General features: G+C 63.6%; 57 protein-coding genes, 5 tRNA genes and 2 pseudogenes (1 of these 64 only partly in view). 40 read left to right on the top strand and 24 right to left on the bottom strand.

Features of this window, described 5'->3' with window-relative positions:
- Positions 1-331: the 3' portion of an enoyl ACP reductase FabMG family protein gene (locus EG244_RS06230; protein ID WP_124964153.1), read on the top strand. 986 nt of this gene lie to the left of the window's left edge; only the last 331 of its 1,317 coding nucleotides appear in the window; the start codon falls outside the window, past its left edge; its stop codon occupies positions 329-331.
- Between the two features lie 196 nt (positions 332-527).
- Here the strand turns inward: EG244_RS06230 and EG244_RS06225 are convergent, their stop codons facing one another.
- Positions 528-923, bottom strand: a complete 396-nt coding sequence (locus EG244_RS06225; RefSeq protein ID WP_158617249.1) for a GIY-YIG nuclease family protein — start codon at positions 921-923, stop codon at positions 528-530.
- A gap of 304 nt (positions 924-1,227) precedes the next feature.
- Between EG244_RS06225 and EG244_RS06220 the strand changes: the two genes are divergently transcribed.
- The 6 genes from EG244_RS06220 (at position 1,228) to EG244_RS06200 (ending at position 6,592) form a co-directional block, all read left to right on the top strand.
- Entirely contained in the window at positions 1,228-2,760 is a 1,533-nt protein-coding gene (locus EG244_RS06220; RefSeq protein WP_124964151.1) for an acyl-CoA carboxylase subunit beta, read from the top strand.
- 21 nt (positions 2,761-2,781) lie between these two features.
- Positions 2,782-3,180 (top strand): DUF6497 family protein, encoded by a 399-nt coding sequence (locus tag EG244_RS06215; protein WP_124964150.1) that lies wholly within the window; start codon positions 2,782-2,784, stop codon positions 3,178-3,180.
- A 193-nt stretch (positions 3,181-3,373) separates the two neighbouring features.
- Complete coding sequence (locus EG244_RS21290) at positions 3,374-3,508, top strand: hypothetical protein (protein ID WP_267900258.1); 135 nt, start codon at positions 3,374-3,376, stop codon at positions 3,506-3,508.
- 99 nt (positions 3,509-3,607) lie between these two features.
- On the top strand, positions 3,608-4,015 hold the full coding sequence (locus tag EG244_RS06210) for a hypothetical protein (protein ID WP_124964149.1): 408 nt from the start codon (positions 3,608-3,610) through the stop codon (positions 4,013-4,015).
- 205 nt (positions 4,016-4,220) lie between these two features.
- Positions 4,221-4,472 carry a hypothetical protein gene (locus EG244_RS06205; RefSeq protein WP_124964148.1) on the top strand — a complete coding sequence of 84 codons (252 nt, stop codon included), beginning with the start codon at positions 4,221-4,223 and terminating at the stop codon, positions 4,470-4,472.
- A gap of 116 nt (positions 4,473-4,588) precedes the next feature.
- Positions 4,589-6,592, top strand: a complete 2,004-nt coding sequence (locus tag EG244_RS06200; protein ID WP_124964147.1) for an acetyl-CoA carboxylase biotin carboxylase subunit — start codon at positions 4,589-4,591, stop codon at positions 6,590-6,592.
- 75 nt (positions 6,593-6,667) lie between these two features.
- Here the strand turns inward: EG244_RS06200 and EG244_RS06195 are convergent, their stop codons facing one another.
- Positions 6,668-7,195 (bottom strand): DUF4174 domain-containing protein, encoded by a 528-nt coding sequence (locus EG244_RS06195; RefSeq protein ID WP_124964146.1) that lies wholly within the window; start codon positions 7,193-7,195, stop codon positions 6,668-6,670.
- 80 nt (positions 7,196-7,275) lie between these two features.
- On the opposite strand from EG244_RS06195, the gene scpA reads away from it, so the two are divergent.
- The 5 genes from scpA (at position 7,276) to EG244_RS06170 (ending at position 12,269) form a co-directional block, all read left to right on the top strand.
- Complete coding sequence (gene scpA, locus EG244_RS06190) at positions 7,276-9,408, top strand: methylmalonyl-CoA mutase (protein ID WP_124964145.1); 2,133 nt, start codon at positions 7,276-7,278, stop codon at positions 9,406-9,408.
- A 132-nt stretch (positions 9,409-9,540) separates the two neighbouring features.
- Positions 9,541-10,152 carry a VOC family protein gene (locus EG244_RS06185; protein ID WP_124964144.1) on the top strand — a complete coding sequence of 204 codons (612 nt, stop codon included), beginning with the start codon at positions 9,541-9,543 and terminating at the stop codon, positions 10,150-10,152.
- The gene (locus EG244_RS06180; protein WP_124964143.1) at positions 10,149-10,637 is read left to right on the top strand and encodes a GNAT family N-acetyltransferase; all 489 of its coding nucleotides are present in this window, start codon (positions 10,149-10,151) and stop codon (positions 10,635-10,637) included. Before EG244_RS06185 ends, EG244_RS06180 begins: the two co-directional genes overlap by 4 nt.
- A gap of 31 nt (positions 10,638-10,668) precedes the next feature.
- Complete coding sequence (locus tag EG244_RS06175) at positions 10,669-11,352, top strand: molecular chaperone DjiA (protein WP_124964142.1); 684 nt, start codon at positions 10,669-10,671, stop codon at positions 11,350-11,352.
- Positions 11,353-11,891: 539 nt separating this feature from the next.
- Positions 11,892-12,269, top strand: coding sequence for an AAA+ family ATPase (locus EG244_RS06170; protein ID WP_233588919.1), 378 nt, complete (start codon positions 11,892-11,894; stop codon positions 12,267-12,269).
- Here the strand turns inward: EG244_RS06170 and EG244_RS06165 are convergent.
- Complete coding sequence (locus tag EG244_RS06165; protein ID WP_124964141.1) at positions 12,266-13,129, bottom strand: lytic transglycosylase domain-containing protein; 864 nt, start codon at positions 13,127-13,129, stop codon at positions 12,266-12,268. The two genes, EG244_RS06170 and EG244_RS06165, sit on opposite strands and share 4 nt — an antisense overlap.
- Before the next feature lie 398 nt (positions 13,130-13,527).
- On the opposite strand from EG244_RS06165, the gene EG244_RS06160 reads away from it, so the two are divergent.
- From EG244_RS06160 to cpaB, 3 genes are all read left to right on the top strand, one after another.
- Entirely contained in the window at positions 13,528-13,758 is a 231-nt protein-coding gene (locus tag EG244_RS06160; RefSeq protein WP_124964140.1) for a Flp family type IVb pilin, read from the top strand.
- A 171-nt stretch (positions 13,759-13,929) separates the two neighbouring features.
- Entirely contained in the window at positions 13,930-14,130 is a 201-nt protein-coding gene (locus EG244_RS06155) for a hypothetical protein (protein WP_124964139.1), read from the top strand.
- A gap of 45 nt (positions 14,131-14,175) precedes the next feature.
- Positions 14,176-15,027 carry a Flp pilus assembly protein CpaB gene (cpaB, locus tag EG244_RS06150; protein WP_124964138.1) on the top strand — a complete coding sequence of 284 codons (852 nt, stop codon included), beginning with the start codon at positions 14,176-14,178 and terminating at the stop codon, positions 15,025-15,027.
- Positions 15,028-15,066: 39 nt separating this feature from the next.
- Here the strand turns inward: cpaB and EG244_RS06145 are convergent, their stop codons facing one another.
- The 8 genes from EG244_RS06145 to EG244_RS06110 all read right to left on the bottom strand — a co-directional run bounded on the left by EG244_RS06145 (position 15,067) and on the right by EG244_RS06110 (position 20,615).
- A complete protein-coding gene (locus EG244_RS06145; protein WP_124964137.1) occupies positions 15,067-16,140 on the bottom strand; it encodes a 2'-deoxycytidine 5'-triphosphate deaminase in 1,074 nt (357 codons plus the stop codon).
- 78 nt (positions 16,141-16,218) lie between these two features.
- Positions 16,219-16,296: transfer RNA gene (locus tag EG244_RS06140), tRNA-Pro, on the bottom strand.
- 60 nt (positions 16,297-16,356) lie between these two features.
- Positions 16,357-17,205 carry a MerR family transcriptional regulator gene (locus EG244_RS20855; RefSeq protein ID WP_233588918.1) on the bottom strand — a complete coding sequence of 283 codons (849 nt, stop codon included), beginning with the start codon at positions 17,203-17,205 and terminating at the stop codon, positions 16,357-16,359.
- A gap of 14 nt (positions 17,206-17,219) precedes the next feature.
- Positions 17,220-17,522: an integration host factor subunit alpha gene (gene ihfA, locus EG244_RS06130; protein ID WP_124964136.1), complete on the bottom strand. Its 303-nt coding sequence runs from the start codon at positions 17,520-17,522 to the stop codon at positions 17,220-17,222.
- 78 nt (positions 17,523-17,600) lie between these two features.
- Positions 17,601-18,572 (bottom strand): beta-ketoacyl-ACP synthase III, encoded by a 972-nt coding sequence (locus EG244_RS06125; protein WP_124964135.1) that lies wholly within the window; start codon positions 18,570-18,572, stop codon positions 17,601-17,603.
- 1 nt (position 18,573) lies between these two features.
- Positions 18,574-19,692, bottom strand: coding sequence for a phosphate acyltransferase PlsX (plsX, locus tag EG244_RS06120; protein ID WP_124964134.1), 1,119 nt, complete (start codon positions 19,690-19,692; stop codon positions 18,574-18,576).
- A 27-nt stretch (positions 19,693-19,719) separates the two neighbouring features.
- The gene (gene rpmF / locus EG244_RS06115; protein WP_124964133.1) at positions 19,720-19,923 is read right to left on the bottom strand and encodes a 50S ribosomal protein L32; all 204 of its coding nucleotides are present in this window, start codon (positions 19,921-19,923) and stop codon (positions 19,720-19,722) included.
- A 149-nt stretch (positions 19,924-20,072) separates the two neighbouring features.
- Positions 20,073-20,615 carry a YceD family protein gene (locus tag EG244_RS06110; RefSeq protein WP_124964132.1) on the bottom strand — a complete coding sequence of 181 codons (543 nt, stop codon included), beginning with the start codon at positions 20,613-20,615 and terminating at the stop codon, positions 20,073-20,075.
- Positions 20,616-20,714: 99 nt separating this feature from the next.
- On the opposite strand from EG244_RS06110, the gene EG244_RS06105 reads away from it, so the two are divergent.
- Positions 20,715-21,194 (top strand): outer membrane protein assembly factor BamE, encoded by a 480-nt coding sequence (locus tag EG244_RS06105; protein WP_124964131.1) that lies wholly within the window; start codon positions 20,715-20,717, stop codon positions 21,192-21,194.
- 140 nt (positions 21,195-21,334) lie between these two features.
- Here EG244_RS06105 and EG244_RS06100 read toward each other — a convergent pair whose 3' ends face one another.
- A complete protein-coding gene (locus EG244_RS06100) occupies positions 21,335-22,477 on the bottom strand; it encodes a pyridoxal phosphate-dependent aminotransferase (protein WP_124964130.1) in 1,143 nt (380 codons plus the stop codon).
- A gap of 113 nt (positions 22,478-22,590) precedes the next feature.
- Between EG244_RS06100 and EG244_RS06095 the strand changes: the two genes are divergently transcribed.
- From EG244_RS06095 to EG244_RS20630, 3 genes are all read left to right on the top strand, one after another.
- On the top strand, positions 22,591-23,349 hold the full coding sequence (locus tag EG244_RS06095; RefSeq protein ID WP_124964129.1) for a DsbA family protein: 759 nt from the start codon (positions 22,591-22,593) through the stop codon (positions 23,347-23,349).
- A 190-nt stretch (positions 23,350-23,539) separates the two neighbouring features.
- Positions 23,540-24,541, top strand: a complete 1,002-nt coding sequence (gene gap / locus EG244_RS06090; protein ID WP_124964128.1) for a type I glyceraldehyde-3-phosphate dehydrogenase — start codon at positions 23,540-23,542, stop codon at positions 24,539-24,541.
- A 103-nt stretch (positions 24,542-24,644) separates the two neighbouring features.
- Positions 24,645-24,785 carry a hypothetical protein gene (locus tag EG244_RS20630; protein ID WP_199737820.1) on the top strand — a complete coding sequence of 47 codons (141 nt, stop codon included), beginning with the start codon at positions 24,645-24,647 and terminating at the stop codon, positions 24,783-24,785.
- A 419-nt stretch (positions 24,786-25,204) separates the two neighbouring features.
- Here the strand turns inward: EG244_RS20630 and EG244_RS06085 are convergent, their stop codons facing one another.
- Positions 25,205-26,986, bottom strand: a complete 1,782-nt coding sequence (locus EG244_RS06085; protein WP_124964127.1) for a divergent polysaccharide deacetylase family protein — start codon at positions 26,984-26,986, stop codon at positions 25,205-25,207.
- 311 nt (positions 26,987-27,297) lie between these two features.
- Here EG244_RS06085 and EG244_RS06080 point away from each other — a divergent pair, with 311 nt between their 5' ends.
- From EG244_RS06080 to lexA, 7 genes are all read left to right on the top strand, one after another.
- The gene (locus tag EG244_RS06080) at positions 27,298-27,879 is read left to right on the top strand and encodes an anthranilate synthase component II (protein WP_124964126.1); all 582 of its coding nucleotides are present in this window, start codon (positions 27,298-27,300) and stop codon (positions 27,877-27,879) included.
- Positions 27,876-28,901: an anthranilate phosphoribosyltransferase gene (trpD, locus tag EG244_RS06075; RefSeq protein WP_124964125.1), complete on the top strand. Its 1,026-nt coding sequence runs from the start codon at positions 27,876-27,878 to the stop codon at positions 28,899-28,901. Before EG244_RS06080 ends, trpD begins: the two co-directional genes overlap by 4 nt.
- A 2-nt stretch (positions 28,902-28,903) precedes the next feature.
- A complete protein-coding gene (locus EG244_RS06070; protein WP_124964124.1) occupies positions 28,904-29,554 on the top strand; it encodes a uracil-DNA glycosylase in 651 nt (216 codons plus the stop codon).
- Between the two features lie 56 nt (positions 29,555-29,610).
- Positions 29,611-30,417, top strand: coding sequence for an indole-3-glycerol phosphate synthase TrpC (trpC, locus tag EG244_RS06065; protein ID WP_124964123.1), 807 nt, complete (start codon positions 29,611-29,613; stop codon positions 30,415-30,417).
- Positions 30,417-30,887, top strand: a complete 471-nt coding sequence (gene moaC / locus EG244_RS06060; RefSeq protein WP_124964122.1) for a cyclic pyranopterin monophosphate synthase MoaC — start codon at positions 30,417-30,419, stop codon at positions 30,885-30,887. Before trpC ends, moaC begins: the two co-directional genes overlap by 1 nt.
- Positions 30,884-32,062 (top strand): molybdopterin molybdotransferase MoeA, encoded by a 1,179-nt coding sequence (locus tag EG244_RS06055; RefSeq protein ID WP_124964121.1) that lies wholly within the window; start codon positions 30,884-30,886, stop codon positions 32,060-32,062. Before moaC ends, EG244_RS06055 begins: the two co-directional genes overlap by 4 nt.
- Positions 32,063-32,140: 78 nt before the next feature.
- On the top strand, positions 32,141-32,839 hold the full coding sequence (gene lexA, locus EG244_RS06050; RefSeq protein WP_124964120.1) for a transcriptional repressor LexA: 699 nt from the start codon (positions 32,141-32,143) through the stop codon (positions 32,837-32,839).
- 451 nt (positions 32,840-33,290) lie between these two features.
- On the opposite strand, the gene EG244_RS06045 is transcribed toward lexA, so the two are convergent.
- Complete coding sequence (locus EG244_RS06045; RefSeq protein WP_124964119.1) at positions 33,291-35,258, bottom strand: ComEC/Rec2 family competence protein; 1,968 nt, start codon at positions 35,256-35,258, stop codon at positions 33,291-33,293.
- A 164-nt stretch (positions 35,259-35,422) separates the two neighbouring features.
- On the opposite strand from EG244_RS06045, the gene gltX reads away from it, so the two are divergent.
- The 3 genes and pseudogenes from gltX to EG244_RS06030 all read left to right on the top strand — a co-directional run.
- Positions 35,423-36,862, top strand: a complete 1,440-nt coding sequence (gltX, locus tag EG244_RS06040) for a glutamate--tRNA ligase (protein WP_124964118.1) — start codon at positions 35,423-35,425, stop codon at positions 36,860-36,862.
- A 73-nt stretch (positions 36,863-36,935) separates the two neighbouring features.
- The gene (locus EG244_RS06035) at positions 36,936-38,231 is read left to right on the top strand and encodes a citrate synthase (RefSeq protein WP_124964117.1); all 1,296 of its coding nucleotides are present in this window, start codon (positions 36,936-36,938) and stop codon (positions 38,229-38,231) included.
- A 164-nt stretch (positions 38,232-38,395) separates the two neighbouring features.
- Positions 38,396-38,725: pseudogene (locus EG244_RS06030) on the top strand (DMT family transporter); the annotation flags it as partial.
- A 7-nt stretch (positions 38,726-38,732) separates the two neighbouring features.
- On the opposite strand, the gene EG244_RS20330 reads toward EG244_RS06030, so the two are convergent.
- Genes EG244_RS20330 through EG244_RS06010 form a run of 4 tightly spaced genes read right to left on the bottom strand, consistent with a single transcriptional unit; the run spans position 38,733 to position 42,664 of the window.
- Entirely contained in the window at positions 38,733-38,975 is a 243-nt protein-coding gene (locus EG244_RS20330; RefSeq protein ID WP_158617248.1) for a DUF2484 family protein, read from the bottom strand.
- A gap of 19 nt (positions 38,976-38,994) precedes the next feature.
- Positions 38,995-40,401 carry a UDP-N-acetylmuramate--L-alanine ligase gene (gene murC / locus EG244_RS06020; protein ID WP_124964114.1) on the bottom strand — a complete coding sequence of 469 codons (1,407 nt, stop codon included), beginning with the start codon at positions 40,399-40,401 and terminating at the stop codon, positions 38,995-38,997.
- A gap of 3 nt (positions 40,402-40,404) precedes the next feature.
- Positions 40,405-41,499 carry a UDP-N-acetylglucosamine--N-acetylmuramyl-(pentapeptide) pyrophosphoryl-undecaprenol N-acetylglucosamine transferase gene (locus tag EG244_RS06015; RefSeq protein WP_124964113.1) on the bottom strand — a complete coding sequence of 365 codons (1,095 nt, stop codon included), beginning with the start codon at positions 41,497-41,499 and terminating at the stop codon, positions 40,405-40,407.
- 1 nt (position 41,500) lies between these two features.
- Positions 41,501-42,664, bottom strand: a complete 1,164-nt coding sequence (locus EG244_RS06010) for an FtsW/RodA/SpoVE family cell cycle protein (protein WP_124964112.1) — start codon at positions 42,662-42,664, stop codon at positions 41,501-41,503.
- A 403-nt stretch (positions 42,665-43,067) separates the two neighbouring features.
- On the opposite strand from EG244_RS06010, the gene EG244_RS06005 reads away from it, so the two are divergent.
- Complete coding sequence (locus tag EG244_RS06005) at positions 43,068-43,394, top strand: DUF6280 family protein (RefSeq protein WP_124964111.1); 327 nt, start codon at positions 43,068-43,070, stop codon at positions 43,392-43,394.
- A 108-nt stretch (positions 43,395-43,502) separates the two neighbouring features.
- Here the strand turns inward: EG244_RS06005 and EG244_RS06000 are convergent, their stop codons facing one another.
- The 5 genes from EG244_RS06000 to rlmB all read right to left on the bottom strand — a co-directional run bounded on the left by EG244_RS06000 (position 43,503) and on the right by rlmB (position 47,624).
- Positions 43,503-44,000 carry a hypothetical protein gene (locus EG244_RS06000; RefSeq protein WP_124964110.1) on the bottom strand — a complete coding sequence of 166 codons (498 nt, stop codon included), beginning with the start codon at positions 43,998-44,000 and terminating at the stop codon, positions 43,503-43,505.
- A 70-nt stretch (positions 44,001-44,070) separates the two neighbouring features.
- On the bottom strand, positions 44,071-45,456 hold the full coding sequence (locus EG244_RS05995) for a TolC family outer membrane protein (protein WP_124964109.1): 1,386 nt from the start codon (positions 45,454-45,456) through the stop codon (positions 44,071-44,073).
- Between the two features lie 32 nt (positions 45,457-45,488).
- Positions 45,489-46,136: a protein-L-isoaspartate O-methyltransferase family protein gene (locus tag EG244_RS05990; protein ID WP_124964108.1), complete on the bottom strand. Its 648-nt coding sequence runs from the start codon at positions 46,134-46,136 to the stop codon at positions 45,489-45,491.
- A 115-nt stretch (positions 46,137-46,251) separates the two neighbouring features.
- A complete protein-coding gene (locus EG244_RS05985) occupies positions 46,252-46,683 on the bottom strand; it encodes a CoA-binding protein (RefSeq protein ID WP_124964107.1) in 432 nt (143 codons plus the stop codon).
- A gap of 161 nt (positions 46,684-46,844) precedes the next feature.
- Positions 46,845-47,624 (bottom strand): 23S rRNA (guanosine(2251)-2'-O)-methyltransferase RlmB, encoded by a 780-nt coding sequence (gene rlmB, locus EG244_RS05980; protein WP_124964106.1) that lies wholly within the window; start codon positions 47,622-47,624, stop codon positions 46,845-46,847.
- Between the two features lie 292 nt (positions 47,625-47,916).
- Here rlmB and EG244_RS05975 point away from each other — a divergent pair.
- The 4 genes from EG244_RS05975 to EG244_RS05965 all read left to right on the top strand — a co-directional run bounded on the left by EG244_RS05975 (position 47,917) and on the right by EG244_RS05965 (position 48,946).
- Positions 47,917-48,000, top strand: a tRNA-Tyr gene (locus EG244_RS05975).
- Between the two features lie 82 nt (positions 48,001-48,082).
- Positions 48,083-48,166, top strand: a tRNA-Tyr gene (locus EG244_RS05970).
- Positions 48,167-48,248: 82 nt separating this feature from the next.
- Positions 48,249-48,332 (top strand) — tRNA-Tyr (locus tag EG244_RS20325).
- A gap of 353 nt (positions 48,333-48,685) precedes the next feature.
- Positions 48,686-48,946: a hypothetical protein gene (locus tag EG244_RS05965; RefSeq protein ID WP_199737817.1), complete on the top strand. Its 261-nt coding sequence runs from the start codon at positions 48,686-48,688 to the stop codon at positions 48,944-48,946.
- A 257-nt stretch (positions 48,947-49,203) separates the two neighbouring features.
- Here the strand turns inward: EG244_RS05965 and EG244_RS05960 are convergent, their stop codons facing one another.
- Positions 49,204-50,019, bottom strand: a complete 816-nt coding sequence (locus EG244_RS05960) for a helix-turn-helix domain-containing protein (RefSeq protein WP_124964104.1) — start codon at positions 50,017-50,019, stop codon at positions 49,204-49,206.
- Positions 50,020-50,227: 208 nt separating this feature from the next.
- Here EG244_RS05960 and EG244_RS05955 point away from each other — a divergent pair, with 208 nt between their 5' ends.
- From EG244_RS05955 to EG244_RS05930, 6 genes and pseudogenes are all read left to right on the top strand, one after another.
- Positions 50,228-50,527 (top strand): hypothetical protein, encoded by a 300-nt coding sequence (locus tag EG244_RS05955; RefSeq protein WP_124964103.1) that lies wholly within the window; start codon positions 50,228-50,230, stop codon positions 50,525-50,527.
- A gap of 32 nt (positions 50,528-50,559) precedes the next feature.
- Entirely contained in the window at positions 50,560-51,468 is a 909-nt protein-coding gene (locus tag EG244_RS05950) for an MBL fold metallo-hydrolase (RefSeq protein WP_124964102.1), read from the top strand.
- Positions 51,469-51,556: 88 nt separating this feature from the next.
- Positions 51,557-51,631 (top strand) — tRNA-Asn (locus EG244_RS05945).
- 129 nt (positions 51,632-51,760) lie between these two features.
- Complete coding sequence (locus EG244_RS05940) at positions 51,761-52,822, top strand: DUF6538 domain-containing protein (RefSeq protein ID WP_124964101.1); 1,062 nt, start codon at positions 51,761-51,763, stop codon at positions 52,820-52,822.
- 289 nt (positions 52,823-53,111) lie between these two features.
- Positions 53,112-53,639 (top strand): site-specific integrase, encoded by a 528-nt coding sequence (locus EG244_RS05935; RefSeq protein WP_158617247.1) that lies wholly within the window; start codon positions 53,112-53,114, stop codon positions 53,637-53,639.
- Between the two features lie 370 nt (positions 53,640-54,009).
- Positions 54,010-54,588, top strand: a pseudogene (locus tag EG244_RS05930) (IS481 family transposase); the annotation flags it as partial.

Below are 54,588 nucleotides of genomic sequence, written 5' to 3'. Positions count from 1 at the left end.
CCAGGAACTGCTGAAAGACGGCGTGGCGCTGGAGGATCTGCTGCAGAAAGTGCGCGACTTCCAGGCGCATCCGGATATGCAGCCCTATTACGACTTTGAAGCCTGGCCGATGCCCAACAGCCCCGGACAGGCCGAGCAGACCATCGGCACCTCGCAGGACATCGTGAACCTGCATAAGGATCTGAAGGTTCTGGTCTCGGATGCGCTGAGCCATCACGTGCTGAACGCCACCGGCAAGATGATCTTCGGCGCGGCCTCGGATCCGGAAGGCCCGGTTGTCTGGCTGAACCACGACATCGTGGCCAAACGTCTGATCAAAGACAACGCCTGAGCCATAGCACGGACAAAGATCAGGCCCTGACGCCCCGCGCGTCAGGGCCTTTTCCATGCTCAGGGGCCAGCGTGCAGGGCCTTAGTGTCGTTCAGGAACAAGCTGATAGCCGGAAGGTCCGGATGAAGGACGCATCAGCCGCGCACGCCGGGGGCAATTCCCGGACCCTGATGCGCACAGGCGCGGGGCTGAACGCTCAATAGGCAAACCACCAGCCCGTGAAGAGCCAGAGCACCACCACCGCCGTCACCACCTCAAAGCCATAACTCAGCACCATCGCGGGGCGGTGGAGCGGCAGACGGCGGGGCCTTGCCACGGATTTCACCCGGCGGATCGCATCCTTCAAATCCAGCTCAAAAAACTCCCGCCGCCGGTTCACGCGGTAGGCGGAAAGCTCTCTGTGGATCACCTGCTCGATCCGGCGGGCATTATTGACCTCCAGCGAATATTCCAGCCGGAAGGGGGTGGGCACCCCGGTGGCAGAGCCCAATTCACGGTTGCGCTGCTGCGGGCTGGTGGTGGTCATGCCGATCTTCAACAACCCCGGCATGGAGTCATTGGACATAATATAGACCCACTGATGCTCGGGCACCCGCCTCGGCTTCTTTTTGGGGGTCTTGGTTTTCATGGCTGGCGGGCTGACTGGTTAACCTGGCGTAGCGTTATAACTGCCTGAATCGAGAGCAAAATACCAGATCATTTCGGGAACACAGAAGACCATAGGCGAAAATCCCGTAACCTGCGCTGCCGCTTTGCGAAGCGGTGTGCCAGGTTTCTTTGCAGATATGCAATTCGCAGCACAACGCCTGCTACTTATTTGCAAATTTGCCGGAAACCACTTTGTCGCACCCCCCGCCTGCCCTATGGTTGCAACCGGACCACTCGGAGGACATGCGATGAAAGATATCCTGCAGGAGCTTGAAGACCGCCGCGCCGCGGCCCGCCTCGGCGGCGGCCAGCGCAGGATCGACGCGCAGCATGCCAAAGGCAAGCTGACCGCGCGGGAGCGGGTTGAACTGCTGCTGGATGAGGGCTCTTTTGAAGAGTTCGATATGTTCGTCGCCCATCGCTCGACCGAGTTCGGCATGGAGAATGACCGCCCCGCAGGCGATGGCGTCATCACCGGCTGGGGCACCATCAACGGCCGTCAGGTCTATGTCTTCAGCCAGGATTTCACCGTCTTTGGCGGCTCGCTCTCAGAGACCCATGCCCAGAAGATCTGCAAGATCATGGATATGGCGCTGCAAAACGGCGCGCCGGTGATCGGGATGAACGACTCGGGCGGGGCGCGGATCCAGGAGGGCGTGGGCTCTCTTGCGGGCTATGCGGAAGTCTTCCAGCGCAATATCACCGCCTCGGGCGTGGTGCCGCAGATCTCGCTGATCATGGGCCCCTGCGCCGGTGGTGCGGTCTACAGCCCCGCGATGACCGACTTCATCTTCATGGTCAAAGACAGCTCCTATATGTTCGTCACCGGCCCCGATGTGGTCAAAACGGTGACCAATGAGGTGGTGACAGCCGAAGAACTCGGCGGCGCTTCGACCCATACCAAGAAGTCCTCGGTCGCAGACGGCGCCTATGAGGACGATGTGGAAGCCATCCTTGAGACCCGCCGTCTCTTTGACTTCCTGCCGCTCAACAACCGCGAAAAAGCCCCGGTGCGTCCCTTCTTTGATGATCCCAAGCGCGTCGAGCCCAGCCTCGACAGCCTGATCCCGGACAACCCGAACCAGCCCTATGACATGAAGGAACTCATCACGAAGATCGCCGATGAGGGCGACTTCTTTGAGATCCAGAAGGATTTTGCCGGCAATATCATCACCGGCTTTATCCGCATGGAAGGCCAGACCGTGGGCGTGGTCGCCAACCAGCCCATGGTGCTGGCGGGCTGCCTGGACATCGACAGCTCGCGCAAAGCGGCGCGGTTTGTGCGCTTTTGCGATGCCTTTGAGGTGCCGATCCTGACGCTTGTGGATGTGCCCGGCTTCCTGCCCGGCACCACCCAGGAATATGGCGGCGTCATCAAACACGGCGCGAAGCTGCTCTTTGCTTATGGCGAGGCCACGGTGCCGAAGGTCACCGTCATCACCCGCAAAGCCTATGGCGGCGCTTATGACGTGATGTCCTCCAAGCACCTGCGCGGCGATTTCAACTACGCCTGGCCCACCGCTGAAATCGCGGTGATGGGCGCCAAGGGCGCGGTTGAGATCCTCTACCGCTCAGAGCTGGCCGACAAAGAGAAGATCGCGGCGCGCACCAAAGACTATGAAGACCGCTTCGCCAATCCCTTCGTGGCGGCAGAGCGCGGCTTCATCGATGAGGTGATCATGCCGCACTCGACCCGCCGCCGTGTGGCCCGGGCTTTTGCCAGCCTGCGCAACAAAAAGCTCGTGAACCCCTGGAAAAAGCACGACAACATTCCTCTCTGATCCGTCAGCTGAGAGGATATCATGCGGGCTGCTGCCATTGTCATTCTGCTGGGGACTGCCCTGCCCGTTTCGGGGCAGGAGCAGATCCCCGTCCCCTCCGGTCAGGCGGTGCGCTTTCAGGATGTGATCCTGAACCAGCCGGGGCCGATGGGGCTCAGTGCCCGCTTTCGCTTTATTGCCCCCGCGATCTCGCGCGAGGGCGGCGCCATCTCTTTTGAAACTGCCAGCTCCGATATGGAATATCTCTGCAACAGCTTTGCTCTGCCAAAGGTCACGACCGGAACCGGTCCGGTGCCCGCGCAGATCATTGTCTCGATGTCAGATATTCCGGTGAACTTCGGAGAAATCACCCCTGAGGCGACTCAGTTCTTTGAGGCCTTCAGCATTGCGGGTGATGCCTGCCTCTGGGAGCAGTTCTGATGACCCGGCTCCAGGAAGATTTCCGCCTGTCCGGTGATGCAGCGCAGCCACAGAGCATAAATAGCGCAGGAATTGCGTGCGGGATTACCCGATTTGACGCTATGCTGGGCGCTGGCGGCGGCATATCCGCCGTGATACTTGTCACAGATCCGGGTCAACAGGCCCCGGACCACCAGGATAACAGGAGCAGTCCATGTCCAAAACCGTTCGCGCCGTCGTCGCGCTGTCGCTCGTTGCTTTCATCGCTGCCTGCGCAAAAAAAGAAGAGCCGGTCTACGTCACTGAGCCGGTTCCGGCTGAACCGGTCTACACCGGCAAATACAAATAATCTGATCTCAGATTACGGCCCGCGGGCAGGCGATGGCCTGCCCGGGGTCTGGCTTCGGGCAGAGCCACGCTTCCTGCGTATCGTTACAGGAGGCAAAATATGCTGAAACACCGTGGTTTCCCGGGGCGTCTGCCCAGCACGGATTATCAATTCGTCATCCGCCGCGCCAACCATAAGGACGGCGCCGCCAAGATCATCCGTCGCGAGCGCTACAAAGACCGCGCGAAGGCCGATCTGCGTGCGGATGAAGGCTTCCTGAAGGCCCTTTGGGATCACTTCGGAGAAGAGCCCTTTGAGCGTGGCAATCTGGATGCCGGACGTCTGTCCTGGCTCTTTGGCCGCGAAGTCGTCCCTGCCGAAGACCCCTTCGATCCGGCGTCTTATGACGCCATGCTGAAAGTCGATGTCGCCCGCGCGCGGGCATCGTTCCCGGCTGTCTTTGAGCAGCCTGCCGATGACGCATGGGACGATGAGGACGAAGACTTCGACGACGAGGACGACGAATGATCTCCCCGGCTGCCGGTTGTTCGCACAGCGCCTCCCCGCGCCGCGCACCGGCAGCCGGGCGCTTTGCGCGCCCTGTCGGAGCCTGCGTCAGACACAGCTGCGTGACCTTATTGAAGGATCGGCGGATTTCCCCACGGCGCTCTTTCTTTGGCCAGAGTGACGCAGTAATCTCGCCTCAGACAACAACCCGTCGAGGCAGTATCTCATGCGTAAATCATTCCTTCTCATTCCGGTCCTCGCTCTTGGCCTCGCCGGCTGCGTGCAGCAGCAGGGCTATGGCTACGGCAACCAGGGCTACGGCAATTCGCCGACCAACAGCGCAGCCGTGCGCACCGTCGGCGGTGCAGCCGCTGGTGCCCTCATCGCCGGTGCAACCGGTGGTTCGAAAACCCAGGGCGCGCTCATGGGCGCAGTCGTGGGCGGCGGTTCCTGCGCAGTTACCGGCAGCTGCTACTGATCATTTGAACGCAGACGCCTGCGCGTCTGACGTTCCTCAATTCGGACCCCCTGCAGCTTCTGCTGCGGGGGGTCTTTTTATTTTGTGCTCACACGAAGGCACACCCAGGAGGACACATGTTTGAGAAGATCCTGATCGCGAACCGGGGCGAGATTGCCTGCCGCGTGATTAAGACCGCGCGGAAAATGGGTATCAAAACGGTCGCCGTTTATTCCGATGCCGACCGCAACGCTCTGCATGTGCGGATGGCTGATGAAGCTGTCCATATCGGCCCGCCTCCGGCCAACCAGTCCTATATCGTGATCGATAAGATCATGGAGGCCGTCCGCCAGACCGGCGCGCAGGCCGTCCACCCGGGCTATGGCTTTCTGTCTGAGCGGATGGATTTCGCCGCCGCCCTCGAAAAAGAAGGCGTGGTCTTCGTCGGGCCCCCTTCGCCCGCCATCGAATCGATGGGTGATAAGATCACCTCGAAAAAGATCGCCCAGAAAGCCGGCGTGAGCACCGTTCCCGGCTATATGGGTCTGATCGCCGATGCCGATGAAGCCGTGAAGATCTCAAACGAGGTCGGCTATCCGGTGATGATCAAAGCCTCTGCCGGTGGGGGCGGTAAGGGCATGCGCATCGCCTGGAATGAGCAGGAAGCCCGCGAGGGCTTTGAGATGTCGCAGAATGAGGCGCGCAACTCTTTCGGCGATGACCGGATTTTCATTGAGAAATTCGTCACCCAGCCGCGCCACATCGAAATTCAGGTGCTCGCCGATCAGCACGGCAACTGCGTCTATCTGCATGAGCGCGAATGCTCGATCCAGCGCCGCAACCAGAAGGTCATCGAAGAGGCCCCCTCGCCCTTCCTCGATGAGGCGACCCGCAAAGCCATGGGTGAGCAGGCCTGTGCCCTGGCCAAAGCCGTGGGCTATACCTCGGCGGGTACGGTTGAGTTTATCGTCGACGGCGACCGCAACTTCTACTTCCTGGAAATGAACACCCGTCTGCAGGTGGAACACCCGGTGACGGAACTGATCACCGGCATCGACCTTGTTGAGATGATGATCCGCGTCGCCAATGGCGAGCCGCTGCCCTTCAAACAGGAAGATCTGAAGATCAACGGCTGGGCGATGGAGAGCCGTCTTTACGCGGAAGATCCCTACCGCAACTTCCTGCCCTCAATCGGTCGTCTGACCCGCTATCGCCCGCCGGTGGAGGGGGAGACCCCCCGTGGCGGCGTGGTGCGCAATGACACCGGCGTCTATGAGGGCGGCGAGATCTCGATGTATTACGACCCGATGATCGCCAAACTCTGCACCTGGGCCCCGACCCGTGCGCAGGCCATTGAAGAGATGCGCATCGCGCTCGATACCTTTGAGGTCGAGGGCATCGGCCACAACCTGCCCTTCGTCGGCGCCGTGATGGATCACCCGAAGTTCGTCTCGGGCGATATCACCACCGCCTTCATCGCTGAGGAATACCCCGAGGGGTTCCAGGGCGCGACGCTCTCGGTTTCGGATCTGAAAAAGGTCGCGGCTGTGGCGGCTGCGATGAACCGCGTGGCCGAGATCCGCCGCACGAAAATCTCGGGCACCATGGACAACCACCAGCGCCGCGTTGGCGATAAATGGGTGGTGAGCCTTGGCGGTCAGGACTTCACCGTCACCATCCGGGCCGACAAAGAAGGCTCGACCGTCAGCTTTGAGGAGGGAGAGGCGCTGCGCGTCACCTCGGACTGGACGCCGGGTCAGCAGCTTGCGCGCTCAGAGGTCAATGGCGAGCCGGTGGTGATCAAGACCGCCGAGATCCCCCAGGGCTTCCGTATGCGCCTGCGCGGGGCCGATCTGAAGGTCGCCGTCCGCAGCCCGCGCGCGGCAGAGCTTGCAAAGCTGATGCCCGAGAAGATGCCGCCCGATACCTCGAAGTTCCTGCTCTGCCCGATGCCGGGTCTGGTCGTGAAGATCAACGTGGCGGAAGGCGAAGAGGTCCAGGAGGGTCAGGCGCTGGCCACCGTGGAAGCCATGAAGATGGAAAACATCCTGCGCGCCGAACGCAAAGGCGTGGTGAAAAAGGTCAATGCGGCCCCCGGTGACAGCCTGAGGGTTGATGACGTCATCATGGAGTTCGAATAAGCCATGGAGCCGGCGCCGGATCTGATCCTGAAAGGTGTCAGGACCGGCGCCTGCGGGCCTCTGCCGGAGCGCGCCTCAGCGCCCCGGGAACCGCTCCAGCATTTCCTGACGGCGCGAGGGCAGCCTGTCGATGGCGCGGGTGATCTCGCGCACATCCCAGGGGCTGGGCTTGCGAAAGACCGGCGTCAGATCCTTGTCGAGCTGAACCACCGAAAAGCCACTCGGGCGCAGGCGGCGACGCCACTCCGAGGGGCTGGCGGGGTCGGTATCGAGGATCACCACCACGTCGCGCTCGGCCAGATCGCCCAGGCCCGACTGCAGCAGATGCAGCTGGCGCTGAAACTGGGGGTTGTCAGCGCTCTCGGCGAAGACGACCAGCGGACGGCTCTGATACTGCTGCGCGCCGAGGGCGATCTCGGCGGCCGCAAAGGGTCCGGCCGGAGAGGTGACCGCCGCAGGGCTGTCAGCCGGGGTCCCGGCCGAAGCCTCAGCCGGGGTGCCGGCCGGAGTCTCCGCCGGGGTGCCGGCCGGAGTCTCCGCCGCAAGCGGGCTGACGCCCAGGGCGGCAGTGAAAGCGAATATGAATTTCAGCGCATGTCTCATACTTCACACATAGGTGAGGGCTGCGCGAAACCCAAGACAATCCGGGGTTTTTCCCCGCATCTGAGTGAGGAGATCTGCCGATGACCGGGAAACTCGATCAATGGCGTCAGGTGGCAAGCAAAGAACTGAAGGGAGCGGACCCGGAGGAGAAGCTGTCGCGTGAGACCCTGGAAGGCATTCGCGTCAAACCGCTTTATACCGAAGAGGATACCGCGCAGCTGCCGCATATGGGCAGCCTGCCGGGCATCGCGCCTTTCACCCGGGGGGTGAAGGCGACCATGTATGCGGGCCGTCCCTGGACGATCCGGCAATATGCGGGCTTCTCGACGGCGGAGGAATCGAACGCCTTTTATCGCAAGGCGCTGGCAGCCGGTCAGCAGGGCGTCTCGGTGGCTTTCGATCTGGCGACGCACCGCGGCTATGACAGCGATCACCCGCGCGTGGTGGGCGATGTCGGCAAGGCGGGGGTGGCGATCGACTCGGTCGAGGATATGAAGATCCTCTTTGACGGCATTCCGCTGGATAAAGTTTCGGTCTCGATGACCATGAACGGTGCGGTGATCCCGATTCTGGCAAATTTCATCGTCACCGGCGAAGAGCAGGGCCATGATAAAGCGCTGCTCGCGGGCACCATTCAGAATGACATTCTGAAAGAGTTCATGGTCCGCAACACCTATATCTATCCGCCTGAGCCTTCGATGAAGATCATCGCGGATATCATTGAGTATACTTCGAGATCCATGCCGAAGTTCAACTCCATCTCCATCTCCGGCTACCATATGCAGGAGGCGGGCGCGAACCTCGTGCAGGAGCTGGCCTTTACGCTGGCCGACGGGCGCGAATATGTGCGCGCGGCGATCAAAGCGGGCATGCCGGTGGATGAATTCGCAGGCCGTCTGTCGTTTTTCTTCGCCATCGGCATGAACTTCTTCATGGAGGCCGCGAAACTTCGCGCTGCGCGGCTTTTGTGGACCCGCATCATGCAGGAGTTTGAGCCGAAGAAGCAGGGCTCGCTGATGCTGCGGACGCATTGCCAGACCTCGGGTGTCTCGCTGCAGGAAGCCGATCCCTATAACAACGTCATCCGCACCGCCTATGAGGCGATGGCGGCAGCTCTGGGCGGCACGCAATCGCTGCACACCAACGCACTGGACGAAGCCATTGCGCTGCCGACGGAATTCTCGGCCCGCATTGCCCGCAACACCCAGCTGATCCTGCAGGAAGAGACCGGCATCACCGCTGTCGTCGATCCGCTGGCGGGGTCTTACTACGTCGAAAGCCTGACCGCAGAGCTGGCGGATAAGGCCTGGGCGCTGATCGAAGAGATCGAAGAGATGGGCGGCATGACCAAGGCCGTGGCCTCCGGCATGCCGAAGCTGCGCATTGAGGAAACCGCCGCCCGCCGTCAGGCCATGATCGACCGCGGTGAGGAAGTGATCGTCGGCGTCAACAAATACCGCAAGGCCAAGGAAGACCCGATCGACATTCTGGAGATCGACAACCAGGCGGTGCGCGACAGCCAGATCGCGCGTCTGGCCCAGGTCCGCGCTGACCGCGATGAAGCCGCCTGCGACGCGGCCCTGCTGGAGCTGGGCCGCCGCACCGTTGAGGGTGGCAATCTTCTGGAAGCCGCCGTCGAATGTGCCCGGGCGCGGGCGACCGTGGGGGAAATCTCGCTGGCTATGGAAGGCACCTTCGGGCGCCATCGTGCAGAGGTGAAGACTTTGGCAGGTGTTTACGGGGCCGCCTATGAGGGCGACGAGGGCTTTGCGGCCATTCAGAAAGACGTCGAAGATTTCGCTACCGAGGAAGGCCGCCGCCCGCGGATGCTGGTGGTGAAAATGGGCCAGGACGGCCATGACCGCGGCGCGAAAGTGATCGCCACCGCCTTTGCCGATATCGGCTTTGACGTCGACGTCGGCCCGCTTTTCCAGACGCCGGAAGAGGCGGCGCAGGACGCCATCGACAATGACGTCCATGTCGTCGGCATTTCCAGCCAGGCGGCGGGCCACAAGACCCTTGCGCCGAAGCTGATTGAGGCGCTGGAGGCCGCAGGCGCGGGCGAGATCCTGGTGATCTGTGGCGGCGTGATCCCGCAGCAGGATTATCAGTATCTCTATGACCGCGGCGTGAAGGCGATCTTTGGTCCCGGCACCAATATCCCCGATGCGGCCCGCGATGTGCTGAAGCTGATCCGCGCCGCACGCGGCTAAGGTTCAGCCTGCCCGAAAACCCGGCAGAGCGCCGCCCCGAGGGGCGGCGCTTCGCTTTTTCGTCCCGGCCCCCTTGTGGCCCGGATAAGCCCGCGCCACTCTGGCACGGGGTATCAGGAGCCTGTGGATTTTATGCTCAGACCGGACCATCTGGTGATTTCAGCAGAGGCGCTTTCGGGCGCGGATGAGGCGCTTGCGGCACTCTTTGGCGCGGAGTTCTCCCCCGGCGGGCAGCACCCCCTGATGAGCACCCACAACCGGCTTTTGTCGCTCGGGCCCGATGAATATCTGGAACTGATCGCCATTGACCCTGGTGCGCCGCCGCCCGGTCATCCGCGCTGGTTTGGCCTTGATCATTTTCGCGGGCCGCCGCGCCTGACGCATTGGGTCTGCCGCTGTGACGATCTGGAGGCCGCGCTGCTCCAGGCCCCTGCGGGCGCAGGCCGGGCCACCGCCCTCAGCCGCGGCGATCTGCACTGGCAGATGGCGGTGACCGAGAGCGGCACACTGCCCTTTGACGACAGCTTTCCGGCGCTGATCTCCTGGCAGGGCAGCACCCATCCCGCGCAGCGCCTGCCCGATCACGGTATTCGCCTGCGCGAGTTGCAGATCTTTCACCCGGAGGCGCAGGCGCTCTCTGCGGCCCTCTCGCCGCTTTTGACCGACAGCCGCATAGCCATTCTGCAGGGGCCTGCGGGTCTGAGCGCCCTTTTCACCACAGCCGACGGAGAGCTTCGCCTTTGATCCGCCCTGCCCGTTCTGACGATGCCGCAAAGATCCTGGAGTTCTGGAACCCGCTGATCCGTGACACCCTGGTGACCTTTAACCCCCAGGAAAAATCGGTGACAGAGCTTCAGGCCTCGATCCGCGACAAGGCCGTGCTGGGGCATGGCTTTCTGGTCTGGGATGCGGGCGGGCAGATCCTCGGCTTTGCCAGCTACACCCAGTTCCGCGGCGGCGACGGCTATCGCCGCGCGATGGAGCATACGATTATCCTTGCCCCGGAAGCGCATGGCAAAGGCATTGGCCGCCGCCTGATGACCGCGATTGAGGATCATGCCCGCGGGCGCGGACATCACATCATGGTGGCAGGCGTCTCCGGCGGCAATCCCGCCGGGCGCGCGTTTCACGCCGCCATCGGCTATCACGAAGCCGGGATCATCCGCGAGGCCGGGTTCAAATTCGGCACCTACCATGATTTGATCCTGATGCAGAAAATTCTCAACTGACAGCGCAGTGGGGGCAGGCTAAGATAGCGCCATGTCCCTCTGGTCCCGCATTTCCGACGCCCTCGCTGCCCTCGCCAATGGCGAAGGGCTGACTGCCGTTTTCGACCGCCTGCGCACCCCGCCGGAGCGCACGGTGGCCTTTACCATCGCCATCATCGCGCTTGGGGCCAAAATGGCCAAAGCCGATGGCGAAGTGACCCGCGATGAGGTCTCGGCCTTTCGCCGCATCTTCACCATCCCCCCCGGCGAGGAGGCCAATGCCGCCCGCGTCTTCAACCTGGCCCGTCAGGATGTGGCAGGCTTTGAGGCCTATGCCCGCAAGATCGCCACCATGTTCAAAGGCGACCGCGAGACGCTGATGAACATCATGGAGGGGCTCTTTCATGTGGCGCTCGCCGATGGCGATTTCCACGCGCTCGAAGATGACTTCCTTGCAGAGGTGGCAAAGATCTTCGGCTTAAGCGCGACCTGCGTGCGCGGGCTGAAAGAGCGCCTGGTGCCGGATCTGCCGCATGATCCCTATGACATTCTCGACGTCTCCCCCGAGGCCACGCTGACCGAGATCCGTGCAGCCTGGAAAGCGGCGGTGCGCGCCAATCACCCCGATCGCCTGGTGGCACGCGGCATTCCTGCCGAAGCCGTGCGCATGGCCGAAGAGCGGCTGATCGCCGTCAATGCCGCTTTTAACGAGATCGAGCGGGCACGGGCGGCGTAATCCGCCTGGCTTCCCGGCTTTCTCTTTGATCACGGAAACCCGCCTGCCGCGGTGGTCCGCTCCCCGGGCCGCCTCGGGAAAGCGGGCGGGGTCTCCGGGGGCACTGAAGCCCGATGCGATCTCCATCGTTGAACGCCCACCTCCTCTGCCGCGTGTCAGGCTGTGCCCTGCCGATGGGCCAGAGGCCGCACCCCATGGTGCAAAGCCGGACGAGGGGGCAAAGCGCATCACTGAGGTGAGTCGGCGCAGACTCCCGGCGCAGTGCCTCTGGCAGCGCAGGCGCCTGGAGGATCGCCTTACGAAACCCTGCGCTGCCCGCCCCCCAGACGGCGCGCTGCAACAGCAGGCTTTATGGCCACGCGACAGGGCCTTTTTCCCGGCGATATCTGATCAGATGCTGATCTTTGAACGCATAAACCCGCACCTTTCGCGGATCCAACTCCTGAGACACAATGCGCTGCCCGGCGCTTCAGATCACTTCCCGGTGACGCCGGATCTGAGCCCGTGACCTCGCGCCCCTCTGGTGCCAGACTAGCCGCATGATGCGAACCGCCGCCCTTGTCCTTTGCCTTCTTGCAGCACCCCTTGCGGCACAGCAGCCGCCTGCCCCCTCCGGGCAGCCCGACGAGGACGGCTTTGAACTGCTGGGTCGGGGCGCGCGCAGCCTTTTGCAGAGCTTTTTAGGCGAGATTGACCCGGCATTGCGCCAGATGCAGGACGGGATGCAGGGCCTCGGTCCCATGCTGCGCGATCTTGCGGCGCTTCTGGGCGATGTGCAGCATTATGAAGCCCCCGAGCGGCTGCCGAACGGCGATATTGTGATCCGGCGCAAAACCGGGGCGCCGCCGCCGCCCGCGCGGCCTCAGGCCCCGCCTGAGGCCGATCGCACAGCCCCCGACGGATCGATCGATCTTTAACCGCCTGCTGCGATGACACGAAAGACGCAGGGGTCGGTGACGAGTTCGGGCGGGGTGAGGCAGAGCCCCTGCGCCACCTGCCAGGCCGCCAGAACCTTCGGCACATAGGCACGCGTCTCGGCATAGGGTGGCACACCGTCATTTTTGCGCACGGCCCCTTCTCCGGCGTTATAGGCCGCAAGCGCCAGCACCGGATCGGCGTCAAACTCTTTCAACAGCCAGTCGAGATAAGCAACGCCGCCCCTGATGTTTTGCTGCGGGTCTTTGCTGTCGGTAACGCCAAAGCGCGCGGCGGTCGCCGGAATCAGCTGCATCAGCCCGACCGCCCCGGCAGAGCTGACGGCCTCGGCACGGCCGCCGCTTTCCACCCCCATGACCGCCAGCACCAGCGCAGGAGAGACCCGGGTGCCGATGGTTGCGCGCAGAATATGGGTGCCATAGGCCCCCGCCATCTCCTGCAGGTTCTGCATGCGAGGGGCAGGCACAATGCTGCCCCCCGGCCCCTTGCCCAGCATCTCCAGCGCGCGGACGAAGCGGTCACTGCGGTCGCTCAATGCCGGTGAGACCGCCTCCCAATACCAGTCGAAAAGCCCCGGAGCGGCGGGCCGCGCGGGACCTGCGGGTGCGGCGGACAATCCGGGATCGGGCCGCGCGGCCGGGACGGCCAGAAGTCGGGCCTGCTCAGCCGGGTCGATCTGCACCAGGCGGCGCTGCTCTCCGGGTGCGGGCGGGCGGATCCGCCGAAAGGTGAAATCAGCCCGCGCTGACGGCTCATCCGCGAGACCCATCGGCGCCGGGACGCCCAGCACCAGGAGGGCGGGCAGCCCCAGGACTGCCGTGAGAGATGTGAGTCGTGCCATGCGCTGCTCTGCCTGTTCCCGGCCTTTTCCTGAGCCTGCCAGAGATTCTCTTTGCCGCCCAGAGCAGTCGTTCAATCACGCCGGAACTGTGTCAAATCGGGTAAATTGACCTGGTTTTGCCCGAATGCCGATAATATGAACAATAAAAATACATATATTTCAGCGTGATAGACATATTTAAGAAAAGTGAATAGCCCCAGGAAATACCCAAAGGCGGCCCAGATCATGCCACGATTCAAGGGCTATATAAACTCATGCCAACGAGGAAGGCGGGACACGAAAGACCCGCCGGAGACGAAAGCGAAGAAATTAACACGGTTCACGATCCTGCCAGAGCAGCAGGAAGGGACCGCACTGCAAACACAACTGACATCACATCGTTTAACCGGAGAACTGCCATGAAACTCGCAAACATCCTGAACAAATTCCGCAACGACGAATCGGGCGCCGTGACCGTTGACTGGGTCGTGCTGACCGCTGCCATCGTGGGCCTGGGCGTCCTGGTCATGACCCAGATCTCGGGCGCACTGGGCACCGTCACCACCCAGATGGCAGACGAGATCCAGAACACTGCGGTTGGCGCCGATACCGCCTTCGCTGCCGGCCGTACCCCGACCGCTTCCGAATAAGCAATACCAGCCGATCGCCGGCACCCAATATGGGGGCCGGCATCGCAGCGCCCTGCCTGGACGCTGCCAGCCAGAGGGCTGCACCAAGGTGCGGCCCCAAGGTCGTTCACAGTTGCAAGGACTACCTTTAAATCACCGGCCCCCGGGCTGGCGATCTGTCAGAGGGCTCCTATGAAAATTCTCTGGACTTCCGCAACTTTCGGCCAGGACGACTCGGGTGCTGCAAGCATCGAGGCTGTCGTGCTGACCGCTCTGGTCATTACGCTTTGCGTGCTGATATTCCAGTCCCTGAGCGACGCGGTCGTCGACTGGGCCGGGCAGCTCAGTCAGGGCGCTTCGATGCAGACGAGTTTTGTTGACGCTGCCGAGTGAACGCCCCTCATCGCCGGCGTGTCGCCCAACGCAAACGGAGTGATTATGCGCAATCTTTTTCCCCTGGTCCTGGTCCTTGGCCTTGCACTGGCAGGCTTTGCGGCCTGGAAGACCGCTCAGTTCATCAATCACAGCCAGCAGCGGGAACAGGCGGCGCTGAAGCGGGTTGTGGCCACGGTTGACGTTTTTGTCGCCAATAAGGCTCTGCCTTTTGGTCATGTGCTGACCAAAGACGATCTGCGACTGATCTCCTGGCCCGCCAACTCAGTCCCTGAGAACGCCTTTACCGATTATAAACGGCTCTTCCCTGAAGATAAGCCCCAGACCCGCACGGTCGTGCGGCAGATGGAGAAGTTTGAGCCGATTCTTGTCAGCAAGGTCAGCGCGCCTGGCGAAGATGGCGGTCTGAACACGCGGCTTTCGCGCGGCATGCGCGCTTTCACCATTCAGGTCGATGCCGTTTCGGGTGTCGCCGGTCTGGTGCGGATCGGTGATCGCGTCGATATTTACTGGACCGGCAGCAGTTCCGGCCTCACCGATGAGGTTGACGGGCAGTTCACCAAAATTATTGAGACCGGGATCAGCGTCATTGCGCTGGATCAGCGCTCCGAGGATTCGGCGGCGTCGCGCGGCGCTGTGGCACGCACCATCACGGTTGAGGCGACGCCCCAGCAGGTGGCGCGCCTGGCCCAGGCCCAGGTCACCGGGCGCATGACCCTGTCTCTGATGGGCGTCGCTGAAGACAGCGAGGCGACGATCGTGGATGTGGACCGCCGCGTCCTGATCGGTGCGGAACGCTCGAGCGAACGGGCGGCCCCCGAACAGGAAAAGGTCTGCACCATCAAGACCCGCCGCGGGGCGGATGTGGTGGAAATCCCGATCCCCTGCACCAACTGAGCCGATTAAAAAAGCGCCCTGCGGGGCGCTTTTTTCGTGTCAGCGGAAGTGCTTGGAGAGTTTCAGCCCCTGGCCCTGATAATTCGAGGCAATGCCCTGGCCGTAAAGCACATCGGGCACTTCCCGCATTTTTTCATAGACCAGACGGCCCACCACCTGACCATGCTCCAGCACGAAGGGGGCCTCATGGCAGCGCACCTCCAGCACCCCGCGCGAGCCTGCGCCCCCGGCTTCGGCATGGCCAAAGCCCGGATCGAAGAAGCCCGCGTAATGCACCCGGAACTCGCCCACCATGGCGATATAGGGGGCCATTTCCGCCGCGTGATCGGGGGGAATCGTCACAGCCTCACGGCTGACGAGAATGTAAAAAGCACCGGGATCAAGGATAATGCGGCCCTCGCGGGTGCGGATCTCTTCCCAGAACTCAGCCGGATCATAGGCGCCGATCCGGTCGAGATCGATCACCCCGGTATGCGGCTTGGCGCGGTAGCCGACCAGATCGCCCTCCGCAGGCTGCAGATCGACGGAGAAGCCCAAACCCGCTGAGATCACCGGCTCGCCATCCACGAGCGGCGTTGCGGCGTGCAGCGCGCGCAGCGCCTCATCGGAAAGCTGCGCCTCCCCCTGCCGCAGACGAAGCTGGTTCAGCCGCATCCCCGGACGCACCAGCACCGAGAAGCTGCGCGGGCAGATTTCGGCATAAAGCGGGCCCTGATAGCCTTCGGGAATGCGGTCGAACTCGGTGCCCTGATCGATGATCGTGCGGGTCAGCAGATCCAGACGCCCGGTCGAGCTTTTGGCATTGGCGACCGCCGAAACCCCCTCCGGCAGCGCCAGCGATTCCATCAGCGGCACCAGATAGACACAGCCCTTTTCCAGCACCGCACCTTCGGTGAGATCAATCCGGTGCATGCCGAATTCCGAGATCCGCTCCGCGACCGTGCGGCCCTTGCCCGCAAGGAAGGAGGCGCGCACCCGATAGGCCACGGTGCCGAGGCGCAGATCAAGGCTTGCGGGCTGCACCTGGCCGGGGGCCAGCGGGGCCTCAAGCGAGATTGCACCACCTGCGATCAACTCGCGGATTACCTGCGCAGGAAGCACACCTTCAGCCATCATACCCTCGAGTCGGAGACATTTGTCGGAAATGAAAAAAGCCCGCGCTGCAGAATTCTGCAGGCGGGCCTTTTACAGTGGTCGGGCCGGTGAGATTCGAACTCACGACCTTCCGCCCCCCAGACGGACGCGCTAACCAGGCTGCGCCACGGCCCGACGAGGAGGATATGTAGCGAATTCTGCAGCGGCGGCAAGAGGCAAAATTCATTTTTTTGCTTATTGACCAGGACTTTGCGAAATTAACTCCCGCAGGGCCCGCAGATCGGCCGCAATCACCGCCACCTGGGCCGTCACCCCCGGCTGCAGCCCGCCATGGCGCGCACGACGCAGCATCGCGGCAAGGTCCCTGCCGCCATTCAGCGGCAGCTGGCGCAGGGCCGCGTTCATTTTCTCCGCCGGAGCCTCATTCATTTCCGTCTCCGTCGTATCGTGATCGCCCGGTTCTGCCGTGGCCTCACAGGCGGCTTCGGCTTCGGCTTCGGCTTCGGCTTCGGCTTCGGCTTCGGCTTCGGCTTCGGCTTCGGCGCATGAGGCTGGGGGTGCCGCCGACCAGGTCAAGCCCTGAAACGGCGGCGGCACAAAATCGCCCCCCGCACTGAAGCCTTCCGGGGCTTCGCCAAAGCCTGCCGACATCGCCACGCCGGAACTGATCGCGCGCGGAACCGGCATGGCAACCGGGCGCGGCCAGGCCAGCACATCGGCGAGAGCCACAGGCTCTTCCGCGCGCGGGCGAATGATGGTGACGGGGCGGCGGGCCTCTTCCTGCCACTCGGCCTCGGCCTCCAGCTCAAGGCCATCGGCTGCCAGCGAGCAGACGTGTCGCACGCCCTGCTCGCGCAGGATTTTCTGCACGCCGCGAATCGTCATGCCCTGATCGTGCAGCAGCAGACGGATGCCCGATAACAGGGCAACATCGGTGGGGCGGTAATACCGCCGGCCACCGGCTCTTTTGATGGGGCGGATCTGGGGGAAACGTGTCTCCCAGAACCGCAGCACATGCGCCGGAACATCGAGGACACCGGCAACTTCACTGATTGTCCGGAATGCCTCGGGGGATTTCTCCATCCGCCCTTAGCCTTTCAACTGGCCGAGCCCGCCGCGACCCGGTCTTTCATCAGATGAGACGGCCGGAAAGACAGCACGCGGCGCGGGCTGATCGGCACTTCCTCACCGGTCTTGGGATTGCGCCCCACGCGGGCCGCTTTGTCCCGGACCGAGAAGGTGCCGAAAGAAGAGATCTTCACGGTCTCCCCTTCCACCAGCGCGTCAGAGACATGTTTCAGCACAGCTTCAACAAGTTGTGCTGATTCGTTACGGGACAAACCCACTTCGCGGAACACCGCTTCGCTGAGATCCATCCGTGTCAGAGTCTTATCGCTCATATCAACCCCCCGGGACTGTCTCATCAGATTGGGCGAGACAAGGGGGTGTGTCAACAGAAAGCCTCTGAGGTCAGGCGCTTACCAGCGAAGAACCACCGCCCCCCAGGCCAGACCGCCGCCAATGGCCTCGGTGACGACCACATCGCCGGCTTTCAGCTTGCCTTCGGCCTTACCAACCGAGAGCGCCAGCGGAATTGACGCGGCCGAGGTATTGCCGTGATCCTGAACGGTGACGACCACCTTATCCATGCCAAATCCCATCTTGCGGGCGGTGCCCTCAATGATGCGGATATTGGCCTGATGCGGCACCAGCCAGTCGACCTCTTCCACCGTCAGCTCCGCCTTTGCCAGCGCGGTTCTGGCGGTAGAGGCAAGCTTTTCAACGGCATGGCGGAAGACTTCTTTGCCTTCCATGCGCAGATGACCGACCACACCGGTCGAGACGCCGCCGTCGACGTGCAAAATGCCCTTCTGGCGACCGTCGGAATTCAGATCGACTGAGAGGATGCCGCGGTCCGCCGTGGTGCCCGCCTGCTCCTGCGCTTCCAGGATCAGCGCGCCTGCGCCATCGCCGAAAAGCACGCAGGTGCTGCGGTCGGTCCAGTCCATCAGCTTTGAGAAGGTCTCAGCCCCGATCACCATGACCCGTTTCGCCACACCGCCGCGGATCAGCGTATCGGCATTGCCAAGCGCAAAGATAAAGCCCGCACAGACGGCCTGAACGTCAAAGGCAAAGCCTTTGGTCATGCCAAGCCCGGCCTGAACCATGGTGGCGGCCGAGGGAAAGGTGAAATCGGCGGTCGAGGTTGCAACGATAATCGCGTCGATATCATCCGCCGTCAGTCCGGCATCCGCCAGCGCGGCATTGCCGGCGCGAATCGCAAGATCCGAGGTGGTCTGACCTTCGGCCGCGAAATGCCGCCGCTCGATCCCCGAGCGCGAGACGATCCATTCGTTGGAGGTCTCGACAATCTCCTCGAACCAGCTGTTGGGCACTACGCGTTCGGGCAGATAATGCCCCACGCCCCTGACGACGGCACGAATAGTCATATCAGTTCGAGGCTCCTTCCCCATCGGAGGCCGCATCCTGCCCTGCCGTTGCTGCGGGCGCAACCTGCGCCGCGATCCGGCCGGTAAAGTCCTCGCGCGCAAGTTGGCAGGCCAGCGAGATCGCTGCTGCCACACCCGTCGCATCCGAGGAGCCGTGGGATTTCACCACCGCGCCGTTCAGCCCCAGAAAGACCCCGCCATTCACCCGGCGCGGATCAATCCGCAGCTGCATCTTCTTCAGCGAGGACATCGCCAGCAGCGCACCGACTTTTGACAGCAGGGTGGATTTGAGCGTGCTTTTCAGCACATCTCCGACAAATTTCGCAGTGCCCTCACCGGTCTTGAGAGCGATATTCCCGGAGAATCCGTCGGTCACAATGACATCCACCCGGTCGCCGGGAATGTCACCGCCTTCAACGAATCCTTCAAAGCTGAAAGCCCCCTCCGCCGCAGCGGCCTGCACCAGCTCATAGGCGGTGCGCATCTCGGGGCGGCCTTTATGTTCTTCAGTGCCGACATTCAGAAGGCCAACCCGCGGCATCTCAAGCGACAGCGCCGTGCGGGCATAGGCAGCCCCCATACGCGCATATTGCAAAAGATCTTCGGCTTCCGCTTTCACATCCGCACCCACGTCGAGCATGACGTTGAAGCCCGCCTTATTGCGCGAGGGCCAGAGGCAGGCGATGGCCGGACGGGTTACCCCGCGCAGACGGCGCAGGCGGATCATGCTGACGGCCATCAGCGCGCCGGTATTGCCGCAGGAGACCGCAGCCCGGGCCTCGCGCAGCCGCACCGCTTCGATACAGGACCACATCGAAGTGTCCTGACCGCTGCGCATGATCTGAGCAGGTTTGTCGTGCATCGTCACCGCACGCGCCGCATGGCGCAGGGTGACGACAGACGAAATGCTCCGCTTCTGATCCAGAAGCGGAGCCAGCACGACTTCATCGCCATGCAGAATGAATCGGGCATCAGGATGCTCTGCAGCCGCGAGCTCAAGCCCGCCGATCACGGCTTCAGGGCCGCGATCGCCACCCATGGCGTCGACCGAGATCACGATCTGTTGCAGGTTCGTCGCCGATGCAACAGTGGCGTGCGGGTCCGGTCGGCTCTGGGTCATGACAGAGATCAGATACCAGACGCAGCCTTACGCTGCGTCCTCATCGGTGTCGACTGCAGCAGTCGCGACGATTTCGCGCGAGTCGTAGTGACCGCAGGCGCCGCAGACGTGGTGCGGACGCTTCAGCTCACCGCAGTTGCTGCACTCATTCGGGTTCGCTGCCACCAGAGCGTCATGCGCACGACGCATGTTGCGACGCGAACGGGTGACTCGGTTCTGCGGAACTGCCATTTTATCAACCTCGGGCTTGTCGGGGACACGCCCCTGAATCTGTTGCGTAAATCGTGCCGTGCCCCGGATTCGCAGGGCGTCGGCATGACATGTCTTGCGAAGCGCGGAAAATAGACAGTTTCCGGGCGGGCGCAAGACCTTTCGAGTGCTTATTTTTCCAGCTTCGCCTTCAGGGCAGCAAGTGCGGCAAAAGGCTTCACCTTTTCCTCCTCAATCGGCTCTGCACCGGGGGGAAGAGCCTCCAGCACCAGCGTTTCTGCCCCTGCCGCGCGCGGATAATCCGGCAGCGCCAGCGCCAGCGCCTCAATCAGCACGGCATCAAGGTCGATCGCATCGGGCAGCGGCTCGCGGGTGTCATCCTCGGGCATTTCCGCCTCATCCGCCTCAGGATAGGCCATGCCGGAGATATAGAGCCTGCGGACCGGCGCTTTGATCCTGGCGGGCACGGGCGCAAGCGTGACGACGCAGGACTGGACCACATCGGCCTCAATCTGCCCCTCAAGGGCCACGTCATCGCGGCCTGCGGGCATCAGATCGCCTTTGAAGGTCAGATCTTTGATCGCCTGAAGCCCGAGCTCTGCAGCCAGAGCCGCGAGCCCCGGTTTGCCCGGGCGGATCTTAAAGCTGCGCTTGCGGTTGCCGGTCAGCTCGGCTGTGCGGATGCGGTTGGACCGGATCTCTTCTGCGGCCATGGCGCTCTCCTTCAGCAATGCGCGTGTCGGAACTTGAACGACACGCAGGGTTTCTGTAAGCCGGATAGGCAGCAGAGAGAGTCAAGGCAAGAGGACACGATGGCAAGGGCATTTCCGGCTGTGCGGATGGCACTGGCAGCAATCGTGATCGGTGCGCTTGGCGCCTGCACGACGTCGGTGCGAAATCACGGCTTCACTCCAAGCGATGAGGATCTTTCCACCCTTCAGGTTGGCAAAGACACCCGCGCAACCGTCGGCAATAAAGTCGGCCGCCCCTCGATTGGCGGGCTGATGGCCGACAGCGGCTGGTATTACGTGCAAAGCCGCTGGGAAAGCCGCGGTCCCATCGCCCCGAAAGAGGCGAACCGCCAGGTGCTGGCGATCAGCTTTGACGCTCAGGGCCGGGTCGAGCAGATCGAGCGCTTTGGCCTTGAACAGGGCCGTGTGGTCACGCTTTCCCGCCGCGTAACCGACAATGGCGTCACGAAATCGGGTTTTGTGTCCCAGATGCTGGGCAATGTGGGCCGGTTCAACCCCAACCAGTTCTTCGGCGACAACAGCCGGCGCGGCAGGCTGTAAGCCCTGCCCGCGTGGTCAGGATCGCACCGCCCCCCGGGGCGGTGTTTTCATTTGGCAAACGCCCCTGCCCCCTCAAATGCAGACCGCCGCCCCGAAGGGCGGCGGCAGAAGCTTAAAAGCGGCAGGCCGGATCTTACGGATCAGCCCCGCGCGTCAAACCAGGCCTTCAGCCGCGCCAGACCCTCAGAGATGTCTTCCGTCGCCCGCGCATAAGAGAATCGCAGCGTCTGCAGCCCGCGGCCAGGATCAAAGTCGAGGCCCGGCGTCACCGCCACACCCGCTATTTCGAGAATCTCTGCGGCGAGTTCGCGGCTGTCTTCGGTCAGATCCGAAACATCGGCATAGATAAAGAAGGCCCCGTCGGGCGGCGCGATCTTCGGGAAGCCCGCTTTTGGCAGCCCCTCCAGCATCAACCTGCGGTTTTCCGCGTAGACCGCGCGGTTGGCCTCCAGCTCCTCAATGCAATCGAGCGCGGCCAGCGCCGCGATCTGGCTGGCATGGGGCGGGCAGATGAACATATTCTGCGCCAGACGCTCAATGCGGCGCACCAGATCTTCGGGCACCACCATCCAGCCGATACGCCAGCCGGTCATCGAGAAATATTTCGAGAAGCTGTTGATGACGACCACATCATCCGTGACCTCAAGGGCCGAGACGCCGCGCCCCTCATAATGCAGCCCGTGATAGATCTCATCGGAGATGAAGGTGATCCCCTTCGCCGCACAACCCTCTGCGATCTCTGTCAGTTCCGCATGGCCCAGCATGGTGCCGGTGGGATTGCCGGGGCTGGCCACGATCAGACCGCTTAAGCCCTCGGGCAGCATGGCGCCGGTCGGCTGAAAGCGGGTCGCTTCGGTGGTTTGCATGCCCACCGGCTCCAGCGAGAGCGCCTTCATGATATGGCGGTAGCTCGGATAGCCCGGCAGACCAAGGCCCACTTTCTCACCCGCATCAAAGAGCGCGGTAAAGGCCAGCACAAAGGCCGCCGAAGAACCTGCGGTGACGATCACCCGCTCAGGGTTCAGATCCACACCATACCAGGTCTTATAAAGCTTCGCGATGCCCGCGCGCAGCTCCGGCAGGCCAAGCGCCACAGTATAGCCAAGCGCATCCTGCGACATCGCTGTCGCCAGCGCCTCACGCGCAGCGACCGGCGCGGGGGTGCCCGGCTGGCCCACTTCCATATGAATGATCGAACGTCCGGCCGCTTCGGCCTGACGCGCTTTTTCCATGACATCCATCACAATGAACGGATCGACATCACCCCGGCTTGAAACCCGCATCATTCCCCCTATGGTTCTCACGCAACGCCCTCGTCTTGCCCGCTTTCGCGGTTGGGTCAAGGGTTCTGACCTGCCAAGATGCCGGGACGCCGGCCCCTTCCCGGAGACGTGATATGCGCTTTCTTACCGCCGCCGCCCTGAGCCTTGGGCTGGCCGCCCCGGCCGCCGCCCTTGATCTCTCCGCCCTGACCGAGGCCGAGCGCAACGCCTTTGGCGCAGCGGTGCGCAGCTATCTGCTGGAGAACCCGGAAGTGCTGATGGAGGCCATCGGCGTGCTGGAGCAGCGCCAGGAACAGGCCCAGTCCCTGACCGAAACCGAGTTTCTGCGCGCCAATGCAGAGGCGATCTTCAACAACCCCTCCGACTGGGCGGGCGGTAATCTGCAGGGCGATCTGACTCTGGTGGAATTTGTCGACTACCGCTGTGGCTATTGCCGCAAGGCCTGGACGGAGGTGGAAGAGCTGGTGAAATCCGATGGCAATATCAAAATCGTCATGAAGGAATTCCCCATCCTTGGAGAGGATTCGCTGGCCTCCTCAAAATTCGCCATCGCCGCGCGCAATCTGGGCGGGGATGAGGCCTATAAAAAGGCCCATGACGCGCTGATCGCGCTGAAAGGTCCGGCAAATGAGGCGGCGCTGTCGGGTCTCGCCAAAGAACTGGGCCTGAACTGGGCAGAGCTCGCCCCGGCGATGGAAGCGCCCGAAACCCTGGCGGTGATCGGTGCGAACCAGCAGCTGGCCTCCTCGCTGCAGATCAACGGCACGCCGACCTTCATTCTGGAAGAGACCATGCTGCGCGGCTATGTGCCCCTCGATGGCATGCGCCAGATGGTGGCGCAGCAGCGCGACGCCGCGAAGACTGCCAACTGATCCTGACCTGACCGGGATCGGCGGGGGTGATTCGACCTCCCCCGCCCTCCCCTGGGATGTGCAAACCGCCCGTCTCACCCGGGCGTGACCGCCTGTTTGCGTTAACACCCCAAAAGCCCGGGCTTTGCACCTTCACGGGTGGGAAAAACCCGTGTATCGCAGCCGCAAAGGGTTCCCACGGAGGCATTCCATGACCATCACTCTCGGCATCAACGGTTTCGGCCGCATCGGGCGCTGCACGCTGGCGCATATCATCGAAGCAGCCCGCGAAGATGTGAAAGTGGTTGCTATGAACGCCACCGGTCCGATTGAGACCAATGCGCATCTGCTGAAATACGACAGCGTGCACGGCCGCTTTGCCGGTCAGATCACCCTTGGCGAAGGCACCATGGATGTGGGCCAGGGCCCGATCCGCATGATGTCGACCTATAACCCGGAAGAGCTGGACTGGAGCGGTGTCGACATCGTTCTGGAATGCTCGGGCAAGTTCAACGACCGCGCGAAAGCCGCCGTTCACATGAACCATGGCGCAAAACGCGTTCTGGTCTCGGCCCCGGCGAAAAAAGCCGATCTGACCGTGGTTTACGGCGTCAACCATGATGCGCTGACCGCCGATCACCTGGTCGTCTCGAATGCGTCCTGCACCACCAACTGCCTCGCACCGCTGGCAAAAGTGCTGCATGAGAAGGTCGGGATTGAATCGGGCATCATGACCACGATCCACTCCTATACCGGCGACCAGCCGACGCTGGATCGTCGTCACTCGGATCTCTACCGCGCCCGTGCGGCCGCCATGTCGATGATCCCGACCACCACGGGTGCGGCGAAAGCCATCGGCGAAGTGCTGCCCGCGCTGGCCGGCAAGCTCGATGGTTCGGCCATCCGCGTGCCGACCCCGAATGTCTCCTGCGTGGATCTGACCTTCTTTGCCGGTAAAGACGTCACCGTTGAGGACATCAACGAGATCGTGCGCGAAGCCGCTGCCGGTCCGCTGAAAGGCATTCTGGGCTATGACCCCGAGCCGAAAGTCTCGATCGACTTCAACCACACCACCGAATCCTCGACCTTCGCGCCGGATCAGACCCGTGTGGTCGGCAGGCGCATGGTGCGCGTGCTCTCGTGGTACGACAATGAATGGGGCTTCTCGGCGCGGATGGCCGATGTGGCAGCCGCCATGGGCAAGCTGCTCTGATCGCTCAGACATACTCCGAAAAGGCGCCCCCCGGGGCGCCTTTTTGATTGGATAACGACAGTGGTGTAAGCTCGCAGCTCTGTCCCTTTTAAGGAGCCTTCCCGTGACCAACCGGCTAGCCCTGATCCTTCTCGCGCTCATCGCCGCGGGCATAGCCGTCGATCTTCTCGCCGGGACCGGGCTGACACGGGGCCTGCTGCGCCGTCTGATCGCTTTGGTGGAATGGCTGATCTTCTGGCGCTGAGGGTTTGTGCGAGGGGGGGGAAGCGCACGGGTCCCTGTCGAAGAAACTTCCCCGCACTCCTGCTGCGCTTTCATGCGGCTGTGTCGCAGCGCAGGGCCGCTTCCGGTCGGGCGGGGTGAAGTCCCGACTATCCCCGCCTGCAATGCGAACACCGGTTCCGCGCAGCCGGGAGTGGGTTAGAGGTCCGCCGCACAGTGAAACGGCGCAGCGTCACTTGCCTCTGCGACGCTCTGCGCAAGCTGCTGTGCGCGGATAGTACTGCCTACCCGCATCACAGGACCACAGGACCACAGGACCACAGGACCACAGGACCACAGGACCACAGGACCACAGGACCACAGAAACGCAGCCCGTTCCCTCCTATCAACGGCCTGTTTCGCCCCGCGCTCTCAGCATCGCTCAGATGACAGAAGTGCGGTTCACTTCAACACAGCCGAGAGCGGCGCGGGCGTCAGTGATGCCGCGCGGGCAGACAGAGACCAGCTCATCAGCGCCTCAATCGTCGCAGGCTCCAGCCGCCCGAAGACCACGGCGCGGCCATCCTGCTGCGCCTTGAAGGCCGCCCGGTCGAGCGCGCGGGTGATCACCGGGCCGCTGTCATCGCGCCCGTTCAGATCGCGGTAAATGGTGACCGCAGCCAGCCCTTCGCGCCGCGCGACCTGATCGGCGGCGTTCAGCCCCTGATCCCAGGTCACCAGCCCAAAGCCCCGCGCTGCCAGCGCCGTGACCACGGCCGCCGCCGCCATCCGGTCGCTTTGCAAAGCGCTCTCTCCGGGCGGGGCGACAAGGGCCAGCGCTTCCGGGACCGCCGAGACCATGGCCTCAACCGCGATTTCTCCGTCGCTGCCCTTTGCACCGGCCATAATCCCCTCAGCCAGAAGCGCCACCTCCTGGCCTGCCGCACGCCAGAGCGCCGCGCGCACCGCAGCCTCCGGCGTTGCGGGGTCCACCACCAGCGTCAGCGGCAGGTTAGAGGACGCGATCTGCGCCAGATCTTCCGTCGCGACGCTGCCCTCATCGAGCAGCAGCACCGCAAAGGGCGGGCGGCCCGAGGGATTGGCAAAGCTGCGCGCATGGCGGCGCAGGGCATCCCCCGCCGGGGCGGTCTCATCAATGATCTCTGCGGGCGCGCTTCCGATGCTTGGCAGACGGTGACGCGTCACACCCTCCGCTGCGCCGCTCAGCGCCGGGGCCGGCTGCAGAATGCGCGGGCGGGCGGGCACGGCCTGCGCCTCAGAGGCCGGGGTTTCCGGCGTGTCGAGGGTCGGATGACTGTCGCCCGGGATGTCATTGCCGGGGGATGCCACCTGCGCCGGGGCATGATGCTCAGGCGGGGGGAGGGCTGTTGCCTCACCGCGGCCGGGCTGCGCAGTCTCTGTCTGAGCTCCCTCAGACGCCGCATCGCCGTCGAAGGGGGCGGCCTGCGTCCCGGCCTCGCCGTCAGGCAGACCAGCACCGGCGGCCGCATCGCTGTCGGCCGGGACAGTCCCTGCACCCGAAGCCTCGCCGCTGTCTGCAAAAGGAGCCTCGTCCACATCCCCCCCGCCGAACCGGGCCCCCGCTTCGGCGTTTTCGTCGGCAGGCCCTGCTGCCTCTGACGGGGTCAGAGCTGAAAGCTCCGGTGACGGGGCGGCGGGCGCAGTGCCGGACTGCGCATCCCCTGTGGCAGGGGACGACGGCAGATCCGGCTGCGAGGGGCGCTCCGGCGCTGCCGCAATTTCAGCCGCTGCGTCCGGTTCAAAGGGTGCGGCAGCCGCTGCCGGGGCCGCGGGTGAGGCGGGCGGCAGCAGCGCGGCAGGGGCTGGCAGGGCAGCTTCGCCAGCGGCGGGCGGCGGAAGTTCCGGCTCTGCCGGAGCGGCAGTCATCGGGGCCTCAGCAGGCGGAGCAGCCTCGGATGGCGCGCTGGACCCGGCGTCGGGGAGGCGTATTTCAGAGGAGGTCCCGTCACCGGATGGTTCGGCGCCAGAGCTTTGCGCGGGCAGCGCCGGATCGGCAATACTCCCTTCAGCCGTCGCAGCGGGCAGACCCTCAGATGCGACCCCGCCCGGGACTTCATCCGCCTTTACCGAAGGCGCTGAGAGTTCCGCAACAGGAGCCTGCGCCGCCGTTTTCGGGGGCGGCAGGATCAGCGAAATCCCCGCGAGACCAAGGGCACCCGCGACACCGCCGCCTACCACACCTGCCAGAAATCCACGCGGCATGCATCCTCCTGCACTTGTCCCGGCTCCTGATGCGCGGAGTGCCGGATCTTTGGTACTGTTATAACGACACCACTCTCAGGTTCCAGCAGGGAAAATCACACCCTTGAGGCGATCTGGCAAAGTGTTTTTCACTTTTAGCCCCTGAAGTCGCGACCTGCCTCCGCCGCGCATCCGCTTGCCCCGGCACGGCGGATGGGCGATAAGCCCCTGAGATCCCCGTGCCCTCACCGGCCGTGCGGCGGAACCGGCTGACGGCCCGCCCGCGTCCCCGCAGTGTGCGTGGACCCCCGAGAGCAAAGGGTGAGGACCGCATGCTGCTTCTGATCGACAATTACGACAGCTTCACCTTTAACCTGGTGCATTACTTCGGCGAACTCGGTGCCGATGTGAAAGTGGTGCGCAATGATGCTTTGAGCGTGCAGGATGCGCTGGGCCTGACCCCTTCGGCCATTGTGCTCTCGCCCGGTCCCTGTGATCCGGATCAGGCCGGGATCTGCCTGCCGCTGACCCTGGCCGCCGCCGAAGCGAAGATCCCGCTGATGGGGGTTTGTCTTGGTCATCAGACCATTGGCCAGGCTTTTGGCGGCAAAGTGATCCGCGCGCCCGAAGCGATCCACGGCAAGACCGATCAGATGTATCACGAAGGCAAAGGCGTCTTTGCGGGGCTGCCCTCGCCGCTGACGGCGACGCGCTATCACTCGCTGATCGTCGAGCGCGCCACCCTGCCCGACTGCCTCGAAGTGACCGCCGAGACGAAAGACGGCCTGATCATGGGGCTGCGCCACCGCGATCTGCCGATTGAAGGCGTGCAGTTTCACCCGGAATCCATCGCCTCTGAGCATGGCCATGAAATGCTGAAAAACTTCCTCTCCCTCGCGGGGGTGGCAGCATGAGCAACGCGCTGAAGCCGCTGATCGCCGCCGCCTGCACCCGTCCGCTGACCCGCGCCGAAGCCGAGCAGGCCTTTGCCGTGCTCTTTGCCGGAGAGGCCACGCCCGCGCAGATGGGGGGCTTTCTGATGGCGCTGCGCACGCGCGGCGAGACGGTGGATGAATATACCGCCGCCGCCACCGTGATGCGCGCGCGCGGCATTCCCGCCAAAGCGCCCGCCGGGGCCATCGATATTGTCGGCACCGGCGGCGACGGCAAAAGCACGCTGAATATCTCCACCGCCGCCGCGCTGGTGGTGGCTGCGGCGGGTGTGCCGGTGGCCAAACACGGCAACCGCAATCTGTCGTCGAAATCGGGCTCTGCCGATGCGCTGACCGAACTGGGCATCAATGTCATGGTTGGGGCGGATGTGGTGGAGGCCTGCCTCTCAGAGGCCGGGATCGGCTTTATGATGGCGCCGATGCACCATCCGGCGATGCGCCATGTGGGTCCCGTGCGGGCGGAACTTGGCACCCGGACGATCTTCAATATCCTTGGGCCGCTGACCAATCCGGCGGGCGTCAAACGCCAGCTGACCGGCACCTTTTCGAAAGACCTCTGCCGTCCGATGGCTGAGACGCTGCAGAAGCTTGGCTCTGAAAAGGTCTGGATCATGCATGGCGGCGACGGGACGGATGAGCTGTCGATCGCCGCGCCGAGCCATGTGGCCGAACTTGCAGCCGGAGCGATCCGCGAATTTGTCGTGCATCCCGAAGATGCGGGCCTGCCGGTTCATCCCTTTGAGGCCATCGTCGGCGGCAGCCCCCAGGAAAACGCCGCCGCCCTGCTGCGGCTTTTGCAGGGCGAGACGGGCGCGTACCGCGATGCGGTTTTGCTCAATGCTGCCGCGGGCCTCGTGGTGGCGGACCGGGTGTCCGGTCTGAAAGAGGGCGTGGCGATGGCGGCAGAGGCCATCGACAGCGGCAAGGGTCTGCGTGTGGTTGAGGTGCTGCGCCGCCTCTCGCCCGCCCAGCCCGCCGCCTGAGCATGACCGCGATCCCCCCGCCCGCCCCCTGGGCGGATCTGCCTTTCTTCAAAGACCGCTGGCCTGCGCTGGAGGCGCGGCTTGCAGCAGAAGAAAAGCCCTGGCTGCCGGGCCCCGCGCGGGTTTTTGCGGCGCTGGCGCTGCCGCCGGAAAAGGTGCGGGTGGTGATCCTGGGGCAGGACCCCTACCCCAATGCGCGTCACGCCATGGGGCTGGCGTTTTCGGTCCCGCCGGGCACCCATCCGCTGCCGCGCTCGCTCGCGAATATCTTTCGTGAGCTTCATGATGATCTCGGTGTGGCGCGACTCTCGGGCGATCTGAGCCCCTGGGTCGAACAGGGCGTTTTGCTGCTGAATCCGGTGCTGAGCCTGCCTGAGGGCGAGAGTTTCGGCCATAAATCCTGGGGCTGGCAGGAGCTGTCACGTCAGGTGCTGGCCCGCGTCGCCGAAACGCCCACGGCCTTTGTGCTTTGGGGCAAACCCGCTCAGGGCTTTGCGGCCCCCCTGATCCAGGAGGGCGGCCATCTGATCGTCGCTTCGGCGCATCCCTCGCCCCTTTCGGCCTCGCGCGGGTTCTTCGGCTCGCGGCCCTTCTCGCAGGTGAATGACTGGCTTGCCGCCCGCGGCGCGCCCCCGATCGACTGGGCTGCCTGAGCGCCCGCTTCCCTTTCGCGCCTCCCCGCGCTAGCACTTGTCAAGGAGGACCCGCCATGTCCACGATCCTGGAACGCATCAAAGCCTATAAACTCGAAGAGATCGCTGCCGCGAAAGCCGCCGTGCCGCTCTCGGATCTGCAGGCGCAGGTCTCCGCAGCCCCCGCCCCGCGCGGCTTTGGCGCAGCGCTGAACAAAGCCTCCAATGCAGGCTACGGCCTGATCGCTGAGATCAAAAAGGCCAGCCCCTCCAAGGGTCTGATCCGCGAAGATTTCGACCCCGCCGCTCTGGCCCGGGCCTATGAGGCGGGCGGCGCGGCCTGCCTGTCGGTGCTGACGGATACTCCCTCCTTTCAGGGCGCGCCTGACTTTCTGGTGCAGGCCCGCGAAGCCTGCAGCCTGCCCTGTCTGCGTAAAGATTTCCTCTACGACACCTGGCAGGTTCAGGAGGCCCGCGCCTGGGGGGCGGATTGCATTCTGATCATCATGGCCTCGGTCGATGATGCCCTCGCGAAAGATCTCGAAGATGCCGCCACGGATCTGGGCATGGATGTGCTGATCGAGGTGCATGATCTGCCCGAGCTGGAGCGCACCGCCCATCTGCGCTCGCCGCTGATCGGGATCAACAACCGCAATCTGCACACCTTTGAGGTGACGCTGGATGTCACCCGGCAGCTCTCGCGCCGCGTCTCGGAAGAGCGTCAGGTGGTCTCGGAATCGGGTCTCTTCACCCCCGCCGATCTGGCCGATATGGCGCAGTATGGCGTGCGCCGTTTCCTGATCGGCGAAAGCCTGATGCGTCAGGCCGATGTCGCAGGCGCCACCCGCGCGCTGCTGGCGCAGCCGCTGACCGGGGCGCTGTGATGCTGACGCATTTTGACGCCGCAGGTCAGGCGCATATGGTGGATGTCTCGGAAAAAGCTGAGACATCGCGGATGGCGATCGCCAAAGGCTTTGTGAAGATGAGCACTGAAACCCTGGCTCTGGTCTCCGAAGGTCGCGCCGGAAAGGGCGATGTGCTGGGGATCGCGCGTCTGGCGGGCATTATGGCGGCCAAAAAGACCGCCGATCTGATCCCGCTGTGCCATCCGCTGCCGCTGACCAAAGTCGCGCTGGAGCTGACGGCGGATCCCGCGCTTCCCGGCGTGCAGATTGAAGCCACGGTAAAAACCGCCGGGAAAACCGGGGTTGAGATGGAGGCGCTGACCGCCGTCTCGGTGGCGGGTCTCACGGTTTACGACATGCTGAAAGCTGCTGAGAAAAGTATGGAAATCGGCGGCATCCACCTGAGCGTCAAAGAAGGCGGCAAATCCGGCCGATACGAGGCAGAATGATCTCCGTCGCCGAAGCCCTTGAGCGGCTGCTGTCGCTGGCAGCCCCCCTTGCCTCTGAAGAAGTTCCGCTGGCCGATGCCGCGGGACGGGTGCTTTTGGGCGAGGTGCAGGCCACCCGGGCGCAGCCGCCCTTCACGGCTTCGGCGATGGACGGCTATGCCGTGGCCGGGGATCCGCAGCCCGGTGAGACGCGGACCGTGATCGGTGAGGCCCAGGCAGGCGGTGCCTGGACGGGCCGGATCGGCCCCGGCGAGGCCGTGCGGATTTTCACCGGCGCGCCGCTGCCCGAAGGCGCGGATCGGGTGGTGATCCAGGAAAACGTCACCCTCACCCCTGAGGGCATCACCGTCACTGAGACCAGCCCCACCGCGCATATCCGCCGGGCGGGGACCGATTTTGCAGCCGGGCACCGGTTCTCGGGTCCGCGCCTGCTGCGCCCGGCCGATCTGGCGCTGCTCGCTGCGATGAATGTGGCCCGTCCGCAGGTGGCCCGCCGCCCCGTGGTGGCGCTGATTGCCACCGGAGATGAGCTGGTTCTGCCGGGTGAAACCCCGCGCGAGGACCAGATCATCTGCTCAAATACCTTTGCCATCAAAGCCATGGCCGAAGCGGCTGGCGCGAAAGTGCGCCTGATGCCGCTGGCCCGCGACCGGGTTGAGGCTTTGCGCGATGTCATTGGCCTTGCCGCGGATGCGGATGTGATCGTCACCATCGGCGGTGCCTCTGTGGGGGATCATGATCTGGTGGCGGGCGTGGCGCGCGACATGGGCGTCGATATGGCCTTTCACAAGGTCGCCCTGCGCCCCGGCAAGCCGCTGATGTCGGGCCGGCTTGGCGGCGCGGTCTTCCTGGGTCTGCCGGGCAATCCGGTCTCGGCCATCGTCTGCACCCATCTTTTCCTGCTGCCGCTGCTGCGCCGCCTGCAGGGCCTGCAGGATGTCGCACCGAAGCCGCGCCGTGCGGCTCTTGCGCAGCCGCTTGAGGCCAATGGCAATCGGGCGCATTACATGCGGGCCGTGGTCGAAGAGGGCGATACCGGCCCGGTCATCTACGCGGGCGACAACCAGGAGAGCGCTTTCCTCGTGCCGCTCTCAGAGGCCAATGCGCTTTTGCTGCGCCCGCCTCATGCGCCCGCCGCCGCTGCCGGGGCGCAGGCGCTCTGGCTGCCAATCTAAGCCGAAATCCCAGGCAGGATTGACACAAACCGGGAACGGTGGCAGAACACAGGATGAAACTTCTGCCGGAGGACCGGGATGCTCACTCGCAAACAGCTCGAACTGCTGGACTTCATCCGCGGCCGTGTGGATGCAGAGGGTGTACCCCCCTCTTTTGATGAAATGAAAGAGGCGCTGGACCTCAAGTCCAAATCCGGCATTCACCGCCTGATTACGGCGCTCGAAGAGCGCGGCTTTATCCGCCGTCTCGCCCACCGGGCCCGCGCCATTGAGATTTTGCGCCTGCCCGAAGCCATGGAGCGTCGCGAAAGCCGCAACCGCGCGGCGCGGGCGGAACCCGCCCCTTCCCCTTCATCCCAGCCCAGCCCCCCGCCCGTGCCCGGGATCATCCATGCGATGGAACTGCCGGTCATGGGCCGCATTGCGGCGGGTGTGCCGGTGGAGGCGATTTCGCATGTCTCGCATCACGTGGCGGTGCCAGGCTCGATGCTCGGGGGGCGGGGGCAGCATTTCGCCCTCGAGGTCCGGGGTGATTCGATGATTGAGGCCGGGATCAATGACGGCGATATCGTCGTGATCCGCCAGCAGGCCACGGCAGACAACGGCGATATCGTCGTGGCGCTGATCGAAGAGCAGGAAGCGACGCTGAAGCGCTATCGCCGCAAGGGCGGTCAGATCGCGCTTGAGGCCGCGAACCCCGCCTATGAGACCCGCGTTCTCCCCGAAGGCGCAGTCCGCGTTCAGGGCCGTCTGGTTGGTCTGATCCGCAATTATTAAGCCGCGGCGGCCCTGCCGGGAGGCCCCCGGCAGGGCGCTTTTGCCGGTGGTCGGGTGGGGCATCGCCCGGATTCTCCGGCATGCGGGTCGCCGTTTCAGTGGTCCCTGCTGCTCGCGGGTCGCGCTTTCGCCCGCCGCAGATATTGCAGCGCTGAACTCTGTGCTGAGCCGCAGGCTTGCGGGGGCCGCGATAATGGCATCGCTGTGACCTCGGGGGACAGGACTTGAGAGAGAGATGAGTGTCACTTCGGCCGAACGAAGGACTGTCCTGCCCGCTTAGTGACAGTCTCTCCGAAGGGCCCGGACGAGGCGCAGGGGCGGTTCAGCAGCCCCCGGGGCTTAACCACACTGCCCCGCTTTCCGGCAAAGCTGCGCTGACAGACCGGCTTCCCCCCCCCTTCGCAAACTGCGATCGACCGTATGGCCACCGCTCTGCCTGCCCCGTCTTGTGTTACGGAAAGCGCAGCGGAGCCGGGGTCCAGGATTTGGGCGGCGCGTCACGGGCGCGGCGGACCTGAGCGCCGCCCGCTCCGTCCGGACTGAGGGCCAAAGCCCCCGCCTTCGCCAGATAAAGCGCATCAAAGATACGGCAGGCGCCGGGGTTCTCCGGCGCGGGCAGCGTCAGGATCACCAGATCAACACCTTCACACAGCTCCCCCTCTGGAAGGCGGCGCAGATAGCGCCCCCGCAGTTCGCCCAGATGAAAACGGCGATCATCCGGGGGGCCGGTAAACCCGGCCCGCGCCGCCGCCCGCGCGGGGGCTGCGCGGTCGGCGTCCGCCGCGAGCCAGGACCGCGCGGCAAATCCCGCTCCGCGCGCGTGAGAAAGCGCGCGCCCCTCTGGGGTCATCAGCCCCAGCAGACGCCCGTCCGCCGAGACGAGAAGCGCGGGCCTGTCGGGCAGCGCAAACGCACTTAAGCCCAGCAGCAGAAACGCAAATCCCAGCCACTTAACCCGCCCCGCCGACAGGACCAGCATCATGCCACCCAGGCTCAGCAGCGGCAGGCCAAAGCGCTGCGGGCGCGCCACGGGCTGCACCATCCCGTCAAACCCGGCGGCAAAAGCGGCGATCTGCAGCGTGGCCCAGGTCCCCGCCTCCAACATCATGCGCGCCGGAGCCTCCAGCCCGAAGGGGGCCAGCACCGCCATCAGCGCCCCTCCCGGCATCACCAGAAAGCCCATCAGCGGGGATACCAGCAGGTTCGGGAGCAGGCCGAGAGGCGTGGCACGGTGGAAATGCGCCGCCGCATAGGGCGCGCTGGCCAGCCCCGCAAGGCCCGATCCCGCGACCACCAGCAAAAGGGGCGCCAGCCTCGGCGGCAGGCCGCGCCTCCGCAAAGCCTCCAGCCCCGCAATCAGGGCGGTCGTGGCGGCAAAAGACATCTGAAAGCCAGGCTCGGTCAGCCCCTCGGGCTGCAGCATCAGAATAAGGAGCGCCGCAAGCCCCACCGAATGCAGCGACAGCGCCCGGCGGTCCGCCAGAATCGCGCCCAGCATCACCGTCACCATGATGAAGGCCCGCAGCGTGGCCACATCGCCGCCCGAAAGCACCAGATAAAAGACCGAGACCGGCAGCGCCGCCGCCGCCGCCAGCTTATGCGCCGCAAAGCGCATCGCCAGCGCAGGCGAAAGCGCGATCAGAAAGCGCAGTGCCTGATAGACGAAGCCCGCCAGCAGGCTCATATGGACGCCCGAAATCGAGACCAGATGATAAAGGTTCGAATCCCGCAGATCGGCCACGGCCCCCGCCCCCATCCCAGAGCGGTCCCCCGTCAGCATGGCGGCGGCGAAGGCCCCCGGCTCTCCCGGAATGCGCGCCTGGATCGCCGCGGAAAGGCGCATCCTGAGGCGCGCCACCGCGGCCGATCCCGCCTCTGCGGACGGGGCGACCATCAGAACCGGGCTGCGCGCCGATCCCACCGCGCCGAGCCCCTCAAACCAGGCGTGGCGCGCAAAGTTAAAGCCCCCCGGCTCCGCCGGTCCCTCCGGCGGGGAAAGCCAGGCCATGGTCATGACCCGCATTCCAGGCTCGGGCGGCTGGCTGTCATACTGGGGCAAAAGCGTCAGACGCAGCTTTTCAGGCCAGTTGGCGCGGCCCGTGGGGCGCAGCTGGTCCAGCGTGATCCGCATCCGGTCCGCCGCGCTGCGGTCAATATGGATCACCCGCCCCTCCACCGGGCCGTAATAGCGCCCCGTCAGCACCGGGGCGGCAAGGCTTCGGGCGCGCAGCTCTGCCGCCAGAAATCCCGCCGCTGCCGCCGCCAGCGCGAGGGCCGCCAGAAACAGCCGGTAGTGACCAAACCGATGCGCGGCAGGCGGCAGAACCAGCAGTACCCCCGCCCCAAGACAGGGCAAAATCCCCGGCATTCCGGGCCAGGAAAACCACGCCCAGATCCCAAGCGCGACCGGCAGCGGCATCCAGGGCAGCAGCCGTCCGCCCTGTCGTTTAGGGCCGAAGCGCTGTCTTTGCCCCTGCCCCCCGCGCTGCCCTGACACTTGCCGCGCCCCCCTCAATTTTCTAGACAGGCATATCCGAAGCTACGCCTGTGATAGTTTCTCAAAGGTTAACCGAAAGGCCCCCGATGACCGGCCCCACCAACCTCTCCGACACCCGCCCCGTGGTCACGCGCTTTGCTCCCTCGCCCACCGGATACCTGCACATCGGCGGCGCACGCACCGCGCTGTTCAACTGGCTTTACGCCCGTGGCCGTGGCGGCAAATTCCTGCTGCGCATCGAAGACACCGACCGCGAACGCTCCACCCCCGAGGCCACTGCCGCGATCCTTCAGGGTCTGACCTGGCTCGGCCTTGACTGGGACGGCGAGGCGATCAGCCAGTTTGAGCGCGCGCCCCGCCATGCCGAAGTCGCCCATGAGATGCTCGCCCGCGACCGCGCCTATAAATGCTTCTCCACCGCCGCCGAAATCGAGGCCTTCCGCGAGGCCGAGAAGGCCGAAGGCCGCTATCCGGTCTTCCAAAGCCCCTGGCGCGACGCCGATCCCGCGACCCATCCCGATGCCCCCTATGTGATCCGCATGAAGGCGCCGCGCGAAGGCGAGACGCTGATCGAGGATGCCGTTCAGGGCACGGTGCGGGTGAAAAACGCGACGCTCGATGACATGATCGTGCTGCGCTCGGACGGCACCCCGGTCTATATGCTGGCGGTGGTGGTCGATGACCACGACATGGGTGTGACCCATGTGATCCGCGGCGATGACCACCTCAACAACGCCGCCCGCCAGCAGATGGTCTATAACGCCATGGATTGGGAAGTGCCGGTCTGGGCGCATATCCCGCTGATCCACGGGCCCGACGGCAAAAAACTGTCGAAACGCCACGGCGCGGTGGGCCTGCATGAATATGCCGCCCTCGGCTATCCGGCCTGCGCGATGCGCAACTATCTCAGCCGCCTCGGCTGGGCGCATGGCGACAATGAGTTCTTCTCGGACGCTCAGGCGCTGGAATGGTTTGATCTGAAAGGAATCGGCAAAGCGCCCGCGCGCCTCGACTTTAAGAAACTCGAAAACCTTTCCGGGCAACATATCGCTGCCATGGAGAATGAAGCCCTGCTGCGCGAAATCGAAGCCTTCCTGACCGCCGCGGAACGCCCCGCCCTGACTGCGGCGCAAAAACCGCTGCTGCTTGCGGGCATGAACAGCCTGAAGGAACGCGCAAAGACCTATCCGGAACTTCTGGACAAAGCCGCCTATATCCTCAGCGACCGGCCCCTCTCGCCGGAGCCGAAGGCGCTTGCCGCCCTCGATACTGTATCCCGTGGTATACTGAACCAATTGACGCCGCGCCTTGAGGGTGTTAGCTGGGAACGCGAGGCGCTGGAGGCACTTGTTGCTGAAATCGCCGCCGAACACGGGCTGGGAATGGGTAAGATCGCAGCGCCTTTGCGGGCAGCTCTTGCAGGTCGCTCAGTAACGCCTAGTGTCTTTGATATGATGCTGGTCCTTGGCCGGCAGGAGACGATCGCGCGGCTGACGGAGGCTGCGGTCTGGCCCGAGGGGGCCTGAGCCCTTCGTCAAGCGGCAAGACTTTCGCCGGGGGACAACGTCTGCCCCCCGGCCCGAAGAAGAGGGACCACGGATGTCGACGCCAACCAGGATCGCTAAGCTGACACTCGACGATAAGACCTATGACGTGCCGGTGATGTCACCGACCGCAGGTCCGGACGTCCTCGATATCCGCAAGCTCTACGCCCAGGCGGATGTCTTCACTTTCGATCCCGGCTTTACCTCGACGGCATCGTGTGAATCGACCATCACCTATATCGATGGCGACAAGGGTGAACTGCTCTATCGCGGCTACCCGATTGAGCAGCTGGCCGAGCAATCGCACCACCTCGAAGTCTGCTATCTGCTGCTCTACGGGGAACTCCCGACCGCAGCCCAGCTGCAGGACTTTGAGAACCGTGTGACCCGTCACACCATGGTGCATGAGCAGATGCACAACTTCTTCCGCGGCTTCCGCCGCGATGCCCACCCGATGGCGACCATGGTCGGCGTCGTGGGCGCGATGTCGGCCTTCTATCACGATTCGACCGATGTGAATGACCCCTGGCACCGCGAAGTCTCGGCGATCCGTATGATCGCCAAGATCCCGACCATCGCCGCCATGGCCTATAAATATTCGATCGGCCAGCCCTTCGTTTACCCGAAGAATGAGCTGTCCTATTCGGCCAACTTCCTGCGCATGTGCTTCGCCGTTCCGGCCGAAGACTATGTGGTGAACCCGATCCTCGAAAAGGCCATGGACCGCATCATGATGCTCCATGCCGATCACGAGCAGAACGCCTCGACCTCGACCGTGCGTCTGGCAGGCTCCTCGGGCGCTAACCCCTTCGCCTGTATCGCAGCCGGCATCGCCTGCCTCTGGGGCCCGGCCCATGGCGGCGCCAACCAGGCCTGCCTTGAGATGCTGCGCGAAATCGGCACCGTTGACCGTATTCCGGAATTCATCGCCCGCGCTAAAGACAAAAATGACCCCTTCCGCCTGATGGGCTTTGGTCACCGCGTCTATAAAAACTTCGACCCGCGCGCCAAGGTCATGAAGGAATCGGCTGATGAGGTGCTGAACCTGCTCGGCATCCACGACAACGAGACCCTCAAGGTCGCCAAGGAACTCGAGCGTATCGCCCTCGAAGACCCCTATTTCGTTGAGAAAAAACTCTACCCGAACGTCGATTTCTACTCGGGCATCATCCTCGAGGCCATGGGCTTCCCGACCTCGATGTTCACCCCGATCTTCGCGCTCTCGCGTGCGGTGGGCTGGATCGCCCAGTGGAAAGAAATGATCTCGGATCCGGCAGGCAAAATCGGCCGCCCGCGCCAGCTTTACATCGGCGCTGCCGCCCGCGACTACACCCCGGTCTCGGCCCGCTGATCCCAAAGTCAAAAGCGCCGCCCCCTCCCCGGGGGCGGCGTTCTTCTTTGCTTTGGCTTTTTAAAAATACTCCGGGAGGGGTCCGGGGAGGGCAGCGCCCGCCCCGGCCTGTCTCCTGTGTCCCGAAGGCCTGAGGAGATCAGCATGGCCCCTGCCCCCCCCTCTCCTGGCTCGCCCTTCTCACTGCGATCACCTTTGAAGTTGCAGGCTCTTCCGCCCTGCTGAAATCGGCACAGTTCACCCGGCTCTGGCCGACGGTGATCATGCTGATCTGCTACGGCTGCGCCTTCTGCGGGCTGTCGCTGGCCCTGCGCCACATCCCCTTAGGGGTCGCTTATGCGATCTGGTCCGGCGTCGGCATCGTGCTGACCGCGCTGATCGCCTGGACGGTCTTTGGTCAGAAACTTGATGCCCCGGCGCTGATCGGAATCGGCTTCATTCTGACCGGCGTCCTGATTATGAACGTCTTTTCAAACACATCTGCCCACGGCTAAGGCGACGTCAGTCGCGCAGGCCCCGCCCGGTCAGCCGCGGCAGACGGCAGCGCATCAGCACCGCCGCCCCAATCAAAAGCCCGCCCAGCCCCGCCAGCGGGCCCAGACCATAGGTAACCCAGCCCAGATAAGGCACGCCGGTGACCACCAGGGCCACCCGCGCCGCGCCACCAAGCGCCAGCCCCCGTCGCGAGGTCACCACCAGAGCAGCCACCAGCCAGAGCGCGCCTGCGGTAAGGATCAAAGCCATATTGCTGCCGGTCGCGCAGTCACGAGGCCAGACGCTGCGGCAGGCCATTGGCCCAGGCCGAGATCGTGCCCGCCCCCAGACAGACCACGAAATCCCCCGGCCGCGCCTGCTCACGCACAAGGCGCTCCAGATCGCTTTCATCCAGGATTGCCCGGGCATGGCGATGGCCATGGGCGATCAGCCCGGCCACCAGATCATCGCGCTCGGCACCCGGGATCACATCTTCGCCGGCGCTGTAGACTTCGGCGATGGCCACCACATCCGCCTCGTTAAAGCAGGTGCAGAAGTCCTCAAAAAGGCTCGACAGCCGCGAATAGCGGTGCGGCTGGTGCACGGCAATCACCCGGCCCGAGGTCGACTGACGCGCCGCCTTCAAAACCGCGGCGATCTCAACCGGGTGGTGGCCATAATCGTCGATGATGGTCACACCGCCGACTTCGCCCACCTTGGTAAAGCGGCGGTTCACACCGCCAAAGCCCGCAAGCGCGGCGCGGATATCTTCTTTCGACATGCCCAGGTGACGCGCCACTGCCACCGCCGACAAGGCGTTGGACACGTTGTGATCGCCCGGCATCGGCAGGCGGCAGCCCTCGATGACCTCGCCCTCGCCTTCACCCTGAAGCGCCACGTCGAAATGCGCGACACCCGCCTGATAGGTCAGATTGACCGCGCGCACATCGGCCTGGGCGTTGAAGCCAAAGGTCACGATGCGGCGGTCGGTGACGCGACCGACCAGCGACTGCACTTCCGGATGGTCGGTGCAGCAGACCGCCAGACCATAAAAGGGAATATTCGAGACGAAATCCGTAAAGCCTTTGCGCAAAGCGTCAAAGCTGCCCCAGTGCTCCATATGCTCAGGGTCGATATTGGTCACAATAGCAATGGTCGCGGGCAGACGGTTGAACGAGCCATCGGACTCATCCGCCTCAACCACCATCCATTCGCCCGCCCCCGCCCGGGCGTTGGAGCCATAGGCATGGATCACGCCGCCGTTGATGACGGTCGGATCAAAACCGCCCTTATCGAGCAGCGTCGCCACCATGGTCGTGGTGGTGGTTTTACCATGGGTCCCGGCGACCGCCACATTGGACTTCAACCGCATCAGCTCAGCCAGCATCTCAGCGCGGCGCACCACCGGAAGGCCGCGACGGCGGGCCTCTTCCAGCTCGGGGTTGCCCTTTTTGATCGCCGAAGAGATCACCACAACCGCCGCCTCGCCGATATTCTCCGCGCGCTGACCCTCAAAGAAAACCGCGCCCAGAGTAACCAGGCGGTCGGTGATCTTAGAGGCCTTCGCATCAGAGCCCTGCACCCGGTAGCCCAGCGTGATCAGCACCTCCGCAATACCGGACATGCCAATGCCCCCCATTCCAACAAAATGGATGGGACCCAGTTCATGCGGCAGTTTGGTGGCGGTGATATTCATCGTTCAGGCAGTCCTGGCAAGTTCACTGACAAGGGTCACAAGAGTCCCGGTGGCGTCGGGCCGGCTCGCGGTAAGGGCGTTGTGCGACATCTGCAGCGCCGCCTCGGGTTGCGATAGCAGAAAGGCCGTGGTCTCCGCCAGTGCCGCAGGGCTGCATTGCGCCTCGGGCATCAGAATGGCGGCCTCAGCAGTCACCAGCCCGCGGGCGTTGGCGGTCTGGTGATCCCCGGTCGCCGCGGCATAGGGGATCAGGATTGCGGGCCGCCCGATCACCGAGATATCGGCCACCGAAGACGCGCCTGAGCGCGAGATCACCAATTGCGCCTCGGCCAGACGCGCGGGGATGTCGTTGAAGAAGGGCTGCACCTCGGCGCGGATCCCGGCCGCGGCATAGGCTTCCACCACGCGGTCGCGATCCTCAGCCCGGGCCTGATGGGCGATGTTAAGGTTACGCCGGATCTCTTCGGGAAGTGCCGCCATGGCCGCGGGCACCACGTCCGAGAGGATCCTTGCGCCCTGACTGCCGCCGATGATCAGCAGGTTCATCGGGTAATCGCCCGGCACAATATAGGGCGCGCCCGCCCGCTCCAGCACCGAAGCGCGCACCGGATTGCCGGTGTGAATGCCCTCAACGCCGGCCGGCAGATCGGTGGGCCAGGTGCCGCAGGCGACCTTATGGACCCGTTTTGCAAAGAGCCGGTTCACTTTGCCAAGGACGCCGTTCTGCTCATGGATCATACGCGGGATGCGCAGCGCCGTGGCCGCACTCAGCGCCGGGATCGACGGGTAGCCGCCAAAGCCCACCACCACCGCGGGGCGGTCTTTCAGCATCGAAACCATGGCCGCCGCCACGCCCCCCGCGATGCGAAACGGCACCAGGGCTTTGCCCACAGCGCCACCGCGCGCGAAGGTTGCGGCGCTGACCTTCTCAATCGCGACCTGGGCGGGGAAGCCGCCGGCATAGCGCGCGCCGCGCTCATCGGTCGAGAGTTTCACCCGCCAGCCGCGGGCAATCATCGCCTCGGCCAGGGCCTGAGCGGGGAACATATGGCCGCCGGTTCCCCCGGCGGCGATCAAAAGCAGCGGTGCCTGGCTCATGTCAGACCCTCCGGCGGAAGAAATCACTGATCTGGCCCTGCGGGCGGTGACGGGTCATGGCAAACAGCATGCCCAGCGTGATGCCCGCCGCCACAACCGACGAGCCGCCATAGGACACGAAGGGCAGCGTCATCCCTTTGGTCGGCAAAAGCCGCACCGCCACGCCCATATTCACCATGGCCTGAACCGCAAAGATACAGGCCAGCCCCGAGCCTGCCAGCCGGATGAAGGGATCGCGCTCCCGCGTCAGCCGCATCAGCGAGCGCATCAGGATGGCCGCATAAAGAAAGAGGATGATTGAGACGAGGACGACGCCATATTCTTCAGCCGCCACGGCGATGATGAAGTCGGTATGCGCGTCGGGCAGCTGCCATTTCACCTGGCCTTCGCCCACGCCCACGCCAAAGAAGCCGCCGTTTTGAATGGCGGTGGTGGCATAGCCGATCTGGGTGCGCGGATCGATCTCAGCGGCCAGATAGCCGTTGATGCGGCTGGCGAAGTGATCCGAGCTGCCATAGGCCACAACGCCCCCGGCGGCGATCAACCCGCCAACGATCAGCAGAATGCGCATCGGCGCGCCGGAGATGAAATAGACCACCCCCCAGCCGAACAGCACCAGCGAGGCCTGCCCGAAGTCGGGCTGCAGCACCAGAAGTGCCACCACGATGATCAGCAGCCCGAAAGACCAGGCGCGCCCGGGCGGGCCGTTCAGATCCTGCGCCGCGGCCATCAGCCAGGCTGTGACGATGATAAAGCCGGGCTTCAGAAACTCAGAAGGCTGCACCGAGCCAAAGCCGATCGAGAACCACCGGATGGCGCCCTTGCCGTAGTTCGTCCCGAAGAAGGGCAGCAAAAAGAGCGAGACAAGCGTAAAGGCAAAGAGCACAATCCCCAGACGCCGGATCTGTCGCGGCTCCATCATGGAGACGAGGACCATTGCAATAATTGCAAGGCCACCGAAGGCCAGCTGCCGGGTCACATAGTAGAAGGCCGGCTGGTCATTGCGCTCTGCCAGCGGCACGGAGGCCGCAAGACCCAGCAGAAGACCGATGCTGAAAAGCGCGATCACCGCCCCCATCGACCACTTGTCGATGGTGCGCCACCAGCGCGGAAGAACCGGATCCCCCGCCCGCGCGGGCAGAGTGCCATGCACCATATCCGTCATTGCAGACCGCCTGTTTTGTCGTTGTTCTTTTTAAATAAAACTGCCCGTCCGGCCCTTTGTCATAAAGGCCGCCCGCCTGTGCGGATCTTGGGAGGCATCTTAGCCTGAGGCCCGGCTTCTTGGCCAGCAAAAAGGCAGGTCAAGGGGGGAAATCACGAGAGCGTGCCCCTGCGACAATGACGCAGGGGCTGCGCCTTGACAGAAGGCGGCAGCGCCCCCACATCCGTCCCAGTATTCGCCGGTCTAGCGCTAAACTGACGACCTTCACACCCCGAGTTATGCGCAGGTTGCATGGCAGGCATTCCAAATGGGTATTTCCCCGGAGTGCAAAAAGGGCCTAAGTCAGGTCGGACGTCTTAAGACGCATGACTGAACCCCAACACGACTATCCAAGGACGACGAAATGGCTGATTTCGTTGACGGCAGCGCATTTAACTTTGAGCAGGGCCAGCGCGCACGCAAGCTTTTTGCAGCCGTTGTACTCGCCGCTCTCGATGATGCGATCGCTGACGACAAAAAATATGGCAACGGACCTGAGCAGATCGCCCGCTGGGCGCGGTCACGCGATGGCCGTGAAGTGCTGTCCTGCGCCGGGATCGACCCGAACGAGCGGGTGGTCAAAGGCCTGATGGAATTCGTTGCCAAAGGCGTGCGCACCTCGGTCGCACTCTCGCGCGAAGAATCAGAGCGCCGCGCGGCTCTTGAAGCCGATATGCACGACGCTGCCTGATTTCAAAGATCTGACCGGCTTCCGGTCAGACAGATGACGAAAGCCGCGCCCCCTCAGGGGCGCGGCTTTCGTTTTAGTCCAGGGGCCCCTGCCGAAGAAAGTACGGGCTCAGTCGCGCCGCGTGGCCGAGACGGCCAGCACACGCGCCACTTCGGCACGCACGATCCGGCGGATGTTGCGGGTCACCCGCTCGCCCAGATCGCCCTGAAGCTCTTCGCGCAGCACATCGCGGATCAGGCTGCGCAAAATTTCTTCATCGCGGCGGGCCTCTTCCTCGGCCTCAGCCTCAGGCTCATCGGGCCAGGACAGAAAGCCTGCGTCCTGCGCGGAACTGTCCTCAGGCGCGGTGATGAAGGGGGCCTCTTCTGCGGCGAGATCCGCATCGCGGGCGGCGAGGTCTGCCTCAATCCCGGTCAGGCGCTGCGAGGCGCCATCTGCAGCCGGTCCGTCGACCCGCAGCGCGGGTGTCAGCATCAGCCGCGCCGGGCGTGCTGCCGCAAGGCGCAGCGGCGGGACGGCGGCGGCCACACCCGGCTCCTCCGTCACAAGGCGGCGGAGCGAGGAAAGCACCTCATCGGCACCCGCATGTCTGGTCTGTTCGGTCATCGATCCCGGCCTGTCTGCCACAACCCGCTCATGCTATCCGCTTGCAGGCGGTGTCACAACCGCGCGCCGCTTACTTCCGCCCGCTGGACTGCAGAATGCGGTCCAGTCGCTGGCCCTGCGGCGAGGTCACCGGGGCGGATTTGACGGCATTGTAATAGGCGCTGACGTCATAGGTCGGAATGCCAAGCTTCAGGTGATCCACGGTCAGATAGCCCATGGCGGCAAGCAGGCTGTAACTCGCAACATACTGACGCGTCACGGCTTCGAGACGGCTGGCCTGGGCGCTCAGAAGCTCCTGCTCGGCGTTGAGCAGATCAAGCGTGGTGCGGGCGCCAAGGCGGGTCTCCTCGCGCACGCCATCAAAGGCGGCGCGGGCCGCAACGATCTGCTGGTCCACCGCGCTGATCGAAGCCCCGGTCACAAAGCGGATAGCCCAGGCTTCGCCCACCGCCTGCTCAACCTGAGCGACGGTGTAGTGCAGCTGCGCGCGCACCGCATCGCGGTTGGCAATCGCGCGGCGATGCTCTGACGACAGCGCCCCGCCCCGGTAGATCGGCTGCGACAGGCGCAGACCCAGCGTGCGGTCGGTCATGCCCTGGTTGTCATGCGACAGACCCGCACTCAGCGCCACATTGGGGCCCATGGCGGCTTCGGCGATTTTGACGTTCAGATCCGCGGCGGTCAGCTGATGCTGCACCTGACGGATGGCGTAATGCTGCTGGCGCGCGATGCGCTTGGCCTCATCGACACTGCGGGCGGTGACGGGCTGGCGCGGCGGCGCGCTCAGGCGGCCCGGGGGCTTGCCGACGGCCAGCTGATAGGTTTCGCGCCCGACCAGCACATCGCCCTCAGCCGCGGTCAGCTGCGCGCGCGCAGCGGCAAGGCGGGCTTCGGACAAAGCGACATCGGTGCGGGTGATCTCGCCCAGCTCAAAGCGGTCGCGGGCGGCCTCCATTTCGCGGGCCAGCACGCGCACGTTGCCCTGACGCAGCGCCACGATATCCTGCGCAAGACGCAGCCCCATATAGGCCTGCACGGCCGAGAGAAGCACGTTCTGCTCAACCCCGATCAGGGCCTGGCGGGTGGCGAGCACCGATTCCTTTGCAGCCTGAACCGCAAGCCGCGAGGCACCGCCGTTATAAAGCACAAGGCTGGCGGTCAGCGAGGCGGTGGTCGACAGCGCCTCCACACGGGTCTGCGCCCCGCCTGCAAGCTTCACGTCGTTTTTCGCATAGCCCGACTGCAAGACAAAATCGATCGTCGGACGCAAAGCAGCAACCGAGCGCGCCACACCCTCATCGGTGGCGCGCAGCAGCGCACGGTTCTGCTCAAGGAGTTGCGAGTTGCGATAGGCCAAGACCAGCGCATCCCCAAGCGTTTCAGAAAATACCGGCGCTGCGGTCATCACGACCGCTGCCAGCCCCATCATCAGCGTCCGGGCTTTGCTGATCACCATTCTGAACCCCTGTTCCGCCCCTCTGCAGGGCTTTAAAGCGCGAACTCCGGCCTGCGGGAAAAATCTGCAAGCACCGGTGCCGTGGCATTAAACGCATCACGCCAGGCAATTCCGTCGCCGGTTTTCACACCAACCCGCACCACACCCACGGCCGATTCCATAAAGAGCGCAGCGATGCGGCCGCCCTCTTTCAACTGTGCAGGAAGGGCCGCCGGAATCTCTTCGACACCGCCCTCGATCACGATGACATCATAGGGCGCCTGCGCGGCGCAACCGGCGCTCAGCGCGCCCGTAACAGCCGCCACATTGTCCACCGAAGCCAGACGGGTCGCGGCCCCTGCGGCCAGCGCCTCATCTTCTTCCAGCGCAACAACGGCCTGTGCCATTTTGCCGATCACAGCAGCCGAATAGCCAAGCGCCGATCCCACATCGAGAACCAGCTCATCGCTTTGAATATTCACGGCATCGAGCAGTTTCGCGAAGGTGCGCGGCTCAAGCAGCACGCGGCGCGGCGCGACAACCAGATCCTCGCCCATATAGGCCGCCTCAATCAGGTGATCCGGGACAAAGCTTTCACGCGGAATATCCAGCATGGCAGCGATGACGGGGTATTTGGTCACGTCCGAAGGCCGAATCTGGTTGTCGACCATCATCACACGGCGCGCGGCAAAATCCGACATGGGCAGGCCTTTGATAGTGTTAATCTTGTGCGACGTTCTGCCACAAAGCTTCGGGCGGAGCAACTGCTGCCGCGGAGAGAGCCACAGCGCCACGCGGCGCTGCGGCTCTGATGCATCAGCCCGCGCGCAGGCGGTGCTCAACTTTCAGGCAGCGGTCTTCGACGAAAATGAGGCCCTTTTCAGCCGCCAGTGCCCGCGCCTCAGGACTGATCACCCCCATCTGCAGCCAAAGCGTGCGCAGATGCGGCAGATGCTGCACGGCTTCCGTGGCAATCGCGGCCACATGATCAGAGCGGCGGAAGACATCCACCGTATCCACCGCGATCTCAGGGGGGATGTCCGCGAGAGAGGCGTAAACCTTTTCGCCCATCAGCACCTGACCGGCGAGACCGGGGTTCACGGGGATAATCCGCAGACCTGCGTTTTGCATATAGTGCGACACCCCCCAGACCGGGCGGTCGTGATTGGCCGAAAAGCCCACCACGGCGACCACCCGGACCCCGGAAATGGCGCGATCAATTGAAATATCAGCGGAATTTTGCGTCATTCTCTCCCCCTCAGAAAAAGAAAAATGGCGCCCGGGCTTTACGACCAGGCGCCAGTCACGGAACGAGGGACAGTGAGACGCAGCGCGGGGGTTCCGACCCCGCACCTGTTACAGATAACGCGCAATCTGCGAAAAAGTAGCAGCCTCGCGAAACTGTGATCTCACTTCCCGCGGGCCGCTTCATAAAGCGCCACGGCGGCGGCATTCGACACGTTCAGAGAGCCGAAATCGCTGCCATAAGGAACGCGGACCAGCGCATCGCAGGTCTCACGGGTTTTCTCACGCAGACCCGGGCCTTCGGCGCCCATCACCAGGGCAATCGGACGGCCATTTGCCGAGGCAACGCCCTCCGCCAGGGTCTGCTCTGCATCGCCATCAAGGCCCAGAAGAATATAGCCCATGTCCCGCAGCGTCACCATGGCCTCAGAGAGGTTGGTCACGCGCAGATAGGGCTGCCGCTCCAGCGCGCCGGAAGCGGTTTTCGCCAGAGCGCCGGTCTCAGGGGCCGAGTGGTGGCGCGGGGCGATGACAGCGCGCGCACCAAAGACTTCGGCCGAGCGCAGGATCGCGCCGACGTTATGCGGATCGGTCACGCGGTCGAGCAGAACAACCAGGGGCTTGCCCTCACCACCGGCGGCCACATCGCTGAGGCTGCCCCAGTCCAGCGCCTTCACCTCAAGCGCTGCGCCCTGGTGCACCGAGTCCGGGTCGATCGGCGCGCTGAATTTGCGCGGATCTTCAATCTCCGGCTCCATGCCCGAGGCTTCGATTGCATCGGCCAGTTTGTCGGCGGCATTGCGCGTGAGCAAAAGGCGCAGCTTTTCGCGGTTGGGGTTCATCAGCGCGTCGCGCACCGCATGCAGGCCGAAGAGCCAGACGGTCTCTGCGGCTGAGGCGCGGCGCGAGCGTTCTTTATCAATCACCCAGGACGGTTTTTTCATTGTCTGTCTCCTGACGGCAGGATGCGCTGCCAAATCTATCCGCGCAAGGGCGGCGCAACCCCCCCGTTCTGCACAACAGATCGTCCGGGGCCAAAGCAGTGGCCCTCGTGCCGTGTTTCGCGGTCCTGCGCAAGAAGCCAGGCTGTCGCCACCCCTGCCCCAAAGCGAATGAACAGCCCCTAACCCTGTGGCGGCAAACTTTTTTCCTGAAATTTCGGGAATTTGCATTTTCCCTGAGAGAGAGCCCTTGACGCCCCGGTGGTGCCCCGGTAGACAGCCCTCACACAGCGTCGGGCGACGTGCTGCAAGGTGCGGCAGCGGACTGTAACTCCGCCGGGGAGACCCACGCCTGGTTCGATTCCAGGGTCGCCCACCATTTCCTTCGGGGAGGGTATGACAGCTGTGATGAGGGGACCGCCTTCGGGCGGTTTTTTCAATAAATGAAGCCTTCAAGCTTCGGGCGACGTGCTGCAAGGTGCGGCAGCGGACTGTAACTCCGCCGGGGAGACCCACGCCTGGTTCGATTCCAGGGTCGCCCACCATTTCCTTCGGGGAGGGTATGACAGCTGTGATGAGGGGACCGCCTTCGGGCGGTTTTTTCAATAAATGAAGCCTTCAAGCTTCGGGCGACGCGCTGCAAGGTGCGGCAGCGGACTGTAACTCCGCCGGGGAGACCCACGCCTGGTTCGATTCCAGGGTCGCCCACCACTTCCCCTCCTAAGATCGCGGAAACTGGTGACTGCTGTTTCAGCCCTATGCTGGCTGTCGGCATGAACGTGCCTGTTGCCCGCGATCCTGCCCATCTGCGTCAGATCCTCGTTTCGGCCTCTGGCCTGTGAAAGGCGTAACCCGCCAACCTCCGGGGACCAGACAGCCCCCCTTTCCGCGCTCTTTCGGCAAAGCTTCGCCTTCGCCGCAGATTGTGACCCGGCCGCGCCTGTCATCGCCGCGCAGTCCGGTCTATGATGCCCGCCCGGCGTGTTGGCCCCTGCGGTCCCAGGCCCCTGAAATATCCGAGGATTCCCGTGCAGGCTCAGGCTCCCGCTTCCGCTCCGCAGTCCGTGTCATCGCTGATCGATGATGCGAGCTTCCGTCACCTTACCCATACGCTGCGCGGCGTGCATTCCGCACGCGTGCGGTTTTACGGCACCGACAGCGCTTATGAGGGCGAGATCATCGCCCTGCTGCTCGCGCTCGAAATCTCGGTGGAGAGCGAGCATATCTCTCGTATCGCGCCGCCGCCGCGTCAGCGCTTCAGCTTTCAGTTCCAGGGCCGTCACGCGACGATCACTGTGGCCGAAGGTCTGCCGCTGCGCGCCTGACAACAGGCGGTCTCAGCGGGTGACGGCGAAAGCGGTCACCCCCTGAGACCGCATCAAGGTGCGGGCATCAATGATGTCACTGAAAGCGGAAGACCCCTGTCGCTGAACGGGGGACCGAAAAGCCGCCCATGCCTGCCGGAGTTTGCCGCCCAAACCCTTACCCGGGCGCATTTTCGCCAATGGGGACGTCAGCGCCCCGCGGATGACAGAGCGTCACTCTGACAAAGCGCCTGCAGCCGACAATCGGATCCCCCGGATTAGAACAGATCCGTGCTGTCGAGGGCCTGACGCACCTGCGCCGGCAATGCCTCAGCCGCAAGCATCCCGCAGCCCCTTGCGGCGCGAAGCAGATCCCCCCGCCCGGTCCCCACCCGTTCGGCCAGAAGAGGCGTCATGCGCGACGCGCCCGCCATGTGGCGGCGCGCCAGCACCGAGATCCCCCGCAGATAGAACGAGGAATGCGGGACGCCGAATTCAAGGAAGGTAAAGGTCACGACCGTCTCGCTCTCGGCGCGGGTGTAAAGCTTTACCCCGTCAAAGGCCTGCACCACCACCCCGGCCCAGTGGTTTTTGCGCGCAAACCGCCGGGTGCCGCTACGAATGGCATAGGGATAAACCTCCCAGCCATCCACATGCTTCACGGCGCCCGCACGGCGCACCCGCCAGATCCCCGAGACATAATTGCCGGGGCTGGAAAAAGAACGCCGCCAATAGCGGTAATACCCATCGGGAAAGAAATAATCGTCAAAGGGCCGACTGCCCTCGGGCAAAAGCACCTCGCGCAGAATGGGATCGGACTGGCTCCCTGCCAGCGGCTGGATCTGCGACAATGGCTCCAGCAGAATACGGCCATCGACACCAAAATAGTCGCAGATCTTTTTCAGAACATCCTGCCTCGGGCAGGCCTCGCCGGTCAGAAACCGGTGAAACTGCGTACGGTTCAGCTGAAGGTCCCTGCACAGGGCGGCGATTGAGGGGCCCGCCTGCAACAGCTGCCTGAGGTTTTCCGAGAACACCATCCGAACTTCAGGCGGCGAAGCAGCGCGACGGGGGGTAGGCGTCTGAAATGTCATCCTGAACTCTTTCACGCTATCCACTCTGCTAAATTCGGGAAATTCGCAATTTGGTAATCAATTACAATATTTCACAACCTTAGCGTGCAACTCAATACTTTTACTTAATAACCTGACACAAATCTGCAGCTTTGCTGTCACAATCTCAAGCTCCATGATTGCAGGCAATCGTGTGTTAACCAGTAACCTGTTTAAAATGGAGGGGAATTTGGAAGCTATTGTCCTGGCTCGATCCTCAAAATCACAGGCTTATATCCTGTGGTGCGAAGATCAGGGTGCGCTTGCGATACTACCTCTCTCTGCCTGCGGGCGAGAAATGCCGAAGGTGGGCGACCTTCTCCACGTCGTACTGCAGGAAAACGGTCCTGCGCGTATCTGCTCCTCCTTTTCGATCGTCGCGCCGGGCGCTTTGCCGGAAATCGCGCAGATCCTGACGAAGGTGGCCGGTTCGCGCACAAAGCCGAAACGGGAAAATCGGGTGTATCTTTCTCTCGTCGCCCCGGTCTAACTGCTTTTGCAGTGCCGCAGGAGAGAAAGACCATGCCGAGCGATCCGATTGATGCCGCAGTCCCGGGCCAGCCCGTCAGTCTCACGCAGAATCTGCGCGTGCTGCGCGCGGCCAATCCCTCGCCCCTCACAGGCTCCGGCACCAACAGCTATCTGATCGGTCGCGGAGAGGTTACCGTCCTCGACCCCGGACCTGCCGACCCCGCACATCTGCAGGCTCTCCTGGCCGCTCTGCGCCCGGGAGAGCGCATCACCCGCATTCTCATCAGCCATGCGCACCTTGATCACAGCGCCCTTGCCCCCGCCCTGAAAGCGGCCACCCATGCGCCGGTGCTGGCTTTTGGAACCGCGCGCGACGGCCTGAACCCCGCCTGGCAGGGGCTGAGCGGTCTGGGCGGCGGAGAGGGGTGCGATCACAGCTTCACGCCCGATATCCGGCTCGCCGACGGGCAGATCCTGACCGGGGACGACTGGCAGCTTGAGGCGCTGCACACGCCCGGACATCTCGGCAATCACCTTTGCTTTGTGATGGGAGAGGGGATTTTCTCGGCTGATCTGGCGATGGGCTGGGCCACGAGCATCGTCTCTCCGCCCGATGGCGATATGTCGGATTATATGGCCTCGCTCGACCGGCTGATCGCGCGCGCGCCAAAGGTGCTCTGGCCGGGGCACGGTGCACCGGTCGACCCCGCGCTCCCCCGTCTTGAGGCACTGCGCGCCCACCGGTTGAGCCGCGAAGCGCAGATTCTGACGGCCCTGCACGACGGGCCCGGCACCGCCGCCGAGCTTGCCGCGCGGATTTATACAGAGGTCGATCCCTCGCTTCTGCCCGCCGCGAGCCGCAATGTGCTGGCTCATCTGCTCGACCTCAGCCAGCGCAGGCTGGCCGCTGCCCACCCCGCCGCCACCCGCGACGCGCTATGGTCACTGCCCGAGGCGTGACAGGACAGGGGCCGTTGAAAAATCTTCAAAAAATCTTCTTTTTTGCTCTGGACGGCACCGAACACCATAGCTATACCACCCCACATGTTCCGGCGTAGCTCAGCGGTAGAGCAGTTGACTGTTAATCAATTGGTCGTAGGTTCGATCCCTACCGCCGGAGCCAAAATCATCTGACGCTCTGATGAATTTGGTATTTTCGCGCAAATAGCGCGAAAACCATGTGGGTGTGATACGCATCACACTCGGAAGAGATGCCGTTAATCGGATTTGCCCTGTCCATTAAGGGTATCCTATGGCTTTCCAATCGCATCTCTACCGTCGTGGCGCTTCCTATGTCTGGCGCCGCCGCCCCCCTGCCCGCGCGGGTGGCAGGATCCTCCAAATCAGCCTTCGGACGAATGAACCGTTGATTGCACGACGCCGTGCTGCAATCGTAACGGTCGAGAGCAACAACCTGTTTGATGCCATGTCCGTCCAAGGCCTGACCGTCGCTGAAGCCCGCAAATTCCTCAAGTTCATCATTGAGCGCGAGCAAAAGAAGATTGCGATCTTCCGCGCCGATGTGCGCCACAGGGGCGATTCCGAAAGCAATCAGGCGCAGGATTGGGCTATGGGCACTGCTTTGCGCATGATCGCCCAGCATGGCGCGGGAGCAGCCCCGCTCACGGATATGCAAGCCGAAGCCCTCCATATCGAGGGCCGCAGTCAGGTTGAGGTGACCCTGCTGCGCGAGAACATTGAGAACAACGTCGCGCTCGCCACCAGCACCCCGCAGGACAGGCACGGCAGCCAGATTTTAGACCAACTCCAGACTGCCATCGGCCGCCAGGATATTGGTGCGGCTGACTTTCTGGTCGCACGGAATAAATATATCCAGGGCCGTGCTGCAGCCTATATTCAAGCCGCCAAGGACACGACAGTCGGGTTCGACGAGGCCCTTCAGATTGCGGAGACCCTTGCCAGTCCCGCGGCAGCGCTTCAGCCACAGATCGCACAGCCTGTTGTTCGGGCCGACAAGGTCGCCGCCTACTCACCAGCCTGGGAAGATCTCATCGCGCGCTTCGAGGTGCAGCAGCGCAAGGCAAAGGTCAAAGCTCTGAGTATCGATCAAAAGCTCAGGATATACCGCCTGTTCGCCGAAGCGGCCGAGATCAGCGATCTCCGAGACATCCGGCAGGTTCATCTGGCGAAGTTCGTCGACCTGTTGAAGGCCCTGCCCAAGACCTATCGCAAGTCGAGCGCCGAGCAATCGATGTCACTGGCCCAGATTCTCAAGAGGGCCAGGAAGCTCCCGCTTGAAGAGCTCGGCCTGTCGCCTGCCACCATCAAGCGGAACCTCGGTTATCTGGGCTGATCTTCCGCAAGGCGATCAGCGAGGACTACAGGGACCTTGCAACCCTTGACACCAAAATCCTCAAACCCCGCGAGACGAAGCGCGCAAGGGACAAGCGACCGGCGCTGCAGACGGATGACCTCCTCCCCTCTTCGAGCACCCGATCTGGCGTGGAAATCTCCAGGGCAAAAAATGGCAGGAGCCCGGCCCGACAGTCGAGGGCGACGGGCTCTACTGGTTACCCCTGATCGCCGCCTTTACCGGCGCGCGACGCGCGGAAATAGGCGGCCTCACTCCAAGAGATGTGGGCATGATGTTTCACATCCCATTTAATCGCTTCGCTCCCAATAAAGTCAGAGGCGTAAAGAACCTCGCCTCGCCGCGAATGATCGCATTGCATCCCCAGCTGGTCGAGCTGGGCCTTCTGGACCGTGCAGCTAAGTTGCGCGAGGCAGGCGCTGATATGCTCTTCCCCGACCTGCGGATGCCGACCGAGGATAAGATCGGCGAGAAGATCGACTATAAATTCCGCCTCGCTCTCACGAAGCAATTGGTGGACGGGCGGGAAAAGAAAAGCTTCCACAGCTTCCGGCATTACGTGAACGCGCGCCTGAAGAAAGAAGGGGTCGCACCAGAGCTCCGCCTCGACATCATGGGACATGCGGGCGCAGACACGAACAGCGAAGTCTATACGGAAGCGATTGATCTGATCACCGCGAATGAGATCATCAACCTCCTGCCAAGGATCGAAGGGTCCTTCCCCCGAACAGCCATCGTCAAAGCGGATTTGACAAGCGTGATCTGTTTTCTGAGCACGGGCTGCGGCCGATCCAAGTAAAGCGCGACGCACACCCCGCACAGGCCACAGGGCCGCGTCGCGGTCGTCCTCGTAAAGTGCGGGCATGAGCTCTGCTCATGTCGTGAGCAGGACAGCGTCACCAACGCTAACTTGAAAAGAGCTTAGGTGTTTGATCCCACGGTTTGATGGTGAGATCTTTTCAAGGGAATGGAAGGATGCCCTATGGGACAAATTCGTCATGGAAGCGCCACGATCGAGCCATGGCACGCCACTGGTCCGAGTGAGCATGGCGAGGGCCCGCTGTCCGAGCTGCAATAATGAGGGCTTGCCCGCCATCGGCGCAACGGCAGGCCTGAATGATCGCAAGACGAAAGCCTGCCTGCCATTGGTTCAAAGGCAGGCTTGAGTGCTCTCGGAGCTAAGCCGGGAACTCGGGATCAACCCAAAGACGGTCACCAAGTGGCGGAAGAGGTCTTCGGTTGTAGACCGGAAGACGGGGCCGAAAGAGCCCCGTTCGACCGTTCTGACCGAGGGAGAAGAGGCTATTGTCGTGGCCTTCCGACGCCACACTCTGCTTCCCCTGGACGATTGTCTCTATGCCCTCCAGCCCGGCATCCCACATCTCAGCAGATCGGCTCTTCATCGGTGTTTGCAGCGCCACGGGATCTCAAAGCTGGAGGATGTCAGCGGCGATAAGCCCAAGCGGCAGAAGTTTAAGCGCACCCCGATCGGCTTTTTCCACATCGACATAGCCGAGGTGCAAACGGCGGAGGTATGAGGAGGATCAGCAAACGATCCGGGGGATCGTTTGCCCGACGATTGGCTGTATCTCTTTGTCGGCATTGACAGAACCAGTAAGTTCGCGGTGACCCAACTCGTCGACAAAGCGGATCGGAAAACCGCTTGGGAGTTCCTGGAATACCTCCTCAAAGCCGTGCCCTACCGGATCCATACCATACTCACCGATAATGGGATCCAATTCGCAGAT

The sequence above is a fragment of the Falsigemmobacter faecalis genome, from assembly GCF_003863335.1.
GTDB lineage: Bacteria > Pseudomonadota > Alphaproteobacteria > Rhodobacterales > Rhodobacteraceae > Wagnerdoeblera > Wagnerdoeblera faecalis.
The sequence above is the reverse complement of the archived record's forward strand: the minus strand, read 5'-3'. Positions and strand labels throughout refer to the sequence as shown.

What these genes read in the sequence shown, in the direction of transcription:
- EG244_RS06165 (WP_124964141.1), bottom strand. Translation starts at nt 13,129, where the DNA reads ATGGCACGACTCACATCTCTCACGGCAGTCCTGGGGCTGCCCGCCCTC.
- cpaB (WP_124964138.1), top strand. Translation starts at nt 14,176, where the DNA reads ATGCGCAATCTTTTTCCCCTGGTCCTGGTCCTTGGCCTTGCACTGGCA.
- EG244_RS06110 (WP_124964132.1), bottom strand. Translation starts at nt 20,615, where the DNA reads ATGGCCGCAGAAGAGATCCGGTCCAACCGCATCCGCACAGCCGAGCTG.
- EG244_RS06175 (WP_124964142.1), top strand. Translation starts at nt 10,669, where the DNA reads ATGTCCCTCTGGTCCCGCATTTCCGACGCCCTCGCTGCCCTCGCCAAT.
- ihfA (WP_124964136.1), bottom strand. Translation starts at nt 17,522, where the DNA reads ATGAGCGATAAGACTCTGACACGGATGGATCTCAGCGAAGCGGTGTTC.
- EG244_RS06195 (WP_124964146.1), bottom strand. Translation starts at nt 7,195, where the DNA reads ATGAGACATGCGCTGAAATTCATATTCGCTTTCACTGCCGCCCTGGGC.
- EG244_RS05950 (WP_124964102.1), top strand. Translation starts at nt 50,560, where the DNA reads ATGCCGAGCGATCCGATTGATGCCGCAGTCCCGGGCCAGCCCGTCAGT.
- EG244_RS06155 (WP_124964139.1), top strand. Translation starts at nt 13,930, where the DNA reads ATGAAAATTCTCTGGACTTCCGCAACTTTCGGCCAGGACGACTCGGGT.
- EG244_RS20330 (WP_158617248.1), bottom strand. Translation starts at nt 38,975, where the DNA reads ATGGCTTTGATCCTTACCGCAGGCGCGCTCTGGCTGGTGGCTGCTCTG.
- EG244_RS06215 (WP_124964150.1), top strand. Translation starts at nt 2,782, where the DNA reads ATGCGGGCTGCTGCCATTGTCATTCTGCTGGGGACTGCCCTGCCCGTT.
- murC (WP_124964114.1), bottom strand. Translation starts at nt 40,401, where the DNA reads ATGAATATCACCGCCACCAAACTGCCGCATGAACTGGGTCCCATCCAT.
- EG244_RS05960 (WP_124964104.1), bottom strand. Translation starts at nt 50,019, where the DNA reads ATGACATTTCAGACGCCTACCCCCCGTCGCGCTGCTTCGCCGCCTGAA.
- EG244_RS05990 (WP_124964108.1), bottom strand. Translation starts at nt 46,136, where the DNA reads ATGTCGGATTTTGCCGCGCGCCGTGTGATGATGGTCGACAACCAGATT.
- EG244_RS20855 (WP_233588918.1), bottom strand. Translation starts at nt 17,205, where the DNA reads ATGGAGAAATCCCCCGAGGCATTCCGGACAATCAGTGAAGTTGCCGGT.
- gltX (WP_124964118.1), top strand. Translation starts at nt 35,423, where the DNA reads ATGACCGGCCCCACCAACCTCTCCGACACCCGCCCCGTGGTCACGCGC.
- moaC (WP_124964122.1), top strand. Translation starts at nt 30,417, where the DNA reads ATGCTGACGCATTTTGACGCCGCAGGTCAGGCGCATATGGTGGATGTC.
- EG244_RS05935 (WP_158617247.1), top strand. Translation starts at nt 53,112, where the DNA reads ATGATGTTTCACATCCCATTTAATCGCTTCGCTCCCAATAAAGTCAGA.
- EG244_RS06125 (WP_124964135.1), bottom strand. Translation starts at nt 18,572, where the DNA reads ATGACTATTCGTGCCGTCGTCAGGGGCGTGGGGCATTATCTGCCCGAA.
- EG244_RS06085 (WP_124964127.1), bottom strand. Translation starts at nt 26,986, where the DNA reads ATGCCGCGTGGATTTCTGGCAGGTGTGGTAGGCGGCGGTGTCGCGGGT.
- EG244_RS06210 (WP_124964149.1), top strand. Translation starts at nt 3,608, where the DNA reads ATGCTGAAACACCGTGGTTTCCCGGGGCGTCTGCCCAGCACGGATTAT.
- EG244_RS06000 (WP_124964110.1), bottom strand. Translation starts at nt 44,000, where the DNA reads ATGACCGAACAGACCAGACATGCGGGTGCCGATGAGGTGCTTTCCTCG.
- rpmF (WP_124964133.1), bottom strand. Translation starts at nt 19,923, where the DNA reads ATGGCAGTTCCGCAGAACCGAGTCACCCGTTCGCGTCGCAACATGCGT.
- EG244_RS06145 (WP_124964137.1), bottom strand. Translation starts at nt 16,140, where the DNA reads ATGGCTGAAGGTGTGCTTCCTGCGCAGGTAATCCGCGAGTTGATCGCA.
- EG244_RS06080 (WP_124964126.1), top strand. Translation starts at nt 27,298, where the DNA reads ATGCTGCTTCTGATCGACAATTACGACAGCTTCACCTTTAACCTGGTG.
- EG244_RS06015 (WP_124964113.1), bottom strand. Translation starts at nt 41,499, where the DNA reads ATGAGCCAGGCACCGCTGCTTTTGATCGCCGCCGGGGGAACCGGCGGC.
- EG244_RS06055 (WP_124964121.1), top strand. Translation starts at nt 30,884, where the DNA reads ATGATCTCCGTCGCCGAAGCCCTTGAGCGGCTGCTGTCGCTGGCAGCC.
- EG244_RS06095 (WP_124964129.1), top strand. Translation starts at nt 22,591, where the DNA reads ATGCGCTTTCTTACCGCCGCCGCCCTGAGCCTTGGGCTGGCCGCCCCG.
- EG244_RS06185 (WP_124964144.1), top strand. Translation starts at nt 9,541, where the DNA reads ATGCTCAGACCGGACCATCTGGTGATTTCAGCAGAGGCGCTTTCGGGC.
- EG244_RS06105 (WP_124964131.1), top strand. Translation starts at nt 20,715, where the DNA reads ATGGCAAGGGCATTTCCGGCTGTGCGGATGGCACTGGCAGCAATCGTG.
- EG244_RS06170 (WP_233588919.1), top strand. Translation starts at nt 11,892, where the DNA reads ATGATGCGAACCGCCGCCCTTGTCCTTTGCCTTCTTGCAGCACCCCTT.
- EG244_RS06010 (WP_124964112.1), bottom strand. Translation starts at nt 42,664, where the DNA reads ATGACGGATATGGTGCATGGCACTCTGCCCGCGCGGGCGGGGGATCCG.
- rlmB (WP_124964106.1), bottom strand. Translation starts at nt 47,624, where the DNA reads ATGAAAAAACCGTCCTGGGTGATTGATAAAGAACGCTCGCGCCGCGCC.
- EG244_RS06205 (WP_124964148.1), top strand. Translation starts at nt 4,221, where the DNA reads ATGCGTAAATCATTCCTTCTCATTCCGGTCCTCGCTCTTGGCCTCGCC.
- EG244_RS06035 (WP_124964117.1), top strand. Translation starts at nt 36,936, where the DNA reads ATGTCGACGCCAACCAGGATCGCTAAGCTGACACTCGACGATAAGACC.
- EG244_RS05940 (WP_124964101.1), top strand. Translation starts at nt 51,761, where the DNA reads ATGGCTTTCCAATCGCATCTCTACCGTCGTGGCGCTTCCTATGTCTGG.
- trpD (WP_124964125.1), top strand. Translation starts at nt 27,876, where the DNA reads ATGAGCAACGCGCTGAAGCCGCTGATCGCCGCCGCCTGCACCCGTCCG.
- EG244_RS05985 (WP_124964107.1), bottom strand. Translation starts at nt 46,683, where the DNA reads ATGACGCAAAATTCCGCTGATATTTCAATTGATCGCGCCATTTCCGGG.
- EG244_RS06070 (WP_124964124.1), top strand. Translation starts at nt 28,904, where the DNA reads ATGACCGCGATCCCCCCGCCCGCCCCCTGGGCGGATCTGCCTTTCTTC.
- EG244_RS21290 (WP_267900258.1), top strand. Translation starts at nt 3,374, where the DNA reads ATGTCCAAAACCGTTCGCGCCGTCGTCGCGCTGTCGCTCGTTGCTTTC.
- scpA (WP_124964145.1), top strand. Translation starts at nt 7,276, where the DNA reads ATGACCGGGAAACTCGATCAATGGCGTCAGGTGGCAAGCAAAGAACTG.
- plsX (WP_124964134.1), bottom strand. Translation starts at nt 19,692, where the DNA reads ATGACCCAGAGCCGACCGGACCCGCACGCCACTGTTGCATCGGCGACG.
- EG244_RS06100 (WP_124964130.1), bottom strand. Translation starts at nt 22,477, where the DNA reads ATGCGGGTTTCAAGCCGGGGTGATGTCGATCCGTTCATTGTGATGGAT.
- gap (WP_124964128.1), top strand. Translation starts at nt 23,540, where the DNA reads ATGACCATCACTCTCGGCATCAACGGTTTCGGCCGCATCGGGCGCTGC.
- EG244_RS06220 (WP_124964151.1), top strand. Translation starts at nt 1,228, where the DNA reads ATGAAAGATATCCTGCAGGAGCTTGAAGACCGCCGCGCCGCGGCCCGC.
- EG244_RS06045 (WP_124964119.1), bottom strand. Translation starts at nt 35,258, where the DNA reads ATGCCGCTGCCGGTCGCGCTTGGGATCTGGGCGTGGTTTTCCTGGCCC.
- EG244_RS06005 (WP_124964111.1), top strand. Translation starts at nt 43,068, where the DNA reads ATGGCTGATTTCGTTGACGGCAGCGCATTTAACTTTGAGCAGGGCCAG.
- lexA (WP_124964120.1), top strand. Translation starts at nt 32,141, where the DNA reads ATGCTCACTCGCAAACAGCTCGAACTGCTGGACTTCATCCGCGGCCGT.
- EG244_RS06160 (WP_124964140.1), top strand. Translation starts at nt 13,528, where the DNA reads ATGAAACTCGCAAACATCCTGAACAAATTCCGCAACGACGAATCGGGC.
- EG244_RS06200 (WP_124964147.1), top strand. Translation starts at nt 4,589, where the DNA reads ATGTTTGAGAAGATCCTGATCGCGAACCGGGGCGAGATTGCCTGCCGC.
- trpC (WP_124964123.1), top strand. Translation starts at nt 29,611, where the DNA reads ATGTCCACGATCCTGGAACGCATCAAAGCCTATAAACTCGAAGAGATC.
- EG244_RS05995 (WP_124964109.1), bottom strand. Translation starts at nt 45,456, where the DNA reads ATGGTGATCAGCAAAGCCCGGACGCTGATGATGGGGCTGGCAGCGGTC.